The organism is Geobacillus sp. WSUCF-018B (assembly GCF_002809985.1).
Classification (GTDB): Bacteria; Bacillota; Bacilli; order Bacillales; family Anoxybacillaceae; genus Geobacillus; species Geobacillus thermophilus.
Map to the genome: position 1 here is coordinate 1 of NZ_PIJF01000038.1, position 43,977 is coordinate 43,977.

Consider the following 43,977-nt stretch of genomic DNA (forward strand, 5'->3'; position numbering starts at 1 on the left):
GATGTTTTACGGTTACAACGTTTCCTGTAACCAACTCCATACATCGAGTAGCCGTGATTGGAGTGCCTTTATTGAACGGTTTTCTCCACGCCTTTATTCTATCATACACAAAAGAAAGGGGGAACGCGCATTCCTCTCCCACTTACTCCCTTTGGTCGTTGAAGTGGGAGTCTCCTGCGCGAAATAGGATGAAAGTCGTCGCCAAACAGGCGGCAGATTTTGACCGGGCCAAAGGATTGTCGGTCATGGAAAACATTTTGCAAAGCCATAAAGACATTCAAGCGGTCTTTGCCCATAATGACGAAATGGCCTTAGGGGCGTTGGAGGCCTTGCAGGCGCATGGGATGAACAACGTGATTGTGGTTGGATTCGACGCGACCGATGACGCAGTCAAGGCGGTGAAAGAAGGGAAAATGGCGGCCACCGTCGCGCAAAAACCAGCATTGATTGGCGAAAAGGAGGTGGACGCTGCTATCCGCGTTCACAAAGGGGAGAAAGTGGATCAATTTATCCCCGTTCCGCTCGAGTTGGTTCAAGGGCAATAATATGGGATTTTATCCGTGGTGCTAGTTGAGCTCTGACGCTCAACTAGCACCTGGGTTAATCAAAACAAAACTCTGGCAAAGCAAGCTCTTTGATCACTATGTATCTATTAAATGCCATGATAACGACGAAACGCATTAAGGACGCGATTAAAATCATAAGGGTGCATAATCCCGTAAAATTTCCGAAACCGAACGGTAGATGGAATTTCGTTATACCAGTCATACTGAACATATGATTGTGCCTTTAATCCAACATATTTCCAATAAACAATTGGTATTCGATAAGGGTATCGAGATGTTGGTTTTGATCTTGTGACTTTTAATCCAATAGCAATGGCTCGATTGCCTCTAAAACCCAAAATAAGAACAGGACGATATGTACCGCCCTGCCCTTCCTGAAAACGAAAATATATATCGTAAATACCACCCGGCTGCATCATTCTTCATCTAGCCACCGTTGATGCACAGGATTATCGGGATTCACAGTCACAACACCATCAGGGCTAACATCCAATAAAGGAGCAGAAGGCAACCGATCAAAACAAATGCTTGAACTTAAAGACGCATTGATGTTTGCGTATCGATTTCGCACAGCAGGTTTAGCATAAATCGATCTTAATGACTGTGCTCGCACATCTTTTCGCCTTGAGATGGCTGATCTTCGCAACTGGCGATGCTCCTTTCTGCGCATACGCTATCACCACCTTAGCAATAGCATATGCCTGTTTTGAAAAAACATGTACGAGACATACGCTGGCTATAATGTACATTTATTATAGCATATACAAGAGGGGATAACAAAACCAACCAATCTACAAAAATCCTTTGTTTCTACCTTGTTAGGGTGTGACATGTGAGTAGTGATTTCCGCTCTTTCCCTCGACCGGCTTCATTAACCATCGGAGGTCATAAAGAAACGCATCTTGGTTCATACTAAAGAAAAAGATGGAAAAAGAAAGGAACCCACCATGCTTCGAGAACTCGACTGGATGACGTACATCATGATCATTTTGGCCAGCTATCGGTTCACCCACTTGATCGTCTTTGATAAGATCACCGAATTCATTCGCAATCCGTTTATGAAAAAAGAGACAATCCGGCATGAGGACGGCCATACGGAAATCAAAAAAGTGCCGAAATCGAAATTCGGCTATTTGTTGAACTGTTACTGGTGCGCGGGGGTGTGGAGCGCGATTTTTCTCGCGCTTGGGTATTTATTCATCCCGAAGATCGCCATGCCGTTCATTTTTATTTTTTCGATCGCTGGGGCGCAAGCGATTTTGGAAACATTCGTCGGGGTGGGGACGAAGGCAATCGATCTTCTGTCGGCGGCGAAAAAGCGGATGGACTGACATTGGCGGGCGTACGGCGGAAACATGCGGCACGCTCGCTTTTCTTGCTTTTGTCGATACATCATGGTTGACTTATATAAGTACTTAATTATATAATGATTGACGGAAACCATTTCATTGGTCGGCGTGGCCGTTTCATGATGGTTGTTCGTTTTTATATAAGCAAATCATGATATGATGATGAACGGAGGGGTGATATGCCGCAACTCGCAATGGAGATAGGAGCGGCCGCTCGGGTGTTGAAGCTGCTTGGTGATCCGACGCGGCTGACGATTTTGGCGATTTTGAATAAGCGGGAATGCTGTGTGTGCGAGCTGCTTGAGGTGTTTTCGACCAGCCAGCCGGCGATCAGCCAGCATTTGCGTAAGTTAAAAGATGCCGGGCTGATCAAAGAAGAGCGGAGAGGGCAATGGGTGTATTATTCGCTCCGGCCGCAAAGCGAATACTACTCATTGTTGCAAGCGGTGTTGTCGTATGTTCCGGATCAAGAGGAAAACATTCGCAAAATCGAGACAGCGAATCCTGCAGCCCGCTGCGGGTGCTGATGTTAAATGACGAGGTGAATGATGGTGGATTGTTGTGAACCGAAGCGGTTGTCGTTTTTAGACCGCTTTTTGACGGTATGGATTTTTCTTGCGATGGCGGTCGGGATCGCAGTCGGAATTTGGGCTCCTGGGTTGGTGGATGGATTGAATCGTCTGCAAGTGGGGACAACGTCGATTCCGATTGCGATCGGGTTGATTTTGATGATGTATCCGCCGCTGGCGAAAGTGCGTTATGAAGAGATGGGGCGTGTGTTCAAAGATGTGAAGGTGCTCGTTTTGTCCCTCGTGCAAAACTGGGTGATCGGTCCCATTCTCATGTTTTTGTTGGCGGTCGTCTTTTTGCCTGACAAGCCGGAGTATATGATTGGTTTGATTTTAATCGGGCTTTCCCGTTGCATCGCCATGGTCATCGTCTGGAACGATTTGGCGCGCGGTGACACAGAGTACGCAGCGGGACTTGTCGCCTTCAATTCACTGTTTCAAGTATTGTTTTTCTCGCTATATGCGTACGTGTTTGTGACGGTCATTCCTGGATGGATTGGGCTTGAGGGAGCCGTTGTCGAGATCACGATGGCGGAAGTGGCGAAATCGGTGTTTATTTACTTAGGCATCCCGTTTCTCGCTGGCATGGCGACAAGGTTTGTGCTTGTGAAAGCGAAAGGGCGGCAATGGTATGAAACAGTGTTTGTGCCGAAAATCAGCCCGCTGACGCTTGTTGCGCTTTTGTTTACGATCGTGGTGATGTTTTCGCTCAAAGGCGATATGATCGTCAGCTTGCCGCTCGATGTTGTGCGCATTGCGATTCCATTGCTGCTTTATTTTGTCATCATGTTTTTTGTCTCCTTCTTTTTGGCGAAAAAATTGGGAGCCGGCTACCCGGTATCGACGACGCTGGCGTTTACAGCGGGGAGCAACAACTTTGAGCTGGCCATTGCCGTCGCCGTGGGGGTGTTTGGCATTCATTCGGGCGCGGCGTTTGCGGCGGTCATCGGTCCGCTCATTGAAGTGCCGGTGATGCTGGCGCTTGTCAACGTAGCATTGGCGTTTCAGCGAAAGTATTTTTCCTCTGCTGCTCCAGAATCAAAATAAAGGTGGGAATCAACGATGAAGAAAAAAATCATTTATTTCTTATGCACCGGCAACTCGTGCCGCAGTCAAATGGCGGAAGGCTGGGCGAAACAACTTCTTGGTGAGGAATGGGAAGTGCACAGCGCCGGCATTGAAGCGCATGGCCTCAATCCGAATGCGGTCAAGGTGATGAAGGAAGTCGGCATCGACATTTCGAACCAAACGTCTGACGTCATCGACCCGGATCTCCTCAACCGCGCTGATTTGGTCGTGACGCTGTGCGGCCATGCGGCCGACCATTGCCCCGTCACCCCGCCGCACGTGAAGCGCGTCCATTGGGGCTTTGACGACCCAGCGAAAGCGGAAGGGACGGAAGAGGAGAAGCTGGCGGTGTTCCGCCGCGTGCGCGATGAAATTGGCGCGCGCCTCCGCCGGTTTGCTGAGACGGGGGAATAGGGGCGGTGCAGCGAGGCAGGCGCAAAGAGCGGGGAAACTGTCTTGCATAGGGTGCGCGGCAGTTGCTCATCGAAGTGCGGCCGGAAACGGGGAAGTGGCTGGGCGGACGAAAACCGCTCGGCGTGACAAAGATGGTGAGAAGCCATCTTGTTGATAGACGAAATGAGCACATCGATGAAGGCGGTGCCACGTCAGGTCACTGGGGGAGAAACGAAATGGAGTTATTTCATCAGTTAGCTTGCCGAAACATCAAAATCCGCAAACGGTCCGGTTTCGGGGAGCAATTACGACAACAGTGGGAAAAGGTGTTTGCCGGCCATTTGACTGTGGAAGAAAAACAACACATCCACCTTCATAATCGGAATGGAGTCAACGGCTACTTATGGCATGTGTTCAGCTATGGGATGAGAGGCTGTTTCACAGGAGAAGAAGCGGAAATGGCGTTTGATCAAGAAGAGAAAACGTGCTGCTATCTTTTCTTTCAACATGGCGACGATGCGTTCACCGTGGAGGATGCGTCCGGATTGAAAGCCGCCGATCTGGCAGCGGAAAACGACAAAATCGATCTATATGTGGTGGACAGCGAGTTCAACTGGACGTTTGTCATGACGCATGAAAGCGGATGGCTTGGCCCGTATTTTAGCAGAAGGTAACAGCCATGGCTTATCGGCGGCCAAGGAAATCCAATGAGACAGAAAGAAAAAGAGTTCCAACCGAGCCCCAGGAAGACTAGGTTGGAACCTTTTTATTATCGCTCGTCGGCCGGGAACACGATGCCGGTTTGTCTTCGCGCTTCGTCCATGATTTCCATCGTCCAAAGCGAATGGCGGTGCGAGTTGACGGCCGATTCGCGTTCTCCGTTTTCGATCAAACGGATAAACTCTTCCGCCTCGTAGTACATCGGCGGCTTGTCCTGCGGCGCGGTGATGTCCTCGACGCGCCCGTCGCGGTAGCGGATTTCCGCTTTGGTTGGTGTGTGGATGGCGTCGATGATCATGTTTCCGTCTTCCCCTTGAATCTCCGAAGGCAAGTGCGAGTTCGTGATTTTCGAATAAAAGACGACCGCGTCCATGTCGCCGTAATCGAGCACGATCGAACCCTCGCCATCAACGCCGGATTCGAGCTTCACGCTTTGCGCCTTCACGCCACGGGGCTGGCCGAACAAAACGACCATCGGGTACAGGCAATAGACGCCAAGGTCCATCAACGCCCCGTTGGAGAAAGCTGGGTTGAAGGCGTTGAGCACCGTTCCTTGCTTATAGGCGTCATAGCGCGATGAGTATTGGCAATAGTTCGCCACGTAGCGGCGGATGCGGCCGAGTTTCGGCAAGTGCTCGCGGATGGACCGGAATGTGGGAAGCAGCGTCGCTTTCATCGCTTCCATCAACACGACGCCGTTTCGCTCGGCCGCTTCGATCATCGCCTTTACTTCTTTGGCGTTCGAGGCGAGCGGTTTTTCGCATAAGACGTGTTTGCCGTGATTCATGAGCAAAATCGCCTGCTCGGCATGAAGTGCGTTCGGGCTGGCGATATAGACGGCATCAATGCCGTCGCTTTCGGCCAGCTTTTGCAAGTCCGTGAACGTCCGCGGCGCCCCGACTTTGTCGGCAAACTGCTTTGCGGTCTCCTCGGTTCGCGAGTAGACGGCGGCGAGTTCGAAGGAATCGACGAGGCGCGCGGCGTCAAGAAATGCTTCGGTGATCCAGTTTGTGCCGATGGTTGCGAATCGAATCATGTTGTTTGGCCTCCTTCATTTGTATCGACCCCATTGTACCACAAATCAACGGAGAGGCTTCGTTTTGTCATCGTCATGGAGCAAGCGTGCTTTTCTCTTTAGTTTTCATACAGCTCGATCGGCAGTTCATCTGGGTCTTGGAAGAAGGTGAATCGTTTGCCGGTCGCTTCATCAACGCGGACGGGTTCGGGATCGATGCCGTGTTGGCGCAAGTAGGCAATGGCTTCATCGAGGTTGTCCACCGCCAAAGCAAGATGGCGCAGTCCGCACGCTTCCGGGTAGCTTGGGCGCTTCGGCGGGTTTTCAAAGGAAAATAGCTCAAGCTGAATGCCGCCATCAGCCTCCAAATCGAGTTTGTACGAACGGCGCTCAGCGCGGTATTGCTCCCGGATGGGGCGAAATCCGAGAATTTCTGTATAAAATCGTTTCGACCGCTCATAGTCCGAGCAAATAATGGCGATATGGTGAATCGTGGCAAGACGCATATTGCTTCCTCCTCTTATAAGACGAGTGATGTATTGCAAAATACCATTGAACTTATTCATTCTTCTTAGAGAAACCTCGTACAATTAACTTTTTTTGAACCATTTCCGCTCATTGGTACGAGACAGCCATGTTTCACGTCCTTCCATGTTTTTCGGAAAACTGCCTACCCATCACTGAAATCAGCAGCGGTTGAGCCCGTTCTCGGTGTTTCGGTCAAATCGAACCAAGAATTGTTATTTTGCGATAATAGAAGGGGTTGTCGATGCTTGTCGAAGCGGGCGAAAAATGTCTGCTCTCCTTATATTGACAGTTTGACAATCTATAGACTATCATAAATCTTGTAGGTTAGAAAATTTGAAATATTCATTTGATATTTTGGCAGAAAAAGCGAATGTTCACCACGTTTTTTGTAAGCGCTTAACTTCTATGTTTCCTCATGATCGCCGCACCATGGATGCTACACCATTGTGTTTGTTTCCCATCACAGCATGAGAACAAGGGGAAGGGGATATGGCATGATCTACGAATTTAAATTGCCTGACATCGGCGAAGGGCTGCATGAAGCGGAAATCATCCGCTGGCTCATTCGCGAAGGGGATGTGGTCAAGGCGGATCAGCCGATTGCCGAAATTCAAACGGATAAGGCGATGGTGGAAATGACGACGCCGGTCGCTGGCAAAGTGGTGGCGCTTGCCGGGCCGGAAGGGGCGACGGTGAAGGTTGGAGAGCCGTTGATTGTCGTGGAAACCGAGGCGGCGGTGGCGGCCGAAGCGGCGCCGACTGACCATTTGGCTCAGGAGCCTGCGTCTGCTGTTCATATAGAAGCCCCGCGCCCAACGGTGGCGCGCAAACGGGCGATTGCCGCGCCGTCTGTGCGCAAGCGGGCGCGGGAGTTGGGCGTTCCGATCGATGAAGTGGAAGGAACGGGCGAAGGCGGTCGGGTGACGCTCGCCGACTTGGAGCGATATGTCCGCGAGCGGGAAGCAGCCGTGGCGGTGGCAGAGCTACGTGAAAGGAGCGGGGCCGCGGTTTTGCCAGTTGGGGGCACGGCGATAGAGCAAAAGGCGGACAAAGCTGCATGGACGTCCATCGCCAGCACGGAGCTTGTGGTTCCAGAAGAAGAGCGCATCCCGCTTCGCGGCTTGCGCAAAAAAATCGCCGAAAAAATGGTGAAATCGGCGTACACGGCGCCGCATGTGACCGGGATGGACGAGGTGGACGTGACGAAGCTCGTCGAGATCCGCAAAAACCTGGCCAGCGAGCTGGCCAAGGAGCAGATCAAACTGACGTATTTGCCGTTTATTATTAAAGCGGTGACAAGGGCGCTGAAGCAATATCCGATGTTTAACGCTTCGCTCGATGAAGAGACGAATGAAATCGTCTTGAAAAAGCGCTATCACATCGGCATCGCGACGGCGACGAAAGCGGGGCTTGTCGTCCCTGTCATCCGCGACGCCGATCAAAAATCGATCCGCGAGCTCGCCGTTGAGATCGCCGAGCTGTCGGAAAAAGCGCACCGCCAGGCGCTTCGCCTTGACGAGCTGCAAGGAAGCACGTTTACGATCACGAGCACCGGGGCGGGCGGGGGCTGGTTTGCGACGCCGATCATCAACTATCCGGAAGTGGCGATTTTCGGAGCGCATGCGATCAAACGGCGCCCGGTTGTCGTCGGCGACGAAATTGTCATCCGCGATATGATGGGAATGTCGCTCACCTTTGACCACCGCGTCATTGACGGCGAGCCGGCCGGGCGGTTTATGCGGACGGTGGCGCACTATTTGGAAAATCCGGAAGTGTTGCTCTTGGACGTGCGGTAGGCGGCGCTCGGTTAGGAGGACATGTCTTCGTACTGGAAGAGAGCGAGCGCCAAAGAGAAGCAGCTGGGCCGTGATGAAAAAATGATGAGGAGGGAAGCCCATGTTTGACCCGGACCAATTGTCGGTCGAGATCGTGCGAATTCTCGATGAAAACGGAAATGGCGATGAGGAGAAGTTAGCGGCGTTTTCCGATGAGTGGTTGCTTCGTGCCTACCGGGAAATGCGGCGGGCGCGCGTCATTGATGAGCGGCTGTTGCGCATGCAGCGGCAAGGGCGGATCGGGACGTATGCCCCGTTTAGCGGCCAAGAGGCGGCGCAAATCGGCAGCGCCCTTGCGCTTCATAAAGACGATTGGATTTTCCCGAGCTACCGCGAAGTGGCGGTATGCTTGATGCATGGCATGCCGCTTGAGCAGTTTTTCCATTACGTGCAGGGCCGCTTGTCAGGGAAACGGATGCCGGAGGGAGTGAACATTTTCCCGACGCAAATCATCATCGCTGCTCAGACGCTTCATGCGGTCGGCTGCGCGTGGGCGTCGAAATTGAAAGGCGAATCGCAAGTATCGGTTGCGTATTTCGGCGACGGGGCGACGTCAGAGGGCGATTTTCATGAAGCGATGAATTTTGCCGCGGTGTACAACGTGCCGGTCATCTTTTTCTGCCAAAACAACCAATACGCCATCAGCGTCCCGTACCGGAAGCAGACGGCCAGCCGGACGATCGCGCAAAAGGCGCTTGCGTACGGGATGAAAGGGGTGCTCGTTGACGGCAATGACGTGCTGGCGGTGTACGAAACGATGAAGCAGGCCGTCGAAGCCGCTCGCCGCGGCGAGGGGCCGATGTTGATCGAGGCGCTCACCTATCGGCTCGGGCCGCACACGACGGCGGATGACCCGACGAGATACCGCCGGCCGGAAGAAGTCGAGACATGGCGGGCGAAAGATCCGCTCCGCCGTCTGCGCCTGCTTTTGGAACGGCGCGGATTATGGACGGAAGCGCAGGAAGACGCGCTTGTCGCCCAAGTGAATGATGAAGTGACCGCGGCGTACGAGGCGGCCATCGCCAGCAAGTCCGGTTCGATTGTCGATGTATTCGATTACGTGTACAGCGAAGCGCCAACATTGCTTGCCGAGCAAAAAGACGAAGTGATGCGGCGCAAACAACGGAGCGGGGTGAGATAAATGGCGGAATTGACGATGATTGAAGCGATCAATGAAGCGATGCGCCAAGAGATGGAGCGCGATCCGCGCATCATCGTGCTGGGCGAAGATGTCGGCGAAAACGGCGGCGTCTTCCGGGCGACGGACGGGCTGCTTGCGCAGTTTGGCGAGGGGCGCGTGTTTGATACGCCGCTTGCGGAATCGGGCATTATCGGCACGTCTATTGGACTGGCGATCAACGGCATGCGCCCGATTGCCGAAATTCAGTTTCTCGGGTTTGTGTACCAGGCGATGGACCAGCTGGCGGCCCAGGCGGCGCGCATCCGCTTCCGCTCGGCCGGACGGTTTTCGTGCCCGATCGTCGTGCGCAGCCCGTACGGCGGCGGGGTGCGGACGCCGGAATTGCACTCCGATGCGTTGGAGGCGCTGTTTACCCATTCGCCGGGCTTAAAAGTCGTCATGCCGTCCAATCCGTACGATGCGAAAGGGCTGCTCATTTCCGCCATTCGCGATGAAGACCCGGTTCTGTTTCTGGAGCCGATGAAGCTGTATCGGGCGTTTCGCATGGAAGTGCCCGAAGAACCGTACACGATTCCGCTCGGCCAAGCACGGGTTGTGAAAGAAGGAGACGATGTGACGATCATTGCTTGGGGGGCGACCGTGCCGCTTGCCGCCAAAGTCGCCGCCGAGATGGAAGCGAAAGGGGTCAGCGCGGAAGTGATCGACCTTCGCTGCCTGCAGCCGCTTGATATCGACACCATCATCACTTCGGTGGAAAAAACAGGACGGGTGATGATCGTCCATGAAGCGGTGAAAACAGGCGGGTTTGGCGCGGAAGTGGCGGCCTTGATCAGCGAACGGGCGCTGTTTTCTCTATCAGCTCCAATCGTGCGTATCGCCGGCTACGACACGCCGTATCCGGTGCCGTCGGTGGAGGATGATTGGCTGCCGAACGCCGAGCGGATTGCGGAAGGAATTGAAACGTTGCTCCGTTACTAAACGAACCATGCCATCCGGGTCGATCGATCCACCATCAGAGTGCGTCAAGAGAAAAGGCGGCGCATCGATGGATGGCACCGCTTGATCCGATCGGGTGAGGAGGAGAACGATGAACGTATACGAATCACTGCTGGAATTGATCGGCGACCGCGAGCGGGTGAGCATCAATGAAACGGTGCTCGAACACCACAGCAAAGGCATCGCCTACCATGCGCCGCATAAGCCAGATGTCGTCGTGTTTCCGAAAACGGCGGAGGAAGTGAGCCGGGTGATGGCGTTTGCCAACGAGCACCGCATCCCTGTGACGCCGTTTGGCGCCGGCACGAGCTTGGAAGGGCATGTCATTCCAATTGCGGGCGGCATCAGTTTGGATTTGACGTTGATGAACAACATTATCGACATTCGCCCGGACGATTTTCTCGCCATCGTCGAGCCGGGAGTGACGCGGTTGCAACTGAATGAGGCGCTGAAGCGATATGGGTTGTTTTTCCCGGTCGATCCGGGTGCGGACGCGACGATCGGCGGCATGGCGGCGACGAACGCGAGCGGCACGAACTGCGTGAAATACGGCGTCATGCGCGATCAAGTGCTCGGATTAGAGGTGGTGCTCGCGGACGGTTCAGTCATTCAGACGGGAAGTTTGGCGGTGAAATCGTCGGCCGGCTATGACTTGACCGGCTTGTTCGTCGGATCGGAAGGGACGCTCGGCGTCTTCACCCGCCTTATTGTCCGCCTGCATGGCATTCCAGAGGCGACGAACGCCATCAAAGTGTGCTTCCCGTCTCTCGAGACAGCGGCAGGGGCTGCGTTTGCCATTTTGCGGTCCGGCGTCGGCCCCGGCAAAATCGAGCTCGTGGACGAGGCGACGATCGCCGCGGTCAACGCATACAAAAAGACGGATTATCCGGTGACGCCGACGCTGTTTATCGAATTGAACGGCAGCCGCGCGAGCGTGGACGATGGGACGGAACTCGTCAAAGAATTGTGCGAGTCCGAAGGCGCGGTTTCCTTTGCGGTCGAGACGGACTCGCTCGCCCGCGCGAAGCTGTGGGAAGCGCGCCACCATGCGGCGTTCGCCATTCAAGCCGCCTATCCAGGCAAGGCGATGCTCTCAACTGATGTGTGCGTGCCGCTGTCCGAGCTGCCGGGGGCGATCGCCGATACGCGCCGGCTTGTCAACGAGCAGAACATGACCGCCGCGATTTTCGGCCATGTCGGCGACGGCAATTACCATACGGTGCTTGCCTTTGACCCGAACGATGCGGATGAGATGGCGCGGATCGAACGCGTGCACGCCCATATCGTCCGCTATGCCTTATCGCGCGGCGGCACGTGCACGGGAGAGCACGGCATCGGCATCGGCAAACGGGCGTTTTTGCGTGAAGAAAAAGGAGACGCCGTGCTTTGGATGAAACGGTTGAAACAGCTGTTTGACCCGAACGGCATTCTCAATCCGGGAAAAATCTTTTTGCCGTAACGCTTCATCTGTATGGCGGCTCGATGGATTAGGTTGAATATTTCTCCCAAACATAAATGGGCTGAAGACGGGCCTTTATGGGGAAAAGGGTGCTCTCAATGGAACGGAGCACCTTTTTCTTCTTGTGTTTCTCTACAAGGATGGAGAGTGCCGTTGCTCGCATTTCATGAAACGTCCTCACGGTTGCTTTTTGCATACTGCGCGCTTGCTTTTCTTATCCTTTTTGTAACAGTTTGTTACTCCGAAGAAACAATTGTTTTTCACGTTCGTCTCGTTACAAAAAGCCGCCGCGCCCTTTACTTTTTTCGCCAAACACGGTTTATACAGGCCAAAACAGTAGCTGGAAACTAAATCGTTTGGAAAAGCGATTGACAAAGCCGCCTGTCGCCGGGGCGGCTTTGTCATTTCATCGTGAAAAGCCGCGCAACACAAGGGCTTTCTTCCCATTCACATTCCCCTTATTTTAGACAAAATCAATGCTTTTCACCAGCCTTTTCGGCAGGATTTTGCCCAAGGCGCGGCGAAGAAAATAGAGAAAGTTCAAATATCACAAGGAGGGAGACCGTGTCCGAAACGCGAATCGATCACGACCGGTTGTTTAAGGAGTTGCTGTCGACGTTTTTTGAAGAGTTTTTGCTTCTGTTTTTTCCGCACGTGTATGAACAAGTCGACTTCCGCCACGTCTCCTTTTTGTCCGAAGAGGTGTTTACGGATGTGGCGGCCGGCGAAAAGCACCGTGTGGATCTATTGGTGGAAACAAAATTGAAAGGGGAAGATGGGCTGATCATCGTCCATATCGAACACCAAAGTTACACGCAGCCGACGTTTCCCGAGCGCATGTTCATTTATGTCAGCCGTTTGTTTCAAAAATACCGCCGTCGCATTCTTCCCATTGCCATCTTCAGCTATGACGAACACCGCGATGAACCGTCCTCGTTCACCATCAAGTTTCCGTTCCTAACCGTTGTCGATTTCCGCTTTCTTACTGTTGAACTGCGCAAACAGCCATGGCGTGAGTACATTCGCCGCGACAACCCGGTCGCGGCCGCCTTGTTAAGCAAAATGGGGTATAATGAAAGTGAGAGAGTGGCAGTGAAAAGAGAATTTTTGCGCATGCTCGTCCGCTTGGAGCTTGACGAAGCGAAACAGCGGCTGTTGTTTGGATTTTTCGAGACGTATTTGACGCTGTCCGAACAAGAGGAAATCCAATTGCGAAACGAGGTGAACCAAATGGGAACGAAGGAAGCGAAAAAAGTGACGGATCTCATCGTGTCGTATGAGCAACGGGGGATGGAAAAGGGAATCGAAAAAGGAATCGAAAAAGGAATCGAAAAAGGAATCGAAAAAGGCAAGATGGACATCGCGAAACGGATGCTAGGGAAAGGATATGATGTGCCAACGATTTGTGAATTGACTGGACTGTCGGTTGAGGCAGTGGAAAAGTTGAAAGGATAAACGAGTGGAGAGACCCCGTTCCGATGCAGCGAGCTTGTTTCGGAACGGGGTTTTTTTGCTCGCTCTGCACTTGATGATGGGCATGGCCATCGCCGTATGGCGAATGATGCCGGCCGGACTGACCCCTATTTGGATTTCATATAGACTCCCATGACAAAAAGATTTCGTCACCATCGAAGGGATGAAAATGCCGCTATGTCGAACTCTGAAACCTTGCACATTTTGAAGTTCGGGTATTTTCTTTTGTCTAGGCTAGCGCCCCGACGTTCGTGTACAATGGCGGTAGGAGGGATCAAGATGCGCGATTGGTGGAAACGGCTGTTTTACGGGGGCGGCATCGCCGCGCTGATTGGAAGCGCTTCCTTCACCGCCTATTGCGCTTGGAACGTGTATGCGTATCCGAAATCAGAAAAGGAACGGGTTCCGGAAACAACAAAAGAGGCCTATCATTTCGTGCTTGTGCCGGAGGAACTCGATAATGATTACTGGCGGCTCGTGGAAAAAGGAGCGAAAGCGGCGGCGAAAGAACTGGGGGTTGACCTCGAGTATATCGGCCCGCGGCAGGCGAATATTGATGAGCATTTGCGCATTTTGAAAAAAGCCGCAGCAGCGAAAGTCGATGGGATTATCACACAAGGGTTGACGGAAGCGGAATTTGTCCCAGTGATTAACGAAATCACGGACAAGAATATTCCTGTGGTGACAATCGATACGGATGCTCCAACGAGCCGACGTGTCGCCTATGTGGGAACGGATAATTATTATGCCGGTTTTCTCGCGGGACGGGCGTTGACTGAGGATACAAAGGGCAAGGCGACGGTCGCGATTATTACCGGCAGTTTGACGGCGGCGCACCAACAGCTGCGAGTGCGCGGATTTGAGGATGCAGTGAGACAGGAAAAAGGAATCCGCATCGTTGCCATCGAAGAGTCGCACATTACGCGTGTGCAAGCCGCGGAAAAGGCGTATACGATTTTGAAAAAGCACCCGGATGTGAATGCGTTTTACGGCACGAGCGCGCTTGATGCGATTGGCGTTGCCAAGGTGGTCGAGCAGTTTCATCGGGAGCAAAAGACGTATATTATTGGCTTTGACACGCTGCCGGAGACGATCCGCTATTTGCAAAAAGGAACGATTGCGGCGACGGTGGTGCAGGAGCCGTATGAAATGGGATACAAGGCTGTCAAAATGATGGCCGAGATCGTCGCCGGGAAAGACGTGCCGGTGGTGACGAATACGGAGACGAAAGTCATTCGGAAAAAAGACTTGCCGCTGCGCCCGGCGCGCAATTATGAGGTCAACACGCCATGAAGGGGCCTGCCAGGCCTCCGTAGGGAGGAGGCTGAAAGCGGAGAAGGGTTGGCGAGCGCTAAAGCATGAGAGATGGCCGCCTTGACGTTCGAACACGTTCGACTTGAAGCGGCAGGACGATGCAGGCAACAAAGCGCCGGTGACAGCGGGGTGGAATTCAGATGAACATTCGGACGAAGATGCTGCTTTGCTTTACCGTTTTTTTGCTTTTGCTGAACGGAGCGGTGTTTCTTTTGTATCAGACGAGCGAAGAGATGATGAGCGATTATGATCAACGGATGCGCCGATTGTTGTTGCTCAATGAGGTGTCGCAGCGGGCAAACCGAATGATGGAACAGCTCAATGCGTACGTCTCGGAAAAAGAAGGACGGTATGCACGCGCTTATGAGCGGGAGTTCCGCTGGCTGCAGCAACGCCGCCGGCAGCTCGGCGCCATCTTGCCAGTGCTGTCCGACCGGCTGGCGGCGGAAAACTATGAACATATGATTGAAAGTTTGTTGGAGGAGGTGGCGCTGACGGTCTATCATTTTCAAGCTGGAAATATTGGCTTGTACTCATCCCACTTGCATGAAACGATGAACATTGCGTCCTTTTTGCAAGAGGAAACGTTAAACTTGATTGACGATGAGCTGACGGCCTACCAACGGCGGTACGATGAAGTGGAGCGGCGCAACCGCTATTTCCGCTATATGGGAATGGGATTGTTTGTCACGACGTTGTTGCTTGGCGCCTTGCTGGCGGTGTTCTTTTCCGGCCACTTAACGAAGCCGATCATTCTTCTCTCGCGCGCTGCCCGATCCATCGCTGACGGGCGGCTGGACGGGCCGGATATTGAGCCGATGACCAACGATGAGCTGCGGCTGTTGACGATCACGTTTAATGACATGCGCCGCAATTTAAAGCAGCTGATTGCGGAGATGAAACAAAAGGCTGAGCTCGACCGGCTGGTGAAGGAGCTGGAACTCAAAAGCTTGCAAAGTCAAATCAATCCGCATTTTTTATTCAATACGCTGAACACGGTTGCGAAGATGGCGTACTTGGAGGACGCCCAGCAAACGTCGCGGCTGATTGAAGCGGTGGCGGCCATTTTGCGCTACAACTTGGGTGATTTGCAGCGGACGGTGACGCTTGCCGATGAGGTGCGCATCGCCCGTGAATATTTCTTCATCCAGCAGACGCGGTTTTTTGATCGGATCAAGTTTTCGTTAGAGGCGGAACCATCTTGCCTCGATCAACCGATTCCGCCGCTCACGTTGCAGCCGCTGATTGAAAATGCGTTCATCCATGGCATTGAGACGTACGAGCAGGGAGCCGAGCTGTCCGTGTCCGTTTTCGCCGAAAACGGGCGGGTCGTTGTGGAAGTGCGCGACAATGGCGTTGGCATGGATGAGCAGGTGAAAGCGGAGCTTGAAGCGTTGATCCGCGGCGAAGAACCGCGGACGCGCCGTGAGCAAGGGCGCGGCCATTCAACCGGCATCGGCTTGCACAATGTCATTCGCCGACTGCAGCTGTTTTACGGAGTGATGGATGTGGCCGAAATCGAGTCTGCACCAGGAAAAGGAACGACGGTGCGGTTATGGCTGCCAAGATGGCAAGGGGGGATGAACGGTGAAAGTGGCGATCGTCGATGATGAGGCGTTGGAGCGAAGAGCGCTTTGCAAAATGATTAGCGACCACCTTCCGGATATCGAGGTGGCCGCCGAGGGCGCCAACGGGCGCGAGGCGGTCGAGATCGCCAAGCGTTATCGTCCGGATATCATGCTGATTGACATCAAAATGCCCGGCCTTGACGGGCTGCAAGCGATCGAAGCGATTCGCCAAGACGGCCTCGATCTGGAGTTCATTATTGTGTCGGCGTTTGATTTGTTCGACTATGCGAAACAAGCGATGCGGTTTGGCGTCAAGGAATATTTATTGAAACCGAGCCGGAAGGAGGAGGTCATTTCGGCTTTGGAACGGGTCAGCCAAGAAGTGGCGGCCAAGCGGCGACACGAGGAGAGCAGCCGCCAGCTCGAGGAGCAGATTCGCCGGTTGCAGACGCTTGTGGAAAGCGAATGGCTGTCCGTCCTCATGACAGAAGACGTATCGGCTGATGAGTGGGAGCGGTGGAAGGAACTGCTGCCGTTTTCGATTGCGTCGGGGATGTTCCTCGTCATTCAGTTCCCGGATGCAGGGGTGGCTGACGAATGGAAATCATGGCTGGACAAGCAGCTTAGCGGGAAGGCGCCAACGCGCTATTGGATCGGGCGGATGGCGAACCGGCGCCTGCCGGTCTTGTTTTTCCGCAGCCCAAACGATGGCGAGCTAGCCTGGAAGCCCGTCATCCAGGCATTGGCGCTCGATTTGGCGCGGCAGTTTTCGGCCCGGTACGGCGCCGCGCTGTATATCGGGCTCGGCTCCCCGTTTTCCCGCCTTGACCAACTTCGTTCCTCGTACTATGAGGCGCTGTCGGCCGCTCATTATTACGCCGACCGGCAAAAAGCACAAGTGGGGTTTCTGCCGGCGGAAGCGACGCGCGCCGGCGGGGAAGCGGAACGGGATAAACAGCTGTTTGAAGCGCTGCGCCTTGGCGACATCGAGCAAGCCCGGATGATTTGTCTGACGTATATAGAGGAACTGGCCTCTTCTCATTCACTGCCGGCCGCCGGCCGCAAAGCGGAAGAGACCTTTGTGTGGCTCGGGCGTCTTCTATCGGAGCTGGGCATTCGTTATGAGCGGCTCGCTTCCTTTGCTTCCTGCCGGTCGGCGGCAGAATTGAAGCGAGCGGCGCTTGATGAACTGGACCGCATCGCCGCTGATCTCGAGGTTTGGCGCCAGCAGCAAGCTCACGGCAAACTCGGCAAGGCGAAAGACTACATTGACCGTCACTACGCCGAGCCGCTGACGCTTGAGGAGGTGGCGGAACAAGCGGGCATCAGTCCGTACTACTTCAGCAAACTGTTCAAAGAGCAGTTTGGCATCACCTTTATCGACTACGTGACGAACGTGCGCATCGAACGGGCGAAAGAAGCGCTGGCTGAGACGGATCAAAGCTTAAAAGAAATTTGTTTTTCAGTCGGCTACAACGACCCCAACTATTTCAGCCGCGTCTTTAAAAAGCAAACCGGCCTGTCGCCGAGCGAATACCGGAAAAAAGTACAGACGCGCTGACAAGGGGAGTGCTGTCTCCAACAAGGAAGGTGCATGGCAAGTCAAAAGGTAAGTCCCGCGGACAAAGCAGGCTCCGCCCTTCTTCCGGCGTCCGAAGCGAAGCCCGCCCCCCTGATGGGGAGACGGGCTTTTTTCGCGCCATAAAAGCGAAATGGCAGTCCGCTGCACACCGCTTGCCTGACAGGAGAACGGAAAACAAAAAAGTGAAGAAAAACGCAAAAAAGTGAAGAAATCAAGCCGCCGATTGATAAGCGGCCCATGGTACACTCAACATTGAAAGGGGTTTCAAAAACAAACGGAAAAGGGGGAGGAACATGAGAAAGAAAGCATCCGCATGGCTGGCGTTGGCGCTTGGCGTCGGTATGGCACTGTCGGGCTGCAGCAGCTCGAACTCTTCTTCGTCCGATGACGCCAAACAAGGCAGCCAAAAAGCGGGAGAGAAGCTCGAGATTTTCAGCTGGTGGACCGGAGCCGGTGAGGAAGACGGCTTAAAAGCGCTCATCAAACTGTTCCAAGAAAAATATCCGGATATTGAAGTCGAAAACGCGGCGGTGGCCGGCGGGGCGGGAACGAACGCCAAGGCGGTGTTGGCGAGCCGCATGCAAGGAAACGATCCGCCATCGACGTTCCAAGTACACGGCGGAGCGGAGCTGAATGAAGGCTGGGTGGCCGCCGGCAAAATGGAGCCGCTCAACGATTTATATGAAAAAGAAGGCTGGATGGACAAATTCCCGAAAGCGTTGATTGACATGGTGAGCAAAGACGGCAACATTTACTCCGTTCCGGTGAACATTCACCGCGGCAACGTGCTTTGGTACAACAAAAAAGTATTTGCCGACAACGGGATTCAGCCGCCAAAAACGTTCGACGAGTTTTTCCAAGTGGCCGACAAGCTGAAAGCAAAGGGCATTACGCCGCTCGCCTTAGGCGACAAAGAGCCGTGGGCAGCGACGCACCTGTTTGAAAACGTGCTGCTTGGCACGCTCGGAACGGAAAACTACAAGAAACTTTGGACGGGAGAATTATCGTTTAACGACCCACAAGTGAAACAAGCCGTTGAGACGTTTAAGAAAATGCTTGGCTATATTAACGAAGACCATAGCTCGCGCAACTGGCAAGACGCCGCCCAGCTCGTCGCCGAAGGAAAGGCGGCCATGTACGTGATGGGCGACTGGGTGAAGGGCTATTTTGTCAACGATTTGAAATTGAAGGTGAACCAAGACTTCGGTTATGTGCCGGTGCCGAATACGGAAGGCAAGTTTATGGTCATTACCGATACGTTCGGCCTGCCGAAAGGCGTGAAAAACCCGGACGATGTGAAGAAGTTCTTATCGGTGCTTGGTTCGGTGGAAGGGCAAGATGCGTTTAACCCGCTGAAAGGCTCCATCCCGGCCCGCATCGACGCGGATCCGTCCAAGTACGATGAATACGGCAAACAAACGATGCAAGACTTCAAGACGGCGGAGCTGGCGCCGAGCTTAGCGCACGGTTCAGCAGCGCCGGAAGGGTTTGTCACGAAGGTCAATCAGGCCGTCAACATTTTCGTGACGCAAAAAGATGTGAAGACGTTCATCGACACGTTGGCATCGGCCGCCGCAGAACTGAAGAAGTAATCGGGAAAAGGGGACGGGAGCCATTCTCTTCCCCTTTTCGTCATCATGAGGAGGGATCTTAGTGGAAACGGTCAACATCACGCCAGCCGAGAAGACAGCGGCTGTCCCCGCGGTGCGGAAAAAGCGGAAATGGACGGCCGATCATTGGCTGGCAGCGGCGTTTTTGGCACCGTCGGTCGTACTGATTTTCTTATTTGTGTACGGGTTTATCGGCTGGACGGGGTATGTGTCCTTGAGCAACTGGAATTCGCTCGTGCCGGATTGGTCGTTTGCCGGGTTGAAAAACTATCTGTATTTGTTTCATGATTTCCGCTTCCAGGCCGACTTGCGCAATACACTTGTGTTTACGGTGTTGTTTATCGCCGCCGTCATTGTGCTCGGCCAACTGCTTGCCATTTTGCTTGACCAAAAACTGCGCGGCGAGTCGCTGTTCCGCAACATTTTCTTCTTCCCGATGGCCTTGTCATTTGTCGTCACCGGAGTCGTGTGGCAATGGCTGTTCAACCCGTCAACGGGCGTCAACTTGTTTTTAAAACCGCTTGGCTTTGATGGAAAATGGTATACGGATACGAACATTCTGTTCGGATTTCATTGGGGCAAGATTGAGTTTGGCATCCCGGTCGCCATCATTGCGGTGGTCGTGGCGGCTGTTTGGCAAATGACTGGCTTTGCCGTCGCGATGTATCTCGCCGGCCTGCGCGCCATTCCAGATGAAGTGCGGGAAGCGGCGCGGATGGACGGAGCGACCGAGTTTCAATTGTATTGGAAAATCATTTTGCCGCTGCTGCGGCCGATCACTGTCAGCGTCATCATCATCATGGCTCATATTTCGCTCAAAATTTTCGATTTGATTTACGCCATGACCGGGCCGGGGGCGAACTTTGTCACCGATGTGCCGGGCGTGTACATGTTTGAAACGACGTTCCGCGGCAACTATTACGCCAACGGCGCGGCGATCGCGATCGTGATGCTGCTGTCGGTCGCCATCTTTATCGTTCCGTATCTCATCTCAAGCCGCAAGGGGGGATCGTGATGGCGAGATCCATGTGGGCGCGGCCGTTTTTGTATTTGTTGGCCCTCGTCATGAGCGTGTTTTTCCTGTTGCCGGTGTATGTCATGGTCACAACGAGCTTGAAGCCGCTCGATGAAGTGACATTGGCCGATATGTGGAAGCTGCCGTCAACGATCGATTGGAGCAGCTACGCGACGGCATTTGACAAGCTCGCCCCGAACTTTTGGAATTCGATTTTGCTCGTCGTGCCGGCGACGCTGCTCTCCGCGCTGTTGGGGTCGCTCAACGGCTATGTACTGTCGAAATGGAAGTTTAAAGGAGCGGATACGCTCTTTACGCTCATTTTGTTCGGGATGTTCATTCCGTATCAAAGCATTCTCATTCCGCTCATCCAATTTTTGCGCGAAATCGGGCTGTACAACACGATTCCGGGGCTTGTGTTCGTCCATGTCGTCTACGGCATTCCGATCACCACACTGATGTTTCGGAATTTCTACGCGGCGATCCCCGATGAAATGATTGAGTCGGCGAAAATCGACGGCGCTGGGTTTGTCCGTATTTTTCGTTATATTATGCTCCCCTTGTCCATCACTGGATTTGTCGTCGTGGCGATCTGGCAGTTTACAAACATTTGGAACGAGTTTTTGTTCGCCGTGACGATCACGACATCGGACAAACAGCCGATCATGGTCGCCTTGCAAAACTTATCCGGCAGTCAAATCGTCCAATGGAACGTGCAAATGGCGGGAGCCCTGTTGGCGGCGCTGCCGACCTTGCTTGTGTACATCTTCCTTGGCAAATATTTTGTCCGTGGGTTGTTGGCTGGTTCGGTGAAGGGGTGAGCCAATCAGCAGTGTAGATCAACAAACCCGGTAGACAATAGAATCGATTGCGCTATGTTTCAAAAAGCCGCTGATCAGCGGCTTTTTGTCATTGATGCCCTCTCCCTTTTTCTAGTAAGATAGATACAAGAAAAGAGCAGATGAAGAAAGAGAGGCGTACATATGATTTTGGGAGCCATTGAAGCCGGAGGCACAAAATTTGTCTGCGCCATCGGCGATGAACAGGGGAACATCCATGAACGAGCGGTGTTTCCGACGACGGCGCCGGAGGAGACGATGGCTCGTGTCATCGAATTTTTCCGTCCGCATGGCATTGAGGCGATCGGCATCGGGTCGTTTGGTCCGGTCGATTTGCGTCCGGACAGTCCAACGTACGGCTATATTACGAGCACGCCGAAACAGGCGTGGGCGCAGTTTGACTTTGTCGGCGCGATGAAGCGGCATTTTCCGGTGCCGATCGGCTTTGACACGGATGTCAACGCGGCGGCGCTTGGCGAGCAGCGCTGGGGGGCGGCGCGAGGGCTTGACAGCTGCCTGTACATAACGGTCGGAACGGGCATAGGTGTTGGGGCAATCGTCGAGGGCCGCCTGTTGCATGGGCTGCTTCATCCGGAGATGGGGCATATCTTGGTCCGCCGCCATCCGGATGACGCGTTTGCCGGCATATGCCCGTACCATGGCGACTGCTTGGAAGGGATGGCGTCCGGCCCGGCGATTGAGCGGCGCTGGGGGAAAAAGGGGGCGGAATTGGCGGACCGCCATGAAGTATGGGAGTTGGAAGCCTTTTATCTTGCCCAAGCGATTGCCAACTACATTCTCGTGTTATCGCCGAAAAAAGTGATCACGGGCGGAGGCGTCATGAAGCAGACGCACGTGTTGCCGCTTGTGCGCCGCCATGTGCAGGAACTGCTCAACGGGTATGTCGAGCATGAGGCGATTTTGCGACGGATTGATGAGTATATTGTCCTTCCAGGGCTTGGCGACAACGCCGGCATCGCGGGCGCGTTGGCGCTTGCGGCAGCGGCGATGGAATAAATGGAATGGACGGCGGTCTGTGGTCTTTGTCAGGCCATGGGCGGCCGCTTTTTGTTGGCGGTCGGCCTCTTTGACTGTTCGTTCAAAAAAATATTTATTTTTTTGACTGATTGGTCAAAGAAGCATCGTTTTTTTGTTGCATAAATTTATAAATGTTGTTTATAATATCGTTGACTTCTTGGTCATAGGTGTATGGAGGCGAGGACAATGGTCGATATCCGGCAATTGATTGAACGGCTGCGCCAGCGCGGGGTGCGGGCCGATTTTGTGAAGCCGCGCGTGTTGTTGCCATCGTATCCACAATGGGAAGCGGCGAATGGGAAGGGGATGGACCAGTGCCATGGATGAACGGCGCGTTCAATTTATCGAAATTGCGATGAAGCTGTTTGCGGAAAAAGGGTATCATGCGACATCGATCCAAGATTTGGTGGAAGCATGGGGCATTTCCAAAGGAGCGTTTTATCATCATTTTTCTTCAAAAGAGGAACTGTTGCTGGCGGTGTTGCAGCATTACAGTGAGAACATGATGGCCGATTTGACAGCAGCGGCCGGCGGCGGGACGGAAAAAGAACAGTTCATCCGCCAGCTGGCTGCTCATTTTTCTCATGTCCGCCAATACAAGGAGTTTTTGCATATGGTTATGTCGGAACAGCTGCCAAAAGTCAATCCGGAGATTGAGCGGTATATGTTCCGTCAGCACGGCCGTCTTTTTTTATGGTATTGCACCCGTCTTGAAGAAGTGTATGGAGAGGCGATTCGGCCGTATGTGTATGATGCGGCCATGATGGTGAACGGCATCGTGCGCCAATATTTGTTTTACTTTTTCTTTCACCAAGAGATGTTTAACGCGGAAGAAGCCGCTCGTTTCCTTATGCGCCGCTTCGATGCGATCGTCGACAGCTTTGCGGCAGGCGAACGTCCGCTGTTGACGAAGGAGTCACTAGCCCCATGGATGGAGCTGGAAGAGCGCGAGCGGCAGAGACAACGGGAACGGCTGGCCTCGGTGTTTTCCGCCGTCCGGGAGGCGGCAAAGGAACTTGGCGCAAAGCAGATGGATGATGTGCTTGAGGCGGTGGCTGCGCTCGAGGAAGAGCTGCTCGAACGCCATGAACCGCCGCGCGTCTATCTGGTCGAGGCGCTGCTTTTATATTTGCGTCATCAACAAGCGCCTTCGCTTGTGGAGGCCTTGGCCGCGCTCAGTCAAGAAATTGAGACATATCGACAATTGAATGGATGGGAGAGAGGAACATGGAAAAGGCATTAGTAGCGCCGGCCAGCACGATTCGGCATCGCCCGCTGCTCATTACAGGACTTATTATCGCCATGTTGTTTGCGGCGCTCGACGGAACGATCGTTGGCACCGCGATGCCGCGCATCGTCGGGGAGCTCGGCGGGCTTGGCGTGATGACATGGCTGACAACGGCGTACATGTTAACGTCGACAGCGGTCGTGCCGATCGCCGGGAAGCTTGCCGACGTATTAGGGCGTCGAATCGTATATGTGAGCGGACTCATCATTTTTATGGCCGGCTCCGCGCTTTGCGGCATGGCGAACGATATGACCGAGCTCATCATTTACCGCGGCATTCAAGGACTGGGCGGCGGGATTATGATGCCGATGGCGATGATTGTCATCGGTGACGTGTTCACCGGCAAGGAGCGGGCGAAATGGCAAGGAGTGTTCGGTGGTCTGTACGGTCTCGCTTCAGTGCTGGGCCCGCAAATCGGCGGCTTTATCGTCGACCATTTGAACTGGCGCTGGGTGTTTTACATCAACTTGCCGGTCGGCATTCTCGCCACGGTGCTGATTGCGATGGGGTTAAGCAAATATAAAGCCGAAGGGCCGGTGAAATTTGACATCGCCGGGATGGCGACGTTGACGGCAGGTGTCGTCAGCTTGTTGTTGGGGTTGACGTTTGGCGGCGACCGATATCCGTGGGGCTCATGGCAAATCGTTTCGTTGTTTGCGGCCGCGGTTGTCTTTTTCGCTTTGTTTGTTTGGGCGGAAAAACGGGCGGAGGAGCCGATCATTCCGCTTTGGCTCTTCCGCAACCGGACGTTTACGTTGTTAAACGGCATCGGCTTTTTCATGAGCGTCGGTATGTTCGGAGCCATCATGTTCGTCCCGTTTTTTATGCAAGGGGTGGTTGGGGTAAGTGCCACAGAGTCAGGAACGATTATGACACCGATGATGATTACGATGATTATCGGCAGTGTCGTTGGCGGCCGACTCGTTTACCGAATTGGTGTGAAAACACAGCTGATCGTCGGCATGGCCATTATGTTGTCAGCGTTTGGCTTGCTTGGCACGATGGATGTCGAGACGTCGAAATGGACGGCGACGATGTATATGATCATTCTCGGTCTTGGCACAGGGCTCGTGATGCCGATTTTGACGCTCGCCCTGCAAGAAAGCTTTCCAAAATCGGAGCTTGGCGTCGTGACGTCTTCAAGCCAATTTTTCCGCTCGATCGGCGGGACGTTTGGCATGACAGTGCTCGGGGCCATCATGAATCATCGTTCGAGCACTTTGCTTGACGAGCGGCTCATGCCAAAGCTTGAAGCGCTGCCGGCGCAGGCGAAAGGGGCTGTCGACCGCTTTGCCGATATGATCCATACCGACCCGCAAGGCTTGTATTCCGTCTTGCTCAGTCCGGAAGCGATGGCCAAGATTCCAGCGCTGCTGCGCGACATGTTCGTGCCGGTGCTGAAGCAGTCGCTTGTCGATTCCCTGCAGGCGGTCTTTTGGTTCGGGCTCGCGTTTATCGCGGTGGGCTTGCTTTTGGTGTTCGGCTTGAAACGGATCGCCTTGTCCGATCGGGCTGAGGCGATGAAGCCGTTGAAGCAGGCAAAAGAGACCGAGTGAAGAAAAGGAAACGGCGGACCGCGCCTTTTCAGCGAGAAGGCGGGCCGCCGTTTTTTGCCGCGACGAACAAAACTCCCCCGGAGCGATGAGGCATCCGGGGGTGAGGTGCCAATGGAAGCCGGCGGCTCGCTCCGTGCGGCCCATTTCGCCAGGCGGTTTCGCATCGACGTGATGCCCGGCGCATGGCGGTTTCACGGTGACGATTCGCGATGGCTGGTTACGTTGCACCCGCATCCGCGCTCTGTCCGAAGACGCGGGAGCGGGTGAGAAAGCGGACGCCTTCCGGACCTTCGAGCGAAAACATGCCGCCGCGCCCGGGGACGACGTCAATGATGAGCTGCGTATGCTTCCAATATTCGTATTGCGCCTTAGCGATGTAAAACGGGCAGCCGCCGATTTCGCCAAGCAAAACATCGGAATCGCCGACGATCAACTCGCCGAGCGGGTAGCACATCGGCGAGCTGCCGTCGCAGCAGCCGCCGGATTGGTGGAACATGAGCGGACCGTATTTCGCCTTTAATTTTTCAATCAATTCTAACGCTGCTTCGGTGGCGATGACTTTCGGTTCATCAGGCATCGGATGCACCTCCTTTCGCATCATGGCCAAAGACAGGCCCCTAGAGCAGCTTTGCTGGATTCGTCGAATGGAACGGTTGTTGCGTCGTTTTCCATTCCATCATCAAAAGGCGTTTGCGTGGTTTTGGCGGCAATGGATGCAACAGTGGGCAAAAGGCAACGCGTCGGCGCTGCCTTTTGCTGTGGAAGAGCAGGTGGACCAATGTCAGAACAAGCCAAGTTTTTTCGGCGAATAGCTGACGAGCAAGTTTTTCGTTTGTTGATAATGGTCAAGCATCATTTTGTGCGTTTCGCGGCCGATGCCGGACATTTTGTAGCCGCCGAACGCCGCATGGGCCGGATAGACGTGGTAGCAGTTCGTCCAGACGCGGCCAGCCTGGATGCCGCGGCCGAAGCGGTACGCGGTGTTGATGTCGCGCGTCCAGACGCCGGCGCCAAGGCCGTACAGCGTCTCATTGGCGATCGAAAGCGCTTCGTCATGATCTTTAAACGTCGTGACTGCGAGCACTGGGCCGAAAATTTCTTCTTGGAAAATACGCATTTTGTTATGCCCTTTGAAAACGGTCGGCTTGACGTAATAGCCGCCGGCGAGTTCTCCTTCGAGCATGTTCCGCTCGCCGCCGATCAAGAGCTCAGCGCCTTCCTGTTTGCCGATGTCGATGTATGACAAAATTTTCTCGAGCTGTTCGGAGGAGGCTTGCGCGCCGATCATCGTTTCCGTATCGAGCGGATTGCCTTGCTTGATTTGCTTGACGCGCTCAAGCGCCCGTTCCATAAAGGCGTCGTAAATCGACTCATGGATGAGGGCGCGCGACGGGCATGTGCACACTTCGCCTTGGTTTAAGGCGAACATCGTAAAGCCTTCAAGCGCTTTATCAAGAAAGTCATCGTCTTTGTCCATCACATCAGCGAAGAAAATGTTCGGGGACTTGCCGCCAAGCTCAAGCGTAACCGGCACGATGTTTTGCGAGGCGTATTGCATGATGAGCCGTCCGGTCGTCGTTTCACCGGTGAACGCCACTTTCGCCACGCGCGGGTTCGAGGCGAGCGGCTTGCCGGCTTCTAAGCCAAAGCCGTTGACGATGTTGACGACGCCAGGTGGAAGCAAATCTTCGATGAGTTCGATGAGAACGAGGATCGATGTCGGTGTTTGTTCCGCCGGTTTCAAGACGACGCAGTTGCCGGCCGCGAGCGCTGGCGCGAGTTTCCAGGCCGCCATTAAAATCGGGAAGTTCCACGGGATGATTTGCCCGACGACGCCGAGCGGTTCTTTGAAATGATAGGCGACCGTGTCGTGATCGATTTCCGAAATCGTGCCTTCTTGCGCGCGGATGCAGCTGGCAAAATAGCGGAAATGGTCGATGGCAAGCGGAATGTCAGCCGCGAGCGTCTCACGGATTGGCTTGCCGTTTTCCCATGTTTCCGCAACGGCGAGCATTTCTAAGTTTTCTTCCATCCGATCGGCGATTTTGTTCAGCAAACGGGCGCGCTCTGCCGGAGACGTGCGTCCCCATGCGTCTTTGGCCGCATGGGCGGCGTCAAGCGCCAGTTCGATGTCCGCCGCTTTCGAGCGCGGCACTTCGCAATACGGCTGTCCGGTGATCGGCGTAATGTTTTCAAAATATTCGCCGTCGACCGGCGGCACCCATTTGCCGCCAATGAAGTTTTCGTAGCGCTTTTTAAATGTAACAAGCGCGCCTAGCTGGCCTGGTTGTGCGTAGATCATCCCCGATTCCTCCTTCAATGGATTCTGTATCCGCTTACAATGGAAGGAATATTTAAAAAATTCCTCCCAATGATTAGGTTAGCATGGCTGGACAATATTGTCAAATGGAAAAGCCTCAACGACCTTCACCTGAAAACGAGCCGCCCTGCCGCCGGAGCAGGGAGGGGCATCAGTCGACTTCCAGCCCCTCAATCCAGCGGCTCGCATAGACGCTGCAAAGATGATGGAACACTTCGAGCAGTTCGTTTGGATCGGCGGCGAAAAATGCGCGGGCGGCTGATTCATTTTCTTCACGGACAAACTCAAGCAAAAAATCGGTAGCGATCCGGTTAAAGAGAAGGAGCGCGCTATAGGAGCGCTCGAGCTGATGTTTCCGCTCTATCAAGTTGTCGATTTGCTCAAATGGCCGGCCGTAGCGGGCGGTCAGCTCCGGCAGCCGGCGCCGGATCGCTTGCTGGGCGTCCGTTAGCATCGCCTCGATCGTCTGTGGCGATAGAAACGTTTGCTCACGCAGCATGTAGCTCCAAATTTGCTTTAACGCATGCGCCGATTCGCCGGCGAAGGCGATGTTGCTGAGCAAATTATTCATATAGCGTTCGTCATCCGCTGCCTGGATGCGCAGTTTCATAATGATTTCGAGCACATCGGAATGGATTTTTTCTTTTCGCCATGGTTTGGTCAGTTCGTGAAGCAAAACGGAAAGCCAACGTGCCGCTTCGTCTTTCGTCATCATTCGCCATTCCTTTCGTTGCGAAGTTGCCGCTTTCATTGTACCATGTTGCTCCCCATCCTTGAATGAAAAAGAAGTTGGAAAGGCGCCGGTCAAATTCATGATTGCTGCTAGGGACCAGTTGGCGTATGATGATTTTAGAGATGAAAGAACGGCGCGACAGGCATATTTTCACGCGCCTGTCATATGCTCGAACGAGACGAAGGAAAGGAGAGAGGAGCATGAAGCCGTTGCGTCTGCGCGGCCACCATTTGCTTTGTGTGCATGGGTTTCGGGGCATGGGCTACAGTCCGTCGTTCGTCGAGAAGATGTGGGCGATCGTCGAGCGCATCCGTGATGAAAAGGATGATTTTCCGATTGAAGTGGTAGCGGCGCTTGATGAGGCGTGCCTCGCCTGTCCGCATCATGGAGAGACGACGTGCGAGGCGGGGCCGAATTCCGACGCTCATGTCCGCTCGCTCGACGGAAACGTGATCCGCCATTTAGGGCTTGAGGCGGGCAAGGTGTATTGGAAGTCGGAATTGATCCGGCGGACGGCGGAAAACGTAAAACCGGACGATTTGGACCACCTCTGCCGCCATTGCTCGTGGCTGCCGTATGGCGTCTGCAAAGAAGGCATTGCGAACGTCCGCCGCGGCAATGTGGCGCAAACGTGAGAAGTGATTTGCGGAAAAAGAATCGAAGGACGATGGGAACACGGCGCTGCGCTGAGCCGTCATTCGTTTGTCAAGGCGGGGGGCCTGTTGCAGCGGCATCTGATAGATGCAACGAAGAAGTTTAACATATCCTTGACGGAAAAGCGGTTTGTCCATTTTCGACTGTCGAGGGCAAGCCTGTAGCTTGGAAGACCGAACAACCATCCGCTTCACAGACCCATACTGGGGCTGAAAGCGGTGTTGTTCGGTCGCTCGACAGTCGATCCAATGCTCGGTAAAAGCGGCAAATGGTAAAGCTTCAAATGGCATCTATATGTTTTGAAAAGAGTCATGGCCGGCGATGGCGGCGTTTTGGGACGTTGGCGGAAATTTCTAAAAAATGAATAGTTCCATGGGCGGAAAAATGTGATATGATAAACAATTATAGAGACTTTCGACAGAAAGGGTCATGGAGATGAAAGTAGCCAAATTTGGTGGAAGTTCGGTGGCAAGCGCCGCACAGTTCCGCAAAGTGGCCGACATTGTCAGTTCGGATATTGAGCGCCGCATCGTCGTTGTATCAGCTCCTGGAAAGCGGTATAAAGATGATGTGAAAGTGACGGATATGCTCATTCGCCTCGCCGAACAGGTGGCAGCGGATGAGCCGTATGAACAAACGATGCAAGAAATCACAAAACGATACGCCGACATTGTAGATGAACTTGAGTTGGAAGCAGATGGATTTTTAGCTGAACTTGTGGATGACTTACAATCCAAAATCAGCGCCTATCGGAACGATCCGCCCCGCCTGTTTGACGCCATGAAAGCGAGCGGCGAGGACCATAACGCAAGGCTGATGGCGATTTATTTGCAAGATTTTGGGCTTGAGGCCAGCTACGTCAGCCCGCTGGAAGCCGGCATCATCGTCACTGATGAGCCAGGCAACGCCCAAGTGCTCCCGGAATCGTATGAAAAGCTGCGGCAGCTTCGTGAACGCCGCGGTGTGCTCGTAATCCCGGGATTTTTCGGCTATTCCCGATCGGGCCATATCGTCACGTTCCCGCGCGGCGGGTCGGATATTACGGGCTCGATCGTTGCCGCCGGCGTGAAAGCCGACGTGTATGAAAACTTTACCGATGTCGACTCGATTTATTGCGTTAACCCATCGATCGTCGCTGATGCGCGCAAGTTGAAGGAAATTACGTATCGGGAAATGCGCGAGCTGTCGTATTCCGGCTTTTCCGTCTTCCATGACGAGGCGCTGGAGCCCGTCTACCGCGCCGGCATTCCCGTTTGCGTCAAAAACACCAACAACCCGGCGGCTCCAGGCACGTGGATCGTCGCCAAGCGCAACCATATCGAGGAACCGGTCGCCGGCATTGCGAGCGACACTGGCTTTTGCAGCATCAACATCAGCAAATATTTAATGAACCGCGAAATCGGATTCGGCCGCCGCGTGCTGCAAATTTTAGAAGACGAAGGCATTTCATATGAACATACGCCATCCGGCATCGACAACATGTCGATCATTTTGCGGGCGAGCCAGCTCGCTGACGGAAAAGAAGAGCGCATTTTAGCCCGCATTCGCGAGGAGCTGGCGGTCGACGAAGTCAATGTGGAATACGGACTGGCGCTCATCATGGTGGTCGGCGAAGGGATGGAAAAAACGGTCGGGATGGCGGCGAAAGCCACGACTGCGCTCGCTGACGCCAACATCAACTTGGAGATGATCAACCAAGGTTCGTCCGAAGTGAGCATGATGTTCGGCGTCAAAGAAGACGTCGTCAACGAGGCGGTGCGCGCCTTGTACAACGCCTACTTCCAACAGGCAACCGTAAGCCCCCTTTCCTAACGCGAAACAGGCGTCCGAAACTCGGGCGCCTGTTCTTATGTACCGAGAAGCCCCCACTTTCACGCGATCAGCCGAAGGGGGGAATGAATCAGCGTCTTCCATCATGGATGTCCCCCAACGCCGCTCAAAATATCTTGAAAGAAGGACTTCGTTGGAACAGCCAAGTCACAGGGACAGACGGGGATGGTCTGGCTGGCAGTCTGCCTTATGGCAGGTGTCCCCGAGAATCTCCCATCTCTAAGCGTTTGCGTAGGTGGGAGAACGTTCAAGCGCTCTAGGCCGAGCTTTCTTCTTTTTTTCGCTGGTTGGCGTACATAAGAGCGGCATGTTCGGAAAATACTACCAATGTACGTCAAAGAAAGCGGAAGGGAGGAAAAACGAATGCGGCAATGGCTAGGAATGGCTGTGCTTGTCGCCGTTTTCGCTTCGTTTCCGGCTGGGGCGGCGGCCATCAGCCGAAGCGAGCTTGAGCAGTATGCTGAGAGCGTCGGCTGGACAGTGAGCGACCTGTTGGCTTATTTGGATCAATACGGCTTGACAGCCGCCGATTTTCGCACCATGGATGAGATGAAACAATGGCTCGGCACACCCATCACTGACGAGCGGCTTCATGCCGTTCTGCGCCGGCACGGGCTGACGGTTGAGGAGCTCGAGGCGCTGCTTGGCCAGTTTGGCGAAACGGTGCAAGACTACACATTTGTCGAAGACTTAGACCGGGCCGTCCGCTTTTACTCACAGCATAACGCCGCCATGCAGCAAATGAACGATTTGCTTGGGGTGCTTGGTATGACGGAGCAGGAAGTGCGCGCCTTCACCCGCCATATCGCCTCGATTGACGACCCGCAATTGGCTGGGCAGCTGGCGGCGCTTCGTGCGCAGCTGCGCCCGTTTGAACAGACCGAGGGGCCGTGGACGGATGAGCAACGTCGCGAACTGCGAGCCCTTTGGGAAAAAGCGCTTCGTTTGCTGCAGCTTGAGGCCAAGTACTATGTCAACGGGCGGGAGATAACGCCGTCAGCGGCCGCTGCAGCCGATACGAAGACGATCGTGAAATTGTATAACCGCCAAGGTGAAGAAATGGCCGATATCGCGATGACAAGGGACATGTTGACGTCCGGCTACATCGTCCGCGCCGGGGAGAAAGGGATTGAAGCCGGGCTGCTGGCGCTTGAGATGAAGGGGATGATGCAAGGAGAAAAATTGCCGGATACGGCGTCGCCGTATTTGCCGCAGGCGGCGGCCGGGTTGCTGCTGGCTGTCGCAGGAGCTCTCCTTTACCGGCGGGCGGGGCGCCTTAAAGGGTGAGCGGCTGTGAAGAGGGAGCAGACAGTGTGGAAAAAAGATGCGCCTCGGCATCGATGGAAACGCAAAGCTGCCCGCTGGGCGGCCGCGGCCGCTGTCGCCATCGGAGCGGCAACAGCAGGTTGGAACGGCTATTGGTACATCGTTGGCTGGAAAGCAGCGAATCAAGAGGCGGTCCGCTTGCCTGCCTTGGACTCGTCTCCATCATCGGGAGCCGAAGCGGCCCACGCGTCCCGCCGTCCGGTTGAACAAGCCGCTGCTCCGCTGGGGGCGCATCTTGGCGAGCTGGTCATTCCGAAGCTCGGGGTGGCGATCCCGGTATACGAAGGCGTCCGCGAGCAAGAGCTGCGCCGCGGCGCCGGCCATTACCCGGCCAGCGCTTGGCCGGGGGGAAAGGGGCATGTCGTGCTGTCAGGGCATCGCGACACGGTGTTTCGCCGCCTTGGGGAACTGGGGATCGGTGATGCTCTCGTCATCCGGGCGGCGGACACAGCTGTTCATTATCGCATCGTCCGCATCCGCATCGTCGATGACGATGATCGGACCGTTCTCGTCAACAAGGCACGTCCGACGTTGACGGTGACGACGTGCTATCCGTTCCGTCTCATCGGCCGCGCCCCGAAGCGCTACATCGTCACCGCCCGCCCGGTTCAGACCGTTTCGCTGGAACGCGTTCACAATGAATGGTAAGCTGTCCATGCCAATGGACATGGACAGCATTCGCTTTGGCGAGGGATGCGTCAGTGAATGAAAGCTGTCGCGCGTCAATGGCGCGTATCGGCGACCTGCCCACACTGTCCGGTTTCGTTCGTGCATGTCGATTTCGCTGCCCACGTTTGATGGCCGTCCGATCTCGATGGATATACAAAAAGGCTAGAGAGTCGCGCTCTCTAGCCTTTTATTATGTCCGTCCGTCCCTCGCTCTCACGCCTTGCCGCTCATCCATTTGCTGGCGGAATTCTTTGAGCAGCGCCTCGCCTTGCAACCCTTTCTCAACAAGGCCGGCCAATACCATTTCAGCCAAATGAGTCCGCCGCGGGATCATCAACCCTTCCATTAGCACGCTAATATGGCCGTTCATTTTCGTGATGGAACGGACGGCAACAAGCATGTTCGCCGGATCGTTGCCCGGGTTGGTGATCGTCACTTGCAGCTGAAACTCAGTCCGCTCCTTCAATCCGGCAAATACCGGTTCGTATTCATCATCCAAATACGCCTCGACGAGCCAGCGGTTTTGCCCGTCTTCCTTATTGATGATCAGGCCGTCAATAAACGGAATGTCCCGGCGGTGCATCCCCTCGTCAATCACCGAGAGCCCGACAAGCTTGAACGTTTTCATGGTCGCCCACCTCATCACGATTGTCTATTCATGATTATACCATAGCCAACGAAGGGAAGAAAAACAGGATGATGCGCCTGTCTCCGCCAAAGCCATCCACATATTTTGCTGCGAAATGACAAAAACGCCATTTTGCTGCGCTATTGCTGGCGCATTGTCCGCATTTGCCGGGGATTGTACTTATAGATTGCGCAGAAAAATGCAAAAATCGCAGTTTTACGGCAAAAAACGCGATCGTTTATCATAAGGATGCGGTGGATGGAAAGGAGGGATGCGCCGGCGTATGGTCAATCAAGTGGTGCTTGTCGGGCGGTTGACGAAAGACCCGGAGCTCCGTTACACAGCCGAAGGAGCAGCCGTGACGACCGTCACCTTGGCGGTGGCGAGAAATTTCCGCAACGCGGAAGGAGGGATTGATGCCGATTTCGTTCCATGCGTTTTATGGCGGAAAACAGCGGAACATACCGCCAATTATTGCCGAAAAGGTTCGATGGTGGCGGTGACGGGGAGAATCCAAACGCGCCGCTACGATAAAAAAGACGGTCAACGCGTCTATGTCACCGAAGTCGTCGCGGAGTCCGTCCAATTTCTCCACTCCGGAAAGAAACCAGAATGGCCGGAGCACGTATAGTCGTTTCCCCATACATGCCTTTCAAAGCGAATCCCCAAGAGAAAGAACGTGTCCCCAAACACTCCCCAACGGATGGCGCTAGCACGTCGTTGTTAGCGCTTTTTTCAGCATGAGGGGAGCTACATGAGCTCGGAGCACTCTTTTACGATCGTCACGATCATCGTTTCGACATGTTTTCGCTTTTTATCCGGCAGCTTCGCGAGCGCGTACACCGCTTCGCTCATCTCTTGGTTATGAAGCAAGTAGTCCAACGCCGCGAGCACCGTTTCGTGCACGTCCGCCGTTCCGTACATGTCTGTCACTTCGCGCAACAGCTCGCGTTGGCGCGTTTCGCCGCCAAGCAAAAAATCGGCGCTGACGTCAAACAACTGGCAGAGCTTCTCAAGCGACTGCACATCGGGAAGCAAGCTGCCGTTTTCCCATTTGCTGATTTGCGAACGCGACACGTTCAGCTGCTCGGCCAGCTCTTCCTGTGTCCAGCGCCGTTGTTTTCGCAGTTGTTTGAGCGTCTCCCCCAAGTTTGTCATCGTTCGTCACCACGCTTTTCATCATTACTCTTTAAAGATAGAAAAGCATGGAGTCAATGGTTGTTCCTTTTTCGCTCATTTCTATCTTTGTTTCTAAATCAGAACAGATTTGTCCGTGATTTCGTCGTTCGGCATCTTTTTTGTCCAGGAAGGACATAGTACAATTAGTTAAAAATGGGAAATTACGAACCAAAAAGAGGGGGTCAAGGTGAACATCTATCTTGCCGATTTTGTCATTTGTGAACGAAACGGGGAGAAACACGCCCAAAAAATGTACCACATCTATATTAAGGAAATGAAAAATCCGTTTTCCGTGCGGCTGAAAACGATCGCCCCGGCCAGTTTCACCGATTCGCTGCGCTCGCTGAAAAACGAAGGTGGACGGATGCGTTTTGCATCGGAAGGCGAGGCGCTGTTCCGCACGATCACCTGCTCAAAGGAAGCTCAGCTCTATTTTGTGTTTAAATGCACGAGCCAGTTGTACATGTTTATCGTCAAGCTCGACCTTCGCCAAAAAAAGTTTACCGTCGCCCTCTACGAGTGGAACGAACCGAGGCAAAAATACATCCCGATCCGCGCTGACGAATGGCTGGCGATGGAAAAACAGCTCATTTATGAAGTGCTGCAGTCGATTTACCTTGTCGATGATCGACGCGTGTCGTATTTGTTCACGTATCCGTCGCCTCCGAAGCGAAGCACGCCCCGTTCTGGCGCATAAACTTCTTCCTTCTTCCAATAAAAAAAATCGTTTCCTTTCATGGCTTTCGTCCGTTATACTGAAAATATAGAACATTACTATTTTTGGCTGCGGGACGTCAAGCCGGCCTGAGGAACTATCCCGCATGAGGCCTCAATGAAAGATGAAAAACGAAACAGACGGCGAAGGGAGAGGGCGCATCCGTGAAACCGAATCACGTTGTTTTCGCCGCTGCCATGGCTTCTGCCTTTTTTCTCGCGCCGGACGAGAGCCAAGCGGCGGAATGGAAGAAAGGCATGAGTTCTCCTGAAATCAAACAGCTCCAGCAGCGCTTGAAAGAAAAAGGCTTTTTCACGTATCCGCAAGCGACCGGCTACTTTGGCGCCATTACCGAAGAAGCGGTCAAAGCGTTCCAACGGGCGATGAACTTGCCAGCCACCGGCATCGTCGATGACGCCACCTACGCGAAGCTCAAAAGCGCGCCTGCGTCAAACGACACGCTCGCCATCGGTTCCCGCGGCGCGGCCGTCAGTGATTTGCAACGCCGGCTGAAACAGCTCGGCTATTTTCGCTATCCGCAAATCACCGGCTACTACGGCGCGGTGACGGCCGATGCCGTGAAGCAGTTTCAACGGGCGAACGGGCTTCCCGCCACCGGCCGGGCGGACCGGGCGACGCTTGAGCGGCTGAAGCAAAAAGAAGAAGGTTCCTCGCCCTCACCGTCTGCGGCGCTGACCGTTGGGGCGCGCGGCGACGACGTCCGCGAGCTGCAGCAACAGCTCAAACAACTCGGCTACTTTACGTATTCGGACATCACCGGCTACTATGGGGTGCTGACCGCCGACGCCATCCGCCGCTTTCAACGCGACAACGGCCTGCCAGTGACCGGCGCGGTCGACAACCAAACCGCTGCCCTCCTTGCGAGCGCAGTAAAAGCGAAAACAAACCCGCCTGCACCGATCGAGCGCGAGCGCCTGGCGGTTCGCCTCTCAATCGGCGCGCTCGGCGAAGACGTCAAGCGCATTCAGACAAAGCTGAAAGAGCTCGGCTACTTCTACACGGCCATCACCGGCTACTACGGCACTGCCACCGCCGACGCCGTTCGCCGCTTCCAACAAGACGCCAAGCTCCCGATGACCGGCGTTGTTGACAGCGAAACATACGAGCGTCTGCTTGGACAAGCTCCCCCGACGAAGGTGGATGTCATCGAACTCGTCGCCGATGCGGCTGAGCTGCTCGGAACCCCATACGTTTGGGGCGGCGATGCGCCGGAAGAGGGATTTGACTGCAGCGGCTTCATTTTCTACCTGTTCCAGCAACAAGGCGTCCCCATCCCGCGCACCGTCGCCTTGATGTGGAATGCAGGCGCATCGGTTTCCGCCCCGGAAGTCGGCGACATCGTCTTTTTCGCCACGACCACCAACGGCCCATCGCATGCCGGCATCTATATCGGCAACGGCCAGTTCATCCATAGCGGCGCTTCGACCAGCGTGACGATCAGCCGCCTCGACCAACCGTATTGGAAACAGCGGTACTTGGGGGCGAAGCGGTTCTTTTAGCATGCTATATAGATGCAACGAAGAAGTTTACCATATCCTTGACGGAAAAGCGGTTTATCCCTTTTCGACTGTCGCAGGCAAGCCTGTGGCTTGCCTCCGTCACGCCTTGGCGTGACGGAGGACCGAACAACCGCCTGCTTCACAGACTCATATATGTGTCTGTGAAGCGGCGTTGTTCGGTCGCCCGACAGTCGATCAAACGCCCGCTAAAAGCTGCAAATGGTAAAGCTTCAAATTGCATCTATATAGAACGACAACGATGACCAAAATGAGGAGGAAAACGAAGATGAAACATGCATCCCAAATGGCAGCCGCCATCTGCCTCGCCGCCGCCATCGCCCTCGGAGGAAATGGACAAACAGTTGACGCCGCCGTCCAATGGGGGCAAGTCCAATGGAAACAAGGCATGATCGGCAAAGTCGTCATTTTGCGCGACACGCCTCTATACCGCCTGAACGGAGCGGCATGGCAGACCGCCATGACGGTGAAACAAGGGCGCGAGTATCGCGTCTACAGCCAAAAACGGGCAGGCGGCGCCGTCTATTACAGCCTCGGCGGCGGACTGTATGCCAAACAAGGGGATGCCATCCAATACGTGCCGTTCACAAAAGACGAACTTCTCGCCCTTGTCGCCCGCTCATTGAAAGGGCAATACATTCTTCAGGCAGGAAATGAATCCGTCCCGTTCGTCATTGAGCGGCAAAAAGGAAATCGTCTGTTCGGCTGGTATTTATACGGCCAAAATATGTCATTGCCGCTTGAAGGCCGCATCGACGGCGCCGCGGTGACACTCTCCATTTATTTCAACGACAATGCCGAAGCGATCGCCGACTCGATCTCTTACTTAAAAGCGTACAACGTGCCGAAGGAAGAGATCGAAAAAATCGCCGAACAGCTCGCCAACAGCGGCGATTACGCCATGCAGCTGCAATTTTCCATCACGAACAGCCCGGAACAATTCGCAGGACAGTTCCGCTTTCTCGATTTGTACTTGAATGACCGCTATGACGTCGTCAAAATGACGCTTGGCCAACCGATGGACGTCACGGTGAAGAAAAACGATTGATGTTTTTGCGCAAAATGTTTGCCAACCAAAACCATCAAACTGCCAAAATATTGTTCTAAATTTCTGTTACAGGCATATTCATATCAATGTCGCCATCGATGGCAATAATTTCAAAGGCATATTCTCTAAAAAATTTGTATTTAGGACTAGAATTTAGAAGAAAAATGTGTTATTATAGGAGACGTAGAACATTAAGGAATGATGTGAAAGTGCTAGCACTGGATGATAGCCTTGCTAATAAGTCTATCATCTGGACACACAGGATGATCCTGGTTCATGTTAGCACCTTTTAGGCAATGAATCTACTAAACGGTAGCCGTTTAGGATCATTGTCTTAAAGTTTCATAAAAACGAAGGGGGATTTTAGGCTTTATGGACAAAAAGAAAGCAGTCAAACTCGCCACAGCCAGCGCTGTAGCAGCGAGCGCTTTCGTCGCCGCCAACCCGCACGCTTCCCAAGCAGCAACGGACGTGGCGACGGTCGTGAGCCAAGCGAAAGCGCAATTTAAAGCAGCGTATTATGCGTACAGCCACACGGTAACGGAAACGGGCAAACTCCCGAACATCAGCGACGTATACGCCGCCTACAACAAAGCGAAAAAAGCGTATGAAAACGCGGTTGCTGTCGTGAACAAAGCCGGCGGCGCGAAAAAAGACGCGTATTTGGCTGACTTGCAAGCTACATACGAAACGTATGTATTCAAAGCCAACCCGAAATCGGGCGAAGCGCGCGTGGCTACGTACATCGACGCTTACAACTATGCGACAAAATTAGACAAAATGCGCCAAGAACTCAAAGCAGCCGTCGATGCGAAAGATCTGAAAAAAGCAGAAGAGCTCTACCACAAAATTTCGTACGAGCTCAAAACGCGCACGGTCATTCTCGACCGCGTCTACGGCCAATCGACGCGCGAACTGCTTCGCTCGCAATTCAAAGCCGAAGCGCAAAAACTGCGCGACAGCTTGATCTACGACATCACCGTTGCCATGAAAGCGCGTGAAGCGCAAGACGCTGTCAAAGCCGGCAACTTGGACAAAGCGAAAGCCGCGCTTGACCAAGTCAACCAATACGTATCGAAAGTAACCGATGCGTTCAAAGCTGAACTGCAAAAAGCAGCACAAGACGCCAATAAGGCGTATGAAGCGGCATTGAAGGTTGAAAGTGTAAAAGCGATTAACAATACAACTGTTGAAGTAACATTCAAAGAAGCAATCGATGACGTAAAAGCACTTCACTTCTCTATCGATGGTCTTGAAGTGAAAAACGCTGTATTAAAACAAAAAACTAACAACGTTGTCGTATTGACAACTTCTCAACAAGAAGGCGGTAAAGAATACGTTGTTAAACTTAATGGCGAAGAATTAGGTAAATTTAAAGGTATCTCTGCGTACGTTCCAACAACAATTACACTTGAATCAGCTTCTGTTCAATCCAAAGTTGGTAAAGAAGTAACATTAAAAGCTAACATTGGCAAAAAAGAAGCTGGTGTACCTGTAACATTCAACATTGATGCTCCAACTGGAAGCTTGAACGAAGATAAAGTCGTAGAAGTTTATACAAACGCAGACGGTATCGCAGAGTATACTTATACTCAATACGCAGCTGGTGTAGACACAGTTTCTGTATATCCAACAGGTGCTCCTGCAACTCGTGATATCGCGAACGTATACTGGGGTGTAGACAACATCCTTACTGTTAAGAGCACAACAGATTCTAACGTTCTAAACAACGGTACTGCAAAATATTACACAGTTGAGCTTAAAGACCCTAAAACAGGTAAAGGTATTAAAGGTGTTAAGTTAAACGTAACATTTGCTGAAAATATTGATGATACAACAGCTAACGACTCTAAAGCAGTTGTAACGGACCCTACTACTGAAAATACAGCAACACCTTACCAATCAGCTACTGGTCAAAAATACTTAACTATTACAACTGATAACGAAGGTAAAGCTGGATTCACTGTAACTGGAGCAAATACAAAAGTAACTCCAATCGTGTTCATTGACAGTGATGAAGCAGCCCTTAAAGATGTTGCATTAGCTGGCAACAAAAACGATCGTTTAGATGCTCGTGAATTACGAGTAGCTGCTCCTTCAGTAGAGTTCGTTGGTGCTCAAACTGGTTACTCTATCACGTTTGACAAATCAACTTCTTTTGAAGGTGTAGTTGGTAAAGATTACACTTACGAAGTAACAGTTAAAGATAAAGAAGGAAAACCTTGGGCTGGTGGAACAATCAACGTTGCCTTAAATGAGAACATCGATGATTCGCTTTCAACAGATGCACCAGGTGTAACAATCAAAGCACACAAAGACTTCCCATTCGATGCGGTAAATGGTGAAGTTAAAACTTTAAAACTTGATAAAGACGGAAAAGCTAAATTCATCGTATCAGGAACAAAAGTAAATGTTACAGCAACTCCGGTTGTATGGATTGACCAAAATACACCTGATGCTAAACAATATGTGAAAGAATCTGGTGAGCCACAACAACTTGCAGGTTCTGTAACATTCCGTGATGAAGTTGTAAAATCTTTAGATTACTATGTGGATGATACTTATCGTGCAGGTGTTTATGTAGCAGGTCATGCTACTGACAAACCTAAGTTTGTTGCTGAATTACTAGATCAAAGTGGCAAACCTGTAAATTACGGTACATTGCAACAAGTAACTTATACTATTACAAACACAGGTAATAAGGAAGTAACATTAGATTTATCTGGTGCTGTTTCTCCACAACCTGTAACAATTGCAGCTGGTAACAGTGTAACAGTAAAAGGTACACCTGGAAGCAAGTCTGCAACATTATTTGTATCATCTCGTGGAGCAGGTAAAGTAAGTGTTGGTATCTCTGCTGTAACGAACGAAAACCTATACTTAACAGGTGCAGCTAAAGAGGTAGAATTCGTTGAAGCATCTGCAGCTCCTTCAACAGTAGTTGGTACTGTGGTTGGTTACAATACAACTGATAATAATGGCAAGTATGGTTATGTAGTAATTAAGGATGACAATGGTAAATTCCACTATGTTGAATACGCTAGCGACAAGAATGCAGTTAAAACTTACTATGTTGGAAATGATGCGTCATTCAACAACTTAACAGAAACAAATACTGATGGTTTTGAAAAAGCTATCAGTGTAAACGACCGTATTAAAGTAGATGGTGATACTTACCGTTTACACAATGCTGATAGCAGTTCAAAATCTGGTCAAATTTCTGGTAATATTGCGCCAGTTGCAGGTCGGATTGTTTCAGCCGTTCTTTCTGATGAAACAGCAGACGTAAACAATTATATTGATACACTAACAATTACGTTCAATAAAACATTAGATGTTTCATCAGTAGCGGATACAGATTTCAATTTCGGTGTAAATGATGCTGATTTAGTTGCTCCAGTTGGCAACACTAATACTTTAGTATTTAAACTTGACACTCCTAATTCATTACCGACTGATATTACAATTGCAGCAGATGCTTTAACTTTCACTGATGGAACTAAAATTGCGGCAATCAATTTCACAAATCTTTTAAAAGCTCCAGTAAGTAAGCTTTATACTGTACAATCTAACTTAGCTGCAGTTACAGGAAGTGACGCTGTTGCTCAAGTAACAGTAGACGGAAAAGATGCTGAATTAAGAGTTGCTAAAGAAGGCAAACCATCTCAATTTGCAGATGTAACATTTAAATTTGAACAAAACAATTCTGACAACTTAAGTGTAACTTACGCTAATAAAGTAGTAACAGTTAAACTGGCTAATACTGATGCGGCTAATAACGCTGCTGATAAAATTGATGCTGCTATTAAAGCATTAGGTCAAGTAGATGGCAAAGACTTTACTAAGGTTTCTTTCGTTGATGCTGATTCAAATTGGACGAATGTAACTGGTAAATCTATCTCTACTGCATCTCTTCAATTAGCAGGTGGAGTAGATGCAGTGACAGCTACTAAAGGTCAATACAAATTCACTCTTCTTCGTCAGCTAGTTGAAGGTGAGCAAATTACTGTTAATGGTATTACTTATACAGCAACTAGCAAACCAGGTGCAGGTACACAATTTGTAATCGGTCAAGATGTTAATGAAACAGCTAAAAACTTATTAAATGCAATTAAAGCTAACGATGTACGTTTTGATGATGATGCATCAAGCGTAACAAGTTCTACAATTACTCTAGTTGATGCTAAAGCTGATGGTGCTGCTGCTCCAACTGTACGCTATTAATGAGTGCGGTGCCTGTCACTTCCGAGACAGAGAGTCATAGTTTGACTCTCTGTCTTTTATTGTGTTCAAATCCGTGTTGAATGAAATTTCAAGGATATATTATATTTTTGAATCCATGGCTAAAGCCTTTATTCTCCTTTCCGAGAATAGGGGCTATTTTTGTTTAGGAGGAAAAAGGATGAGTAAGCATCAAACAATCAACCACCAGGAGCTAGAGTTGCTGGAAAGGGAGGTGTCTGCCAAGCAGCCAGCGAAACGCGTCAACATTGTCAGCCTAAAGCTCGTTCGTGAATCGAGCGTGCTGTACAAAGAGCGACAAATCAAATCACCAGAGGACGCATACAAGTTGTAAAGCCATTCCTCATTGAAGCCGATCGTGAGCTGTTTGTTGTTGTTTGCCTAGACACGAAAAATCAACCGACTGCCATTAACATTTGCCACGTAGGCAGTCTCAACTCAAGCATCGTGCATCCAAGGGAGGTGTTCAAGCCAGCGATTCTGTCGAACTCCGCTTCGATTATTGTAGCTCACAATCATCCATCGTCTGACCCGACTCCTTCAAGGGAAGATATTGAAGTGACAAAAAGGCTAGTGGAAGCAGGAAGAATCGTTGGCATTGAATTGCTGGACGATCTTATCGTTTGCGAAGAACGGTTCGTGTCGCTAAAAGAAAAAGGCTACATTTGAAAGGAGGTGAGGACATGCCGCATATTGACTGGTTCGTTGAGAAGATGAAAAGCGAGTTCCATATGGAAGTGCCGCGTGACGAAGTGAGCTACGAGGCGTATGAGTTTTATCATGACGAGATTGACAATTTGCTTGTTCCCGCAGCGCACCTAGAGAAGCTACCGAATCCGATGCTTTTGGAAGCGCTTATGTACGTGGACAAAGAAGGGTACGAGTGGATTGCCGGAGTGGTTATCGATGAGGAGACAAGGAAAATGCTGTACGAAGTGTGGATAAAGGACGGCGAGCAAATCGCCTGCAAGTTATATGTCTGAGATTGGTGGATTTTCGTCCGAAAATATCACGGCTAGACCAAGTGGAAGGGGAAGGGAAAATGGCAAAATATCACCGCATTATCATTGACGGCGTACCATACTACCGGGAATACAGCTATGGATTAGATAGCTATGGTGAAATGCTCAGTGAAGATGAGCTTGTTCAAATGTTGTTGGAGGAAGTGGTCGAGGAAGAGATTGAGATCAACAAAAGGGATATCGAAGCTGCTTTGCGCCGAATTCCGGACTGTGGGGATCGCAACTTACTGCAAAACTACATTCGCTATTTAGAGAAAGCTAGCTGGGAGTAAGTGAGGCAGGTTCCCTTGTATCTTAAGTGAAAAAAGAAAAATATGTAAAAATCGAGAAAAACGGAGAAATTCGAAGAAAAAATGAGATTTAACTTAAAATCACCCAAAAATTGCTATAAATAAGCGCTCATATTTCAGGGGAAAAAATCTCTGAAAAATTTTTGGGCTGGAAATCCACTAGAAAAACCGTTTACGTAAAATCGCCTAAAACAGCCTAAAATCGCTAAAAATCGTCGGAAATGGGATTGGATATATTATAACCTCTCTGATAAAGTAAGAGGCAAAAGATTAAAGGAGTTGAAATAAAATGAAGAAAATCAGCCAAAAACTTTATCCAGGAGAGACTATAACAATGGTATTTCCACCCGATACACCTGCTGCTTTTGAGCATGAGAGTAGTCATTTAGTTGTCCATGGATGTGAGGTAGTGATACCAAAAGACAAAATCGATCGGGATGCAGTAGAGGAATTACTATTTAAAATAGACCGTAATGATGAAATAACAGAGGACGAAAAAAACTACTATCTCTATATTATGAATGATGTCCTTTCCCATTGTGTAAGTGTGGAGGAATTATATCGAGAAGCAGAAAGTCTAAAGCAATATGTGATTGGATATTTAAATGATTTAGGAATTGAACACTATCATTTGAATTTCGATATTGGGGTACTGCATAGTTGATAGTAATCCCCAAATACAAAAGCAGGGTAGCTATTTTAGGAATGCTACCCGAGTTTTTTTATTAGGATGGATAAATAACGAATAACTCACGACATTTCTGTAAATTAGCACATTATTTCGGAACCCCTTTTTCAAATTATTTCAGACGGATTCCGAAATAATGTGCAAAATTTTTGTGAATTATTTCGGATTTTGCA

40 protein-coding genes and 2 pseudogenes are annotated in these 43,977 nt (G+C 52.2%); 35 read left to right on the plus strand and 7 right to left on the minus strand.

Going from position 1 to position 43,977, the window contains the following annotated elements; translation table 11 throughout:
* Positions 1–176: 176 nt before the first annotated feature.
* From CV944_RS11680 to CV944_RS11705, 6 genes and pseudogenes are all read left to right on the plus strand, one after another.
* Positions 177–545 (plus strand): annotated as a pseudogene (locus CV944_RS11680) (substrate-binding domain-containing protein); the annotation flags it as partial.
* Positions 546–1,513: 968 nt separating this feature from the next.
* Positions 1,514–1,897, plus strand: a complete 384-nt coding sequence (locus CV944_RS11685; protein WP_033006683.1) for a DUF1360 domain-containing protein — start codon at positions 1,514–1,516, stop codon at positions 1,895–1,897.
* Between the two features lie 197 nt (positions 1,898–2,094).
* A complete protein-coding gene (locus tag CV944_RS11690) occupies positions 2,095–2,442 on the plus strand; it encodes an ArsR/SmtB family transcription factor (RefSeq protein ID WP_063211050.1) in 348 nt (115 codons plus the stop codon).
* A 21-nt stretch (positions 2,443–2,463) separates the two neighbouring features.
* Positions 2,464–3,531 (plus strand): ACR3 family arsenite efflux transporter, encoded by a 1,068-nt coding sequence (gene arsB / locus CV944_RS11695; RefSeq protein ID WP_199170453.1) that lies wholly within the window; start codon positions 2,464–2,466, stop codon positions 3,529–3,531.
* 15 nt (positions 3,532–3,546) lie between these two features.
* The gene (gene arsC, locus CV944_RS11700; protein ID WP_100664235.1) at positions 3,547–3,966 is read left to right on the plus strand and encodes an arsenate reductase (thioredoxin); all 420 of its coding nucleotides are present in this window, start codon (positions 3,547–3,549) and stop codon (positions 3,964–3,966) included.
* A gap of 215 nt (positions 3,967–4,181) precedes the next feature.
* A complete protein-coding gene (locus CV944_RS11705) occupies positions 4,182–4,619 on the plus strand; it encodes a DUF4275 family protein (protein ID WP_044745042.1) in 438 nt (145 codons plus the stop codon).
* 95 nt (positions 4,620–4,714) lie between these two features.
* On the opposite strand, the gene CV944_RS11710 is transcribed toward CV944_RS11705, so the two are convergent.
* Together CV944_RS11710 and gloA2 are read right to left on the minus strand one after the other, a co-directional pair.
* Positions 4,715–5,701, minus strand: coding sequence for a Gfo/Idh/MocA family protein (locus tag CV944_RS11710; RefSeq protein ID WP_100664236.1), 987 nt, complete (start codon positions 5,699–5,701; stop codon positions 4,715–4,717).
* A 98-nt stretch (positions 5,702–5,799) separates the two neighbouring features.
* Positions 5,800–6,186 carry an SMU1112c/YaeR family gloxylase I-like metalloprotein gene (gene gloA2, locus CV944_RS11715; protein ID WP_100664237.1) on the minus strand — a complete coding sequence of 129 codons (387 nt, stop codon included), beginning with the start codon at positions 6,184–6,186 and terminating at the stop codon, positions 5,800–5,802.
* A gap of 516 nt (positions 6,187–6,702) precedes the next feature.
* On the opposite strand from gloA2, the gene CV944_RS11720 reads away from it, so the two are divergent.
* The 15 genes from CV944_RS11720 to CV944_RS11790 all read left to right on the plus strand — a co-directional run bounded on the left by CV944_RS11720 (position 6,703) and on the right by CV944_RS11790 (position 24,922).
* Entirely contained in the window at positions 6,703–8,004 is a 1,302-nt protein-coding gene (locus CV944_RS11720; protein WP_100664238.1) for a dihydrolipoamide acetyltransferase family protein, read from the plus strand.
* Positions 8,005–8,104: 100 nt separating this feature from the next.
* Positions 8,105–9,184: a pyruvate dehydrogenase (acetyl-transferring) E1 component subunit alpha gene (gene pdhA / locus CV944_RS11725; RefSeq protein ID WP_100659791.1), complete on the plus strand. Its 1,080-nt coding sequence runs from the start codon at positions 8,105–8,107 to the stop codon at positions 9,182–9,184.
* On the plus strand, positions 9,185–10,162 hold the full coding sequence (locus tag CV944_RS11730; protein ID WP_050367892.1) for an alpha-ketoacid dehydrogenase subunit beta: 978 nt from the start codon (positions 9,185–9,187) through the stop codon (positions 10,160–10,162).
* 109 nt (positions 10,163–10,271) lie between these two features.
* The gene (locus tag CV944_RS11735; protein WP_100659792.1) at positions 10,272–11,639 is read left to right on the plus strand and encodes an FAD-binding oxidoreductase; all 1,368 of its coding nucleotides are present in this window, start codon (positions 10,272–10,274) and stop codon (positions 11,637–11,639) included.
* Positions 11,640–12,203: 564 nt separating this feature from the next.
* Entirely contained in the window at positions 12,204–13,094 is an 891-nt protein-coding gene (locus CV944_RS11745; protein WP_063329688.1) for an Rpn family recombination-promoting nuclease/putative transposase, read from the plus strand.
* Between the two features lie 297 nt (positions 13,095–13,391).
* Entirely contained in the window at positions 13,392–14,405 is a 1,014-nt protein-coding gene (locus CV944_RS11750; protein WP_047819080.1) for a sugar-binding protein, read from the plus strand.
* 161 nt (positions 14,406–14,566) lie between these two features.
* A complete protein-coding gene (locus CV944_RS11755) occupies positions 14,567–16,036 on the plus strand; it encodes a sensor histidine kinase (protein ID WP_100659793.1) in 1,470 nt (489 codons plus the stop codon).
* Positions 16,014–17,555 (plus strand): response regulator transcription factor, encoded by a 1,542-nt coding sequence (locus tag CV944_RS11760; protein WP_047819078.1) that lies wholly within the window; start codon positions 16,014–16,016, stop codon positions 17,553–17,555. The genes CV944_RS11755 and CV944_RS11760 overlap by 23 nt, the downstream gene beginning before the upstream one ends.
* Before the next feature lie 314 nt (positions 17,556–17,869).
* Entirely contained in the window at positions 17,870–19,168 is a 1,299-nt protein-coding gene (locus tag CV944_RS11765) for an ABC transporter substrate-binding protein (RefSeq protein ID WP_047819077.1), read from the plus strand.
* Between the two features lie 61 nt (positions 19,169–19,229).
* The gene (locus tag CV944_RS11770; protein WP_100659794.1) at positions 19,230–20,201 is read left to right on the plus strand and encodes a carbohydrate ABC transporter permease; all 972 of its coding nucleotides are present in this window, start codon (positions 19,230–19,232) and stop codon (positions 20,199–20,201) included.
* A complete protein-coding gene (locus CV944_RS11775; protein ID WP_011232675.1) occupies positions 20,201–21,022 on the plus strand; it encodes a carbohydrate ABC transporter permease in 822 nt (273 codons plus the stop codon). Before CV944_RS11770 ends, CV944_RS11775 begins: the two co-directional genes overlap by 1 nt.
* A 162-nt stretch (positions 21,023–21,184) precedes the next feature.
* Entirely contained in the window at positions 21,185–22,057 is an 873-nt protein-coding gene (locus tag CV944_RS11780; protein ID WP_047819076.1) for an ROK family protein, read from the plus strand.
* A gap of 207 nt (positions 22,058–22,264) precedes the next feature.
* Positions 22,265–22,405, plus strand: coding sequence for a hypothetical protein (locus CV944_RS17490; protein ID WP_047819075.1), 141 nt, complete (start codon positions 22,265–22,267; stop codon positions 22,403–22,405).
* Positions 22,398–23,321, plus strand: coding sequence for a TetR/AcrR family transcriptional regulator (locus tag CV944_RS11785; protein WP_100659795.1), 924 nt, complete (start codon positions 22,398–22,400; stop codon positions 23,319–23,321). The genes CV944_RS17490 and CV944_RS11785 overlap by 8 nt, the downstream gene beginning before the upstream one ends.
* Positions 23,306–24,922: an MDR family MFS transporter gene (locus CV944_RS11790; RefSeq protein ID WP_100659796.1), complete on the plus strand. Its 1,617-nt coding sequence runs from the start codon at positions 23,306–23,308 to the stop codon at positions 24,920–24,922. Before CV944_RS11785 ends, CV944_RS11790 begins: the two co-directional genes overlap by 16 nt.
* A 217-nt stretch (positions 24,923–25,139) precedes the next feature.
* Here the strand turns inward: CV944_RS11790 and CV944_RS11800 are convergent, their stop codons facing one another.
* A complete protein-coding gene (locus CV944_RS11800) occupies positions 25,140–25,499 on the minus strand; it encodes a DUF779 domain-containing protein (RefSeq protein ID WP_047819072.1) in 360 nt (119 codons plus the stop codon).
* A gap of 67 nt (positions 25,500–25,566) precedes the next feature.
* On the opposite strand from CV944_RS11800, the gene CV944_RS17320 reads away from it, so the two are divergent.
* On the plus strand, positions 25,567–25,734 hold the full coding sequence (locus tag CV944_RS17320; protein ID WP_157807527.1) for a hypothetical protein: 168 nt from the start codon (positions 25,567–25,569) through the stop codon (positions 25,732–25,734).
* Here CV944_RS17320 and adh read toward each other — a convergent pair.
* Both adh and CV944_RS11810 read right to left on the minus strand, forming a co-directional pair.
* The gene (gene adh / locus CV944_RS11805; protein ID WP_100659797.1) at positions 25,704–27,224 is read right to left on the minus strand and encodes an aldehyde dehydrogenase; all 1,521 of its coding nucleotides are present in this window, start codon (positions 27,222–27,224) and stop codon (positions 25,704–25,706) included. The genes CV944_RS17320 and adh overlap by 31 nt on opposite strands.
* Positions 27,225–27,393: 169 nt before the next feature.
* On the minus strand, positions 27,394–27,957 hold the full coding sequence (locus CV944_RS11810) for a hypothetical protein (RefSeq protein ID WP_232722110.1): 564 nt from the start codon (positions 27,955–27,957) through the stop codon (positions 27,394–27,396).
* Between the two features lie 218 nt (positions 27,958–28,175).
* Here CV944_RS11810 and CV944_RS11815 point away from each other — a divergent pair, with 218 nt between their 5' ends.
* From CV944_RS11815 to CV944_RS11835, 4 genes are all read left to right on the plus strand, one after another.
* On the plus strand, positions 28,176–28,610 hold the full coding sequence (locus tag CV944_RS11815; RefSeq protein WP_050367876.1) for a DUF1284 domain-containing protein: 435 nt from the start codon (positions 28,176–28,178) through the stop codon (positions 28,608–28,610).
* Between the two features lie 454 nt (positions 28,611–29,064).
* Positions 29,065–30,441, plus strand: coding sequence for an aspartate kinase (locus CV944_RS11825; protein ID WP_100664239.1), 1,377 nt, complete (start codon positions 29,065–29,067; stop codon positions 30,439–30,441).
* A 381-nt stretch (positions 30,442–30,822) separates the two neighbouring features.
* On the plus strand, positions 30,823–31,746 hold the full coding sequence (locus tag CV944_RS11830) for a processed acidic surface protein (RefSeq protein ID WP_100664240.1): 924 nt from the start codon (positions 30,823–30,825) through the stop codon (positions 31,744–31,746).
* A 24-nt stretch (positions 31,747–31,770) separates the two neighbouring features.
* Positions 31,771–32,433: a class D sortase gene (locus CV944_RS11835; protein ID WP_100659802.1), complete on the plus strand. Its 663-nt coding sequence runs from the start codon at positions 31,771–31,773 to the stop codon at positions 32,431–32,433.
* A 211-nt stretch (positions 32,434–32,644) separates the two neighbouring features.
* Here CV944_RS11835 and CV944_RS11840 read toward each other — a convergent pair whose 3' ends face one another.
* Positions 32,645–33,082 carry a YwpF-like family protein gene (locus CV944_RS11840; RefSeq protein ID WP_033013755.1) on the minus strand — a complete coding sequence of 146 codons (438 nt, stop codon included), beginning with the start codon at positions 33,080–33,082 and terminating at the stop codon, positions 32,645–32,647.
* Positions 33,083–33,353: 271 nt separating this feature from the next.
* Between CV944_RS11840 and ssb the strand changes: the two genes are divergently transcribed.
* Positions 33,354–33,713, plus strand: coding sequence for a single-stranded DNA-binding protein (gene ssb, locus CV944_RS11845; protein WP_183084012.1), 360 nt, complete (start codon positions 33,354–33,356; stop codon positions 33,711–33,713).
* Between the two features lie 119 nt (positions 33,714–33,832).
* Here ssb and CV944_RS11850 read toward each other — a convergent pair whose 3' ends face one another.
* The gene (locus tag CV944_RS11850; RefSeq protein WP_023634349.1) at positions 33,833–34,240 is read right to left on the minus strand and encodes a helix-turn-helix domain-containing protein; all 408 of its coding nucleotides are present in this window, start codon (positions 34,238–34,240) and stop codon (positions 33,833–33,835) included.
* A gap of 208 nt (positions 34,241–34,448) precedes the next feature.
* On the opposite strand from CV944_RS11850, the gene CV944_RS11855 reads away from it, so the two are divergent.
* The 8 genes and pseudogenes from CV944_RS11855 to CV944_RS11890 all read left to right on the plus strand — a co-directional run bounded on the left by CV944_RS11855 (position 34,449) and on the right by CV944_RS11890 (position 43,780).
* On the plus strand, positions 34,449–34,958 hold the full coding sequence (locus CV944_RS11855) for a hypothetical protein (protein ID WP_100664241.1): 510 nt from the start codon (positions 34,449–34,451) through the stop codon (positions 34,956–34,958).
* Between the two features lie 182 nt (positions 34,959–35,140).
* On the plus strand, positions 35,141–36,496 hold the full coding sequence (locus tag CV944_RS11860; RefSeq protein ID WP_100659804.1) for a C40 family peptidase: 1,356 nt from the start codon (positions 35,141–35,143) through the stop codon (positions 36,494–36,496).
* A 286-nt stretch (positions 36,497–36,782) separates the two neighbouring features.
* Complete coding sequence (locus CV944_RS11865; RefSeq protein ID WP_100659805.1) at positions 36,783–37,562, plus strand: hypothetical protein; 780 nt, start codon at positions 36,783–36,785, stop codon at positions 37,560–37,562.
* A 372-nt stretch (positions 37,563–37,934) separates the two neighbouring features.
* A complete protein-coding gene (locus CV944_RS17640; RefSeq protein ID WP_233205004.1) occupies positions 37,935–41,786 on the plus strand; it encodes a hypothetical protein in 3,852 nt (1,283 codons plus the stop codon).
* 178 nt (positions 41,787–41,964) lie between these two features.
* Positions 41,965–42,473 (plus strand): annotated as a pseudogene (locus tag CV944_RS11875) (JAB domain-containing protein).
* Positions 42,474–42,487: 14 nt separating this feature from the next.
* Positions 42,488–42,787 carry a hypothetical protein gene (locus CV944_RS11880; RefSeq protein WP_100659806.1) on the plus strand — a complete coding sequence of 100 codons (300 nt, stop codon included), beginning with the start codon at positions 42,488–42,490 and terminating at the stop codon, positions 42,785–42,787.
* Between the two features lie 59 nt (positions 42,788–42,846).
* Positions 42,847–43,098, plus strand: a complete 252-nt coding sequence (locus tag CV944_RS11885) for a hypothetical protein (RefSeq protein WP_100659807.1) — start codon at positions 42,847–42,849, stop codon at positions 43,096–43,098.
* A gap of 307 nt (positions 43,099–43,405) precedes the next feature.
* Positions 43,406–43,780, plus strand: a complete 375-nt coding sequence (locus tag CV944_RS11890) for a hypothetical protein (protein WP_100659808.1) — start codon at positions 43,406–43,408, stop codon at positions 43,778–43,780.
* Positions 43,781–43,977 lie beyond the last annotated feature (197 nt).

What these genes read in the sequence shown, in the direction of transcription:
- CV944_RS11890 (WP_100659808.1), top strand. Translation starts at nt 43,406, where the DNA reads ATGAAGAAAATCAGCCAAAAACTTTATCCAGGAGAGACTATAACAATG.
- CV944_RS11800 (WP_047819072.1), bottom strand. Translation starts at nt 25,499, where the DNA reads ATGCCTGATGAACCGAAAGTCATCGCCACCGAAGCAGCGTTAGAATTG.
- CV944_RS11705 (WP_044745042.1), top strand. Translation starts at nt 4,182, where the DNA reads ATGGAGTTATTTCATCAGTTAGCTTGCCGAAACATCAAAATCCGCAAA.
- CV944_RS11865 (WP_100659805.1), top strand. Translation starts at nt 36,783, where the DNA reads ATGAAACATGCATCCCAAATGGCAGCCGCCATCTGCCTCGCCGCCGCC.
- CV944_RS11850 (WP_023634349.1), bottom strand. Translation starts at nt 34,240, where the DNA reads ATGACAAACTTGGGGGAGACGCTCAAACAACTGCGAAAACAACGGCGC.
- arsB (WP_199170453.1), top strand. Translation starts at nt 2,464, where the DNA reads ATGGTGGATTGTTGTGAACCGAAGCGGTTGTCGTTTTTAGACCGCTTT.
- CV944_RS11735 (WP_100659792.1), top strand. Translation starts at nt 10,272, where the DNA reads ATGAACGTATACGAATCACTGCTGGAATTGATCGGCGACCGCGAGCGG.
- ssb (WP_183084012.1), top strand. Translation starts at nt 33,354, where the DNA reads ATGCGCCGGCGTATGGTCAATCAAGTGGTGCTTGTCGGGCGGTTGACG.
- CV944_RS17490 (WP_047819075.1), top strand. Translation starts at nt 22,265, where the DNA reads ATGGTCGATATCCGGCAATTGATTGAACGGCTGCGCCAGCGCGGGGTG.
- CV944_RS11720 (WP_100664238.1), top strand. Translation starts at nt 6,703, where the DNA reads ATGATCTACGAATTTAAATTGCCTGACATCGGCGAAGGGCTGCATGAA.
- CV944_RS11690 (WP_063211050.1), top strand. Translation starts at nt 2,095, where the DNA reads ATGCCGCAACTCGCAATGGAGATAGGAGCGGCCGCTCGGGTGTTGAAG.
- adh (WP_100659797.1), bottom strand. Translation starts at nt 27,224, where the DNA reads ATGATCTACGCACAACCAGGCCAGCTAGGCGCGCTTGTTACATTTAAA.
- CV944_RS11765 (WP_047819077.1), top strand. Translation starts at nt 17,870, where the DNA reads ATGAGAAAGAAAGCATCCGCATGGCTGGCGTTGGCGCTTGGCGTCGGT.
- CV944_RS11810 (WP_232722110.1), bottom strand. Translation starts at nt 27,957, where the DNA reads ATGATGACGAAAGACGAAGCGGCACGTTGGCTTTCCGTTTTGCTTCAC.
- gloA2 (WP_100664237.1), bottom strand. Translation starts at nt 6,186, where the DNA reads ATGCGTCTTGCCACGATTCACCATATCGCCATTATTTGCTCGGACTAT.
- CV944_RS11840 (WP_033013755.1), bottom strand. Translation starts at nt 33,082, where the DNA reads ATGAAAACGTTCAAGCTTGTCGGGCTCTCGGTGATTGACGAGGGGATG.
- CV944_RS11885 (WP_100659807.1), top strand. Translation starts at nt 42,847, where the DNA reads ATGGCAAAATATCACCGCATTATCATTGACGGCGTACCATACTACCGG.
- CV944_RS11830 (WP_100664240.1), top strand. Translation starts at nt 30,823, where the DNA reads ATGCGGCAATGGCTAGGAATGGCTGTGCTTGTCGCCGTTTTCGCTTCG.
- arsC (WP_100664235.1), top strand. Translation starts at nt 3,547, where the DNA reads ATGAAGAAAAAAATCATTTATTTCTTATGCACCGGCAACTCGTGCCGC.
- CV944_RS17640 (WP_233205004.1), top strand. Translation starts at nt 37,935, where the DNA reads ATGGACAAAAAGAAAGCAGTCAAACTCGCCACAGCCAGCGCTGTAGCA.
- pdhA (WP_100659791.1), top strand. Translation starts at nt 8,105, where the DNA reads ATGTTTGACCCGGACCAATTGTCGGTCGAGATCGTGCGAATTCTCGAT.
- CV944_RS11775 (WP_011232675.1), top strand. Translation starts at nt 20,201, where the DNA reads ATGGCGAGATCCATGTGGGCGCGGCCGTTTTTGTATTTGTTGGCCCTC.
- CV944_RS11755 (WP_100659793.1), top strand. Translation starts at nt 14,567, where the DNA reads ATGAACATTCGGACGAAGATGCTGCTTTGCTTTACCGTTTTTTTGCTT.
- CV944_RS11750 (WP_047819080.1), top strand. Translation starts at nt 13,392, where the DNA reads ATGCGCGATTGGTGGAAACGGCTGTTTTACGGGGGCGGCATCGCCGCG.
- CV944_RS17320 (WP_157807527.1), top strand. Translation starts at nt 25,567, where the DNA reads ATGGAACGGTTGTTGCGTCGTTTTCCATTCCATCATCAAAAGGCGTTT.
- CV944_RS11780 (WP_047819076.1), top strand. Translation starts at nt 21,185, where the DNA reads ATGATTTTGGGAGCCATTGAAGCCGGAGGCACAAAATTTGTCTGCGCC.
- CV944_RS11785 (WP_100659795.1), top strand. Translation starts at nt 22,398, where the DNA reads ATGGATGAACGGCGCGTTCAATTTATCGAAATTGCGATGAAGCTGTTT.
- CV944_RS11790 (WP_100659796.1), top strand. Translation starts at nt 23,306, where the DNA reads ATGGAAAAGGCATTAGTAGCGCCGGCCAGCACGATTCGGCATCGCCCG.
- CV944_RS11730 (WP_050367892.1), top strand. Translation starts at nt 9,185, where the DNA reads ATGGCGGAATTGACGATGATTGAAGCGATCAATGAAGCGATGCGCCAA.
- CV944_RS11710 (WP_100664236.1), bottom strand. Translation starts at nt 5,701, where the DNA reads ATGATTCGATTCGCAACCATCGGCACAAACTGGATCACCGAAGCATTT.
- CV944_RS11685 (WP_033006683.1), top strand. Translation starts at nt 1,514, where the DNA reads ATGCTTCGAGAACTCGACTGGATGACGTACATCATGATCATTTTGGCC.
- CV944_RS11825 (WP_100664239.1), top strand. Translation starts at nt 29,065, where the DNA reads ATGAAAGTAGCCAAATTTGGTGGAAGTTCGGTGGCAAGCGCCGCACAG.
- CV944_RS11880 (WP_100659806.1), top strand. Translation starts at nt 42,488, where the DNA reads ATGCCGCATATTGACTGGTTCGTTGAGAAGATGAAAAGCGAGTTCCAT.
- CV944_RS11815 (WP_050367876.1), top strand. Translation starts at nt 28,176, where the DNA reads ATGAAGCCGTTGCGTCTGCGCGGCCACCATTTGCTTTGTGTGCATGGG.